We start from the raw sequence: 56,307 nt of genomic DNA, 5'->3' as shown, positions 1-56,307 counted from the left end.
CGCCTATAATAGCCAGAGACTTTTTAGAGAACTCCTTAGTATGTTCAAAATTATAAACCAATAAGAACAAAAACAGACAAGCCATGGCGATCTTTTGAGTCAATGAATCACTTGCTGAAAACTCATGCACAAGTAAGGAGATAATTAACCCAGTCATTCCGATTATTTTGTTCAATATATCACCTGCTTTGTATAAGTATTTCCTTAGATGTCAGCTTACCAATTAAAGATGATATTCTCAACATAATGCAGTTTAAAGTTAACTTAAAATGTGATTCATTAAGAAAGGGGTTGAAATATGCTCGCTTCTCAAAAAGGGGAGCAAGTAAGCAGGCTTATTAAAAGAAGGGTTAGACAATGATTAAAATATAAGGCTATTCCAAGATGATTAATGCAATGGTGAGTGGGTTGAAATTGATAGACTAATAAATGGTTTCATAAGAGCCGAGTCAAATAATATTGAAATTATTGATATTAAATACAATGCAATAAATACAGGACGAACTCATAATGCAGCTGGAGCACTAGGAAACTGATTACTTTACCAATATGAATAAATTAAAGAGGTGCTTTATGCTGGTGACAATAAAGAAGTAGCCTTTAGCAAAATTGATGGCACTTCAGGCAACAGACTAATAATAGATGTCGGAATCATTTATTGTTTGTAATTGAATAGCTTATCGAAGATTTACCTTGAATACAATGCATTGCCAGTTGCTTGTCCAGCAAATGTTAATTTGTTTTTCGTAAGATTTATACCACTATTTGAATTAGGAGGGTTAAGACAAAAAGCTTTAGATTTTACCTTCAGCAGAGCTAGTAAGCTTAGTTGAAAACCTATAATTGTCGGTTTCAGCAGATGCGGTAGTGATAATGCTCAGAGAAAGAATGGTCACCGTGGTACAAACGATAAACTTAAACAACTTTCTCAAATTAAACACTCCTTTCTTGGGCTGCTGCAATGATTTCACCATCTAAAACAGTACCATTGAGCATATCAAGATTCGAGAGTCCTGGGAACTTTCTTGTTACTTTATTGTTGTGACCAGTATAAAGCTGGAAGGTTCAGTGTGAGCTTGAGGAGTTGAATTGCTTAGAGAAAGCATTTTATGAAGAGGGGTTTTAATTCAATGAAGCAGACATTAAGCCTGCTTTATTGAACATTTTACCTTTTATATATGCATTAAGTTCTCAGCGATTGTCCGCCCTTAAGATTTTAAATTCTGGGTACGATCAGACTTATTAGGAAAAATACATTCTAACAAAAGAAAAAATAAAGTTAATCCTAATGATAGTTTAAAATTGTCGATATTCCCAATTGAACATAAGATACCCACTATATAAATAAATAAAAACCTAAACAACGAGGCGAATATAAACTTGAAAAAGTTATCTCCAATGAGGTGCCTTCCGACAGCTACAAAAATATTATCAAAAGTAAAAGAATAAACAACCATACACACACTCATAATAACTATATGATTAAATCCTATTTCTAATTCAAAGAAGCTTACAAGCACATTTGCTGATCCTGTTGTAAATAAGATTATCACCATTATGACTAAAGTAGGAATTAGTGATAAAACCAAAGCTCCTATTACTGTAGATAATAAAAATTTTTCATTTGTGTTTTTTTCTGCAGCTTCTTTCTTTTCTCCTCTGTACATAAAAATAAAAAAGACGATGAGAGATAAAAGATAAATTGATAACGTCATAAAAAGCAGATTCATGGTGATCTCTCCTTACCTAATTAAAACAAAAGAGTGAAGGTTGTAAGCCTCACTCTCTTGTTTTTAATGTATAGTTATACCAAAAAGAACACAACAACCTTCGCAATTAACTGAGCATCAGCTAATGGAATTCCGGCTTTCACTAATGCCACAGTAACAGCTGTTTCTCCGAAATTTGTAAGTTCATCTATAACGTCCGCCGCTTTGTGCCCCCACTTAGAACAAGCATCACCAGCTTTTTGAGCCCACTTATAAGGGATCTTTTTAATAAGGTTTCCTAAAGCGGGGCCACCAACCCTAAGTGCTTTTACTAATATTTGTTTAGCGAAAGGAATGCCCTGTGTATGTACTTCAGAATTTGAAGCTAAAGGAGCCTGTCCGCTATTTTGAACTACAGGTGCTTTTTTACTTTCTGCTGCACTTGCATAGCCAGGAGAAACAACTGATAAAGCCAGCACAGCTAATGTGAACACCATGATAAATGAAATAAGTTTTTTCTTCACTTCTTCATCATCCTTAAATAACCATTAGTTTAATATATTTACAATATATTAAATATTTGTAATAAGGTCAATATATTCCTTGAGAATTTTCAGTTATAAAAGAAGGAACAAAAATTTTAAAAACATACTTTTGTTATTATACGAGACACAACTTTTTTTAAAAAGAACCGAAAGTCTCATTGGGAATGCCCATTTTATGCCCTGGAGAAGATTCATTAAAACTGTAGTTTTAACAAAAAAGAAGTTAAATAGTAAGTGGTTTGCTTTGTGATTTTGGGGCAGGAGTAAATGCCAAAGAGCTCAATCAAAGTAGGACTGATACTGAAAGCAACTACCACCAACCAATCAATGTACTTAAGACCGCCTCAAATATTAAGAATCCAAGTTTTTCAACAACTGCAGATGATTGGCAAGATGCCGGAACTACATACGGCGATACCAAGTTTGACAAGTATTCGACTGCTGCAGTCGTTCAAACATTAGGATTTGCATTAAATTTGCCAACAGGGGGATGGTCTTCTTATTTAGCTGGACTAGCTAACATGATTATTCTAGGTGAATATAAAATTGTTTACTTTAAGGATAAGCAGGAATTTAAGATGGCAGGAGCAACTCTAATGACAAAGCACCATGTAACGATTTATGAAGATAAGGATCGAAAGAAAAAAATCGGAAGTGACAGCTTTATCATCACAGACAAAGGCGGCCCAAAAGTTGCTGAAATGTAAAGGATAAAAAATAGTCCTCCCTTAGGTGGGAGGATTATTATATGCTGTTTATTATGCTGTAAACTAATGCTACAACAAACAATGGATATGAAATAATGGCAATTAATTTTGAGGATTTACTCTTATTTTTTTCAAATGTGTATATGAGTGCAAATCCTAAAAAGAATATTGTGACAAGCCAAGAGGAATAGGCCGGGAACAATACAATAAGTAAGATAATAAGAGTGGATAACGCGAAAGAAGAGTTTAGCGTTATTTTTTGATTGTTTCCCAAATGAACCACCTCCTTACACATATTTCTCCATATAAAAACACTTAAACATTATACTTACGGGTGCTTGATTAAATAATTTACATTTTAAGTAAAGAGCAAGATGAAGCAATCTGGTATTTCAAGAACAAGCTGAACATATCCTTAATAAATTTTGAACTGCTTAGAGATAAACACGAAGAAATATCATATTGAACAGAAATAATGTCTTCAAATCTGACCTCATTCTTCATTTGCTTATCTTTTGTTGACGATTGTGTTAAAGCTGGTGAGAGTTCAATGGATACTAGTGAAGAAGTAGCATTTATTGGCGTTGGTTCTATATATGAAGCATTCCTGCCACAACGTTTATTTGTGGATTGTTGACTCAGATGATGAGAAGGCACATTTATATATTCCAAGGCTGAATGATAATTGGAGAGTAATTGAAAAAGACCATAGGAAAGCGGATGCCAATAACACATTTTTGAATTACTGAGTACCGTGAACAAAGCTGCTTTCCCATACGGTACTGAACGCTGGATAAAGAAAAAAGTAAACCATACATATTATTTGAACAAGCTTTGCGAGGCTTTGATAAAGAAAGAACAGTCAAGAGACGAACCATTACATACATATAATACTCCTGTGAAAGCGGGGGTGTAGCTTTGGAACCTTACCAACGTTATGAGGAATTAAAGAAGAAAACAATAAAGGTTGTCCATAAAGATAATTACGGTATCCGCTATATAAATCAGGATGAAGCAAGTAATGATTTAGATGAATTTTATAAACAATTTGCTCAGCATTTATTGGAGGCTGCTTTGGAAAGGAGTGCAGAGTAAGCTTCTTTTTTTGATTTGTTTGTAGTCAGTATCCTAATAAACGGCTTTATCGGTACTGATATTAATCACATGCGCCACCTCTTGCAGCAAAGCGGCTTCTGCGACATTTTGTCCGCCGATAAGGTTGGTTTGAATGGCTTCAAACGGATGATCCTCACAAGTCGGAACCTGCTTCAGCGCAGCGGCGTGAAAGACAATATCAACACCTTTCATCACTTGGTTTACTCTTCTGTAGTCACGTACATCGCCGAGCACAAATGACAGTCTTTGTTCATCCGCGTATTTTTGTTTCATCACATATTGTTTGCTGTCATCTTTGCTGAATACAATGACTTCTTTAGGCGTTAAGAGCAAAAGGCGTTTAACAATTTGGCTTCCGATTGACCCTGTCCCGCCGGTGACGAGAACAGTTTTATCGTGAAAAAATGGTTTTAGCTCTACTGCTTGCTGTTTAGGCATGGCTTATCCTCCAACTCTCGTTTCTCTACCATGCATCATATGTTGAACAATTTCAGCGAGTTAATGAAAGCAACCAATAATTCAAAAATTAGAGAAAATCATTAATCTGATGCGCTTTCATTTCGCTTGAGCCAATTAATAGAAAAAGAATTACTAACAAATCATTGTACTAAATATTCACTTGTAATTCTGCTCCCGTCTTTTTTTCTTCTCTCAACACGAATTTTCACTTTCTTACAATTTTCACAAAAACTTAACACTGATGATTCTGTATGTATTTTACAATTGAAGTGCAGGTTTAAAAAAGGAGGAAGTAAAATGAATCATTCAAAAACACTTTTGTTAACCGCGGCAGCCGGACTGATGCTCACATGCGGTGCCGTTTCTTCTGAGGCCAAGCATAAGCTGTCTGATCCTTATCATTTTACCGTCAATGCGGCGGCGGAAACGGAACCTGTTGATACAGCCGGTGATGCGGCGGACGATCCTGCGATTTGGCTGGACCCCAAAACTCCTCAGAACAGCAAATTGATTACGACCAATAAAAAATCAGGCTTAGTCGTTTACAGTCTCGATGGTAAGATGCTTCATTCCTATAATACCGGGAAACTGAACAATGTCGATATCCGCTATGATTTTCCGTTTAACGGAAAAAAAGTCGATATTGCGGCAGCATCCAACCGGTCTGAAGGGAAAAATACAGTTGAGATCTACGCCATTGACGGAAAGAACGGCACATTGCAAAGCATTACAGATCCAAAAAATCCAATTGCATCAGCAATTGATGAAGTATACGGTTTCAGCTTGTACCATAGTCAAAAAACGGGAAAATATTACGCGATGGTGACAGGGAAAGAGGGCGAATTTGAGCAATATGAATTAAAGGCGGGCAAAAATGGATACATATCCGGCAAGAAGGTACGGGCATTTAAAATGAATTCTCAGACGGAAGGGATGGCAGCAGACGATGAATACGGCAGTCTTTATATCGCGGAAGAAGATGAAGCCATTTGGAAGTTCAGCGCCGAACCGGACGGCGGCAGTAACGGAACGGTTATCGACCGAGCCGACGGCAGGCATTTAACGCCTGACATTGAAGGATTGACGATTTACTACGCTGCTGACGGTAAAGGCTATCTGCTGGCATCAAGTCAGGGAAACAGCAGCTATGCCATTTATGACAGACAAGGACAGAACAAATATGAGGCGGATTTTCGCATTACAGACGGGCCTGAAACAGACGGCACAAGCGATACGGACGGAATTGACGTTCTGGGCTTCGGGCTGGGGGCAAAATATCCGTTCGGTCTTTTTGTCGCACAGGATGGGGAAAATATAGATCACGGCCAAAAGGAAAATCAAAATTTTAAAATAGTGCCATGGGAAAGAATTGCTGATAAAATCGGCTTCCGCCCGCAGGTCAATAAGCAGGTTGACCCGCGAAAACTGACCGACAGAAGCGGAAAATAAACATACAAAAAGCAGCTTGGATAAGCTGCTTTTTCATGTGAAGAGCGTTTCATGAGAAAGTATCGGAGCGAATAGCCGTAAGCACGGCCGGAAGCTGGTCATACGTGTAAGCCGGCACTGTCTCTTGATAATTAAGTGCCGCAATTCGTTCACGTTCAGTTGGGTTTGTCATATAAAATAGGATCTTATCCGCAAAATCCGCAAGCCCGCTGTAAGAAACAAAGGATGAAAAAGGGGGCGCGGGAGATAGATCTGTCAGCTGAAATGTCTGACAGGCCGCAATGTCAAAGCTTCTCGTATTTAAACTGATATTTTGGATGCCGCGTCCATTCTGATTGAGCGCAAACCGGTAAGAACGGTGCGGGTTTAAGACCACGTCTGCGCTGTTGTAATACAATGCGGCATGTTCAGGTTCAATCCATTCATCCATTATGAGCACATTTTTCTGTCTGGCGATTGTTTTAGGCAGATGTCTGCGCCATCCCTTCCCGATGATACGAAGCGTATACGGAAGCTTCGCCGCTGCTTTCACGAGTTCAACGCGATTCGGATACGGATATCCGATCAGAAGCAGATTGGTGTGAAGAGAAGCGTCAGGCGCTTGTTTCGTAAAAATCCGCTGATTAACGGGAATCGGGACATAATATACGTGCTGTAAGCCCATTTGCCGATAAGCATCAAGAGCGTTTTGTTCTATGGTCAAAACGGCATCGGCGAGCGGGGCGATTTTCGCGCTCACATCAAAATAAAAAGGGTCCTCCGTCAGCCATAGATAGACGGGAATCTGCTCTGTTCTCAGCCATTGAAGCCATTCTGACGGAATACGGTCGCCCGCCATCATCAGACTGATGTCAGGTTTGAATGCCCGTATGCTGCTGATTGTATCTTCCTGAAGCTCAGAAACAGAAAAAAAGCGGACGGAAGACTGTAAAAAAACTTCCTCGATCCAGCGGTCAAAATACGTGTAAATGCCTTTATATCCTGAACGGATATATAGAACGTTCATCTGCTGTTACGAAGTGAAGGTGACACTTTCGACTTTGTCAACGTCAAGCAATGTTGTAGCAGAGCCTGCCGGTGTAACGGAATTTTCCTGCGTAACATAAACAATTCCGTGAACTTCGTCAAAGAAAACAAATTGAACCGGACCGATCATGTCTCCTGAATCCATCACAATGCTGATAACAGTGCCGGGCTGAACTCTCGCAAAAATCCATCTCGCTGCTAATGAAATGCCGCTTCCTAAAACAGATTGAGCGCTGAGACTGTCTTGCGCAGCTGCTTCATCCACTTTTGCATCAATTGCCGATTCTAATAAATCTTTTATATTGTTTTCCACGTTATCTCCTCCATCTGTGCCGCTAGATAAAGCGCTGTTGTCAAATATAGGGTTCAAAAGAGTTTTCAATAGCTTCTTTTTGAGCTCTAAACGATCCTCACTCATGGGATCATACACCTCCTTTAACTATTTCAACCTCACGTTTATTCATATTCCTGATTGGTGTGATTGGTATAAGTCGAATGCCGTTTTGCCGTATTTTTTTCATATTTAATAAAACCGTTGAATTTAGAATCAGGCTTTATCTGCCTATGCGGATTGCAAGAGTGCGACATACGTTGTATAGATGAAAAAAAGAAGGAGAGGAATTAATTTGGATTCGCAAGAAACTGTAAAACACGGGGGTTTTGATGAGGAATTTCATCTTTTACTGCTGCTTCTTCTTTTGGTATCGCGTCAGCCGTCAGGAGATCAATCAGATTTGCGGCGTCAGCTTGTGATGGCAAAAGAGCTTGGAGTTCCTGTTTCACGTGTCAATCTGGTTAACGGCAGCACATTGCAGAACGTGATTGTCAAAGAAGTGCTGTCAGATTTGGCCGTTTTTCAAAATCCTCTCAATAATACGAGATCAAATGTCGCGATTTCAAGCATCGTCAGCTGGGGTGCTTTTTAATACCAGATATCAGGCTCTGTCATTTTCGGAGCCGTTTTTTATGTGTTCAGAAGGGGTGATGGGATGGAAAAGAAGATCTCGATTATCTTAACGAGTTACAACAAACCGGATCTCGTGAAACAGGCGATTGAAAGTGTGTTGCAACAGACCTACAGCAATTGGGAGCTGTTTGTAATGGATGATCATTCAAATGAAGAAACCTCGGCGGCCATCAGTACGTATATAAAAGATCACCGCATATACTATTACAACAGTTTTATCAATCCGGCTGAACGGCTGAAATCGACCCGGTATGCCGTTTTGATTAATGATGCGCTTTCACGGGTTAAAGGTGAATACGTCACTTATCTGACGGATGACACCGTATATCATCCGGATAGACTCAGCCGCATGGCGGAAACGCTTAATCAATGCACCGAATTTGATGCCGTCTATTCCAGTCAGAAGGTGGTGCATGTAAACGAGCGCGGAACAGAGCAATTCCACTTTTATCGTTTTGCTGATGACGTGCTTGACCAGGCTGCTTTTCTCGTTGATCACTGTTCAGTGATGCACAGGAAGTCATTGCTTCGGCGTGTGAAGGAGAAGTACGGCAGTTTTTGGGACGAAGATGTCATGCATTGGAATCACGGAGACTCTGTTTTTTGGAGCAGGCTCAACACATTTACATCATTTCTGCCGATAAAAGAAGTGTTGGATACGACCTATAAAACACCCCACTCATTCCAGAACACGTATCAATCGCTTCCGTCAGAGCTGGTTGACGGGTCTTTTGTAAAGGGGACGGATCAGAAAGTATATCAGCTTGACCGGAATAAAAGAAAGCTTGTCAATGAGCGCTGGCGACCGTTATATGAAGGAAGAGCCGTCGTCATTCCGGATCCTTTTTTATTTCAATACGAGGAAGAGAACGCTGCCGGTATTCCGAATTTTCAGCTCGTCACGGATCAGTGTCATATCTATTTTGTAGAAGACGGGACGAAAAGGCTGATTGATCTTAATGCCTTTCGCTTTTACCAATTTAAACGACCCGGCATCCTGGCTTTAGAACGGGATGAAATCCAAGCGCTGCCGGACGGTCCGCCGATCAGATGGGAGAGATCGGGCTGTGTTCAGCATCTTCCCGGAAGAATGCTGTTTCGCATTGAACGTGAATTTTATGTTTATTTGAGAGGGATTCTCCATCCGATCAGTCGGGATGTAGTGAAACGCTTTTTTGCGAATCAGAAGGCGGTACCCATTTCCTTTCAGCAAATTAAACAATTACCAATTGGAAAGCCGTTCTATCCGATGTACGATGAAATTATAAGAAATCTCAATATCACAAAAGGATGAGAGATGCAGTTGGATGTGTAAGGAAAAGGAGAGCTTTTATGACCGATCAATTTGCTAAAACCGAGAAACAATATATTGAGCTTACTTCCGGCATGCAGAGGTTCGAGCATTACACTGTGTATAGAGACCCTTTGCTGCCGCAGATTTTTTCACATAACTTTGTTCAGCTGCACCGTACATTTCCGTTAGACGGACTGCTTCCGTTTTTTGCGTCTGTTCCGAACATGCTTCAAACCAATTATATTCATGTGAAAGCGTCACCGGAGCACACATTTCCGCTTCTTCTGAAACAAACATTGGTAAAGCAGGGATACGTAGTGGAGGATGAACTGTTTTTTGCAAGGAAGCTGGAAAATGGGGACCGGCAGGCCGGACATCCTCTCACCGCTTGGGGAACGGAAAAAAGTCTTGCTGACGGGTCATCTATTATGAACATTTATGATGCCCTTTACATTGGCGAGGCGGCGGCCGAACAAAAGCTTGAGCGGAAATATCCTTTGTATAAGGACGGGACGGTTTTGCTTGTCGTGTGCTACAGCGATGCCTCCAGAACGATTCCGATCGGCTGCGGAGAGCTTTTCATCAACAAAGTGGATAAAACCGCCAAAATTGAAGAAGTTGCCATTCTGGATCAATTCCAGCGGAAAGGCTACGGGACGATATTGATGAACGAACTGATGGCTGCGGCGAAGCTGAACGGCATGGAAACCGTATACCTTGTGGCGTCCGGGATGGACGGTGTAAACCGCTTTTATGAGAAACTCGGCTTCAAAAGATTTCGGCGTGTGCATACAATTTTTCATTATTTTCTTACATAGATGGGCATTCGCATAAAACAATTGGGAGTTGGCCCGCATACAATGCCGTATATCGTAAGAAGAAAGGGTGATTCGTATGTACGGATACGGATATGGGGGATGCGGCAGTTATGGCTTTGGATACGGCGGCTGCGGAGGCGGAACCAGTACATTCGTGCTGATCGTGGTATTGTTTATTTTATTAATCATCGTCGGTGCGGCTTTTATTTGTTAGACTGAAAAAATCCTATAATGCAAATCAGCCTGCAGAGAACATCACTTCCTGCAGGCTTTTTGTTACGTTCATGTTGAAAGTCAGCTTGAAAAACATTTTAATACATATTACTTTTCTGAAGAAGGGGGCGAAAATGTGAAAATAACGATTGAAGAATGACCTGAATCAAGAATTGCTTATTTCCGAAACGTCCGGGAGTATGGCAGAAAGCAAAATAAAGAACTTATGGAGTCTTTTAAAAATTGGGCGCAATGAATGGACTGCTTGATCATTCTGTCATTTTAGGAATTCCGCAAGATCATCCGAATCGTACGCCTAAAGAGAAATGCCGCTATGATGTTTGTGCTGTTATTCATCAAGATCATGTGCCTGAATCGGCTCGGATCGGTACATCTTCCGGAGGCAGATACGCTGTTTTCTTGCTTGATCATACGAAAGAGGCAGTCAGTGGATTTTGGAAAACTGTTTTTTCAGAGATCGAAAAAAATAATCTAATCGTAAGAGAACAGCCCATTATCGAAAGGTACACCTTACAAAAAGTGAATGATCATTTGTGTGAAATATTGGTTCCATACAATAAAGAAGACGGGAATTTTCCGTCTTCTGCTTATGCCGATTCCGATCAAAATTGCGGTGGTGATGAGCTGAGCAGATAAATAGCAGAACTGAGAACGCTCTTCAGGCTGTCGAGACATTCCCGGCAGCCTGTTTTACAGAAAGGTAATTACTGCAAAAAAACTTTCTGAAGGATAAGAATGCCGTTATTCATCTGTTCATACAATGAAGCAAATGGGTTTTCGAGGTGGAAAGATATGGGGAGTTATTTAATCAAACCGGAGCTTGACGGGATCTATCCGACAGTCAGCCATGGAAAAGGATCATATGTGTATGATCTGGAGGGGAACAAGTATCTTGACGGGGCATCGGGAGCGGTCACTTGCAATATCGGCCACGGGACGGAGGATATTATACAAGCTTTAAAAGAGCAGCTTGACTCCGTTTCGTTTGTGTATCGCTCGCAATTCACCAGTGCGCCGGCAGAGGAGCTGGCTTTATTTCTGGCTGATCATCTGCCGGGCGGGCTGAATTGGTCATTTTTTGTAAACAGCGGCTCAGAGGCAGTTGAAACAGCGATGAAAATGGCCGTTCAATATTGGCAGGAAAAAGGCCAATACCAAAAATCCGTCTTTTTATCAAGATGGGGCAGTTACCACGGAATTACTTTGGGAGCGCTTTCATTATCGGGGTTTTATGAACGGAGATACCGTTTCACCCAGCTGCTTGAACGGTTTCCTGCCGTTTCAGCGCCGAATATGTACCGTTCAGAGCTGCAGGGAGAGGAATTTGTAAAAGCTGCGGCAGAGGAGCTGGAAACGGCTGTTAAACGGATAGGCGCCTCATTTATCGCCGGTTTTGTCGCAGAACCGATTGTCGGAGCAGCCGGGGCTGCCATCACTCCGCCGGCAGGATACTATGAAGCGCTTGAGGATGTCTGCCGCAGGCACCGTATTTTGTTTATCGCGGATGAAGTCATGACGGGGCTCGGAAGAACAGGACGGATGCTTGCTTCTGAGCATTGGGGGATCGTGCCTGATATCGCGGTGCTCGGAAAAGGGTTAGGCGCCGGTTACGCTCCGATTGCGGCAGCCGTTGCCTCTGATGACATCATTGAAACAATCAAGCGGGGCTCCGGGGCCATTATGAGCGGGCATACGTACAGCGCCAATCCATACTGTGCAAGAGCGGCGCTTGAGGTGCTTCGCTATGTCAAGAAACATGGGCTGCTTCAGCAGGCAGAGGAAAAAGGCACAATACTGAGGCAGAAATTAGAACAAATCAAAGAGCGCAGCGGGGTGATCGGGGATGTCCGCGGTAAAGGCCTTCTGATCGGGGTGGAGTTCGTCAAAGATAAAACGACAAAGGAAGTTTTTCCGAAAAAACAGGCGTTTACAGAAAAAATGATAACAGAAGCAAAAAAACGGGGGCTGCTGATTTACCCTGCAAAGCCCGGCATTGACAGCGGCGAAGGAGACGCCGTCATCATCGCGCCGCCGTTGACGGCTTCCCATGCTGAGCTGGATGAACTGTCAGATCTATTTTCACTAGCTGCAGAAGAAGCAGAAAAAATGATGAAGAGGGATTGAACTGACATGTCTATTTTTCATAAAAAAATCGATATTCATGAAGCAATTGCCGATGTCAAGGACGAATCTGTCATCATGTTCGGCGGTTTCGGGGGAGTGGGTTCTCCTCCGTCATTAATCGAAGCGATTTTAGAAAGCGGCGTTAAAGAGCTGACCGTCATCTGCAACGATGCCGGCTTTCCGGAAATCGGTATCGGCCCGCTTATCGTTCATAAACGGGTGAAACGGCTGATCGCTTCCCATATCGGTTCAAACCCTGTAGCGGGCAGACAAATGACTGACGGAACGCTGGAGGTGGAATTTTCGCCTCAAGGGACGCTTGCCGAACGGATTCGCGCAGGCGGAGCGGGGCTTGGCGGTATTTTAACGGATATCGGGATTGATAACGCAACCGTTTGCGAGAACAAAGAAACCGTAACGATTGACGGAAAGCCCTATTTAGTTGAAAAAGCGCTGACGGCTGATTTTGCTTTTGTGTCGGCACATACTGCTGATGAATTCGGGAATCTGACATATGACAAAACGGCGCGCAACATGAATCCTCTGATGGCGGCTGCGGCTGAAAGAACCTTTGCTGAGGCGGCAGAGATTGTGCAGGCCGGCGAACTTGACAGCGAGCATATTGTAACACCGGGCGTTTTTGTGGAGGGTGTCGTGCAAAGTGAAGGAGTGAAATGGAAATGGGCTTGGGAATAGCGGAAAGAGAGAGTATCGCAAGGCGGGCCGCCAGTGAAATTACCTCAGGCATGATTGTCAACCTGGGGATCGGCATTCCTTCTTTAGTGCCGAACTTTCTGCCGGCCGGCATGGAGGTGATGCTGCAGGCGGAAAACGGCGTTCTTGGGATAGGAGGAAGTCCCGAGCCCGGAGCGGAGGATGAACTCTTATGCAATGCCGCCGGATTTCCCGTCAGCACGGTAAAGGGAGCCTCATATTTTGATTCAGCTCTGTCTTTTGCCATGATCAGAAAAGGGCTGATTGATATTACCATTTTAGGCGCATTACAGGTCAGCCGGACAGGTGATCTCGCCAACTGGCTCGTCCCGGGGAAAAAAGTGCCGGGAATGGGCGGGGCAATGGAGCTTGCCCAAGGTGCGAAAAAAGTGGTTGTCGTCATGAGCCACACCGATCAGAAGGGCAGGCCGAAATTAGTCGAAAGCTGTTCATTGCCGCTTACGGCTTCGCGCTGTGCAGACCTCATTATTACAGAGAAAGCCGTCATCAGCATAGAGGATGGGACTTTTGTTCTTGAGGAACTGCTGAATGGCTCGACGATAGACGATGTCATCCAAACAACGGATGCCGAAATCAGATTGGGAGAATGTTTTCTTAAAAGGGGGCCTGTCCATGGATCCATTAGAAAAGAAAATTACTGAGTGGGCGGAAGAAAATGCGGCAAAAGCGGTAAGTCTGCTGAAACGGCTGATCGGGGAAAAAAGCACGTTCGGACATGAATTTAACGCACAGGCAGTCGTTTTAGAAAAACTGAGACAGTTTGACATGGATATTGATGTGTGGGAACCGAATGTCAAACAATTGAAAGAGCATCCTTATTTTGTATCGGAACGCAAAGACTTTCTTGAAAGCCCGAATATCACAGCTGTAAAGAAAGGAGCCGGCGGCGGAAGATCACTGATACTGAACGGACATATTGATGTTGTCCCGGAAGGAAATCCCGCCGCATGGACGTATGAACCGTTTACCGCTGTTGAAAAGAACGGCAAAATTTACGGCCGCGGTTCAACGGATATGAAAGGCGGCAATACAGCTCTCTTGTTTGCATTAGAAGCGCTTGAAGCCTGCGGGGTTACATTAAAAGGAGATGTTCTGTTTCAAAGTGTCGTAGATGAAGAGTGCGGCGGCGCAGGAACGCTTTCGACGGTTATGAGAGGCTATAAGGCTGACGGGGCGCTTATTCCGGAACCGACTAATTTAAAGCTGTTTGTGAAGCAGCAAGGGTCTATGTGGTTCCGCATTACGGTAAGAGGATTGTCCGCACACGGCGGCACCCGCTATGAAGGGGTGAGCGCGATTGAAAAAAGCCTGCATGTCATCACAGCGCTTAAAGAGCTGGAACACGTCCGCAACGCCCGCATCACTGACCCGCTTTACCGGGATGTTCCGATTCCGGTTCCCATTAATATCGGCACCGTCCAAGGCGGAACGTGGCCATCTTCGGTAGCTGACCGTGTCGTGATAGAAGGCAGGTGCGGGATAGCTCCGGATGAAACGCCTGAAGCCGTAAAAGAAGAGCTCGCAAGCTGGCTCAAAGATTTGGAGTACCGGGATGAGTGGTTTAAACACCATCCGGCGGAAGTTGAATGGTTTGGAGCTCAGTGGCTTCCGAACGATCTCCCGGATGACCATCCGCTGATTTCCGCTTTGGAATCATCTTTTGAGAAAATGAAAGGGGAAAAACCGATACGTGAAGCGTCTCCGTGGGGAACGGACGGGGGGCTTTTGCATCATGCGGGGCAGACGCCGGTCATTGTTTTCGGGCCGGGAGAAGTCAAAGCGGCGCACCAGGCAAATGAATATATTGAAGTCCGGGCGTTAATTGATGCCGTCAAAATCATTTCTCTTTTTATGATGGAATGGTGCGGGGTGGCAGATGGGGGTGGCAAAGCTGATAAAGGAACTGAGGGCTGAAAGCGGATCGGCCGAGATTGATGCAGACCGTTTCAACGGGCGGATCAGGGTCATTCGTTATGACGGACAGCCAGAGGTGCTTATCCCGGCTGTTTTGGCAGAAGCGAAGCAAGAAGGAGCCCAAAAGGTGATTTTCTTTGCCAAGCGCGGCGATGAGCCGGAACTTGTCAAGCATCTCTTTATTCAGGAGGGGGTCATAGACGGATATTACAATGGGAATGAGGCTGCTGTGATGGTGCGTTATTTATCAGAGAAACGGAGACAGTCAGATTCATATGTATCGGAAGATTCGACTGTTGACCGTTTATATGAAACACAACGGCGGAAACTGACCGAGACAGAAAGCAAGCTCATATTCAGAAAAGCGGATGAAGATGATGCAGACCGCTTATCGCACTTATATAAACATGTTTTTCTCACCTATCCGACTCCTGTCTTTAACCCCCTTTATATAAAAAAAACAATGAGAGAAAACACCATCTATTATGCCGCCTTCGATCAGGAACGTCTTATCGGCGCTGCAAGCGCGGCTCTCAATCCCGTATTGGGGCACGCTGAAATGACCGATTGCGCAGTTCTGTCAGATTACAGAGGAAATTCCGTAACGGCACACCTGTTTAAAGCCTTGGAGCAGGAACTTTCGGGCCGGGGAATCATTCATCTTTTTTCCTTGGCCCGTGCAGCTTCTTACGGGATGAATGCCGTTTTGTATCATGCGGGATACGGCTACAGAGGCAGGCTTGTGAACAACTGCCGGATTTCAGAAGGGCTCGAAAATATGAATATATGGTGCAAGACATTACGTTTCAGCCATTCATAAGGAGGAATTCGTTTGACAAATAAGTGGTTTCAGCCGAAGCGTCATTGGAAGGAGATTGAATTATGGAAGGATGTGCCGGAAGAAAAGTGGAATGATTGGCTGTGGCAGCTCACTCATACTGTAAGAACCGTCGATGACCTGAAAAAAGTCATTCATTTGACCGAAGAGGAAGAAGAAGGCGTCAGAATGTCTGTAAAAACGATTCCTCTGAACATTACGCCTTATTATGCTTCCTTAATGGATCCCGATAACCCGAGATGTCCGATCCGCATGCAGTCCGTGCCGCTGTCAGAAGAAATGCACAAAACGAAATATGACCTCGAAGATCCGCTGTTTGAAGATGAAGATTCGCCGGTGCCCGGCCTTACGCACCGCTATCCCGACCGCGTTCTTTTTCTCGTGACAAACCAATGCTCGATGTACTGCCGGTACTGCACCAGAAGGCGCTTTTCCGGGCAGATCGGGATGGGCGTGCCGAAAAAACAGCTTGATGCGGCGATCGCTTATATTCGGGAAACGCCTGAAATACGTGACTGTCTCATTTCCGGCGGTGACGGACTTTTAATTAACGATCAGATTCTCGAATATATTTTGAAAAACCTTCGCGACATTCCTCACCTCGAAATTATCCGGATCGGAACGAGAGCGCCTGTCGTTTTTCCGCAGCGGATAACGGATAACCTTTGTCAGATTCTGAAAAAATATCATCCGGTCTGGCTGAACACTCATTTTAATACGAGCATCGAACTGACGGAAGAATCGGTTGCGGCGTGTGAAAAGCTTGTCAACGCAGGTGTTCCGGTCGGAAACCAGGCCGTTATTTTGGCGGGCATTAACGATTCGGTGCCGATTATGAAAAAGCTCATGCATGATTTAGTGAAAATCCGCGTCCGCCCGTACTATATTTATCAATGTGATTTGTCAGAGGGAATCGGTCATTTCAGAGCGCCCGTGTCAAAAGGTCTGGAAATCATTGAAGGGCTGAGGGGGCATACGACGGGTTTTGCCGTGCCGACTTTTGTCGTCGATGCCCCGGGCGGAGGCGGAAAAATTGCCCTGCAGCCGAACTATTTGCTCTCCCAAAGTCCGGAGAAAGTTGTGATCAGAAACTTTGAAGGGGTGATTACATCTTATCCCGAACCGGAAAACTATATCCCGAATCAAGCCGACGACTATTTTGAATCTGTTTTTCCGGGGACGATGGTCAAACGCGAGCCGGTCGGACTAAGCGCTATTTTCGCGGATAAAGAGGTCTCTTTCACACCGGAAAATGTATCGAGAATCAGCAGGAGGAAAGCGTTTACGTCTAACCCTGATCATGAAACGCTGAAAGACCGGAGGGAAAAGAGAGATGAATTAAAAGAAAAGAAATTTATAGCACAGCAGAAAAAAGAACAAAAAGAAGGCTCGGAAGTCGGAGGTGAATCGCCGTGAAGCCATGCGAGTGGTGCGGCAATCAGAAGGCGTCAGCTTGTCAGTCGGCTGTATACTGGGAGCTTCCTGACGGTACGAGGGCCATAGAAATTACAGACACACCCGCGTTCGCTTGTTCTTCCTGCGGGATGACGTATCAGGAGGAAGCGGTCATAGGCGAAATCGAAAATCAGCTTTTTTTAGTCGACGCCAAAAAATTACCGGAAACACTCACATATCAAGAGCTGATGCAGACAGAACGGATATTGAAACGGAATTATTTTGACTTCTCCTAGTCTTCTTTTGTTGTAATTTCACTTTTGAAATGTATAATAGTACAACAAAAGACAGTCATCAGGAGGGGAAACCCATGAAATCCTTTTACCACTATTTAATGAAATACAGGCATCCTAAGCCGCAGGACGCGATCAGCCGATTTGCGAATCAGGCATATGAAGACCATGGCTTTCCGAAAACGTCAAGCGATTATCATGAGCTCAGTTCGTATTTAGAACTGAGCGCAGATTATTTAGAAACGATGTCGACATTTGATGAGGCTTGGGAAAAATATGAGACCGAAGTGCATCACGCCTGACGAAAAACCGCACATGACATTGTGCGGTTTTTTTGACATGTTGAACAGGTGCAGAAATGGATATTTCCTGTGGTTTTCATGCCCATGCGAAATAATGACGGCCGGCATACGATAGCGTATGACAGTCCGCGGCAAGGGGGAGACAGCATGAAGCCAAATAAACCGAAATTTCAAGTGGGAGATATCGTGGTCGTCGTGATGTACGGAACCGTCGGCACCATTACGAAGGTTCATCAAATTGATAAACATTATCTTTACGAAGTCAACCATAATGAAGTGCTTTATTTTGAATCGTCTATCCAGCTTTATAAAGATTATGAGGGCGTAATTGTTGATATGGAAAAATTGGATATTGAATATGAGTTTCTGATCGGCGACGTCGTATATGTAAAGGACTACGGAAAAGAATTATTCCGTATCATCGGTCACAGAACTGAAATATGGAGATATTTAGAGGATGGCTGGGAGGATATTATTTATGAGCTGACTCGGCTGAAAGACGGAGAGTGGCTTGAAACGGAGGAAGAGGATCTCACGCTGGTTCTGAGAAAATATGAAATGGATCAGTTTGTGCATCAGCTGCTGTTTGTCCACTATGTTGGGGAAGCATCTCATGAGATCGGCGAGGATACCGCCGCGTCTGCTCTTCTTCAGTTTGAAGGCGATGCTGATGATCTTGATACCCTGCATGTGCTGGCGGTATCGATTGTAGATGAGCTCCTTGATATTTATAACGATTATAAGATTCTTTATGATATGTTCGGTGACGAAGAATATAAAGATATGATGAATTTTGTGCTGGAAAGCCTGCGGGAGCATTTCAGCTAGCCGGAAAAAAAACGGACGGTGACATATAAAAACCAGGGCAGACAGCCGGCAAAGATTACAAATGACATTCCTTTCAGCACTTTTTCCAATACGATATCAAATCCATCTCCGTCCAAAAAAGCCATCATTTTCGTCATCATCTTTTCTCCCTCCGGGGGCTTGTTTTTTAAAAAGTATATGAGCGGACAAAGCGTTTAGAACTTTCGGGTATAATTTGAAGGTTTTTTTCATAAAACATAAAAAAGGAGGCGGTGTTTGCATGAAAGAAATAGATCTTGTGATTGACACAGAAGAGATAGCCGATTTTTTTTACAGTCAGCTTGCTATGCGCGGGTACATACCGAGTGAAGAGGAGATCTTTGAAATAGCCGACATCACCTTTGATTATTTATTAGAAAAATGTATGATAGACGAAGAGCTTGATGAAGACTGAAACTGCGGAACCGAAGTGAAAAAAGCTTCGGTTTTTTCAATCGGCTCGGGAGAATGAAAAATGGGGGGAAAACGTTGTACAAGCCAGCAGGTCTTTTCGCATTGTTTATTCTGCTCGCAGCAGCCATCCGGATCGATGCTGTCCGGGTTTTTGACGAGAGGGTGATAGAAGCGGCGGTCAGGATCAGGGCTGCCTGGCTGAATGAATTGATGTTATGGATAACAGAGCTCGGCACGACTGCGGTGCTTTTACCGCTTCTTCTTTTGACGGGAGCGGCCCTGTATATGTACAAAAAAACGCCTGATGTTGTGTTTTTGCCGCTTCTCTTCCTCATTGAACGAATAATAAACATAAAAATAAAAGAATTGATCGAAAGAGCCAGACCTGCATTTGAGCCGCTCGTCCATGAAACCTCATACAGCTTTCCGAGCGGCCACTCCATGAATTCGGCAGTGATGTATCCCGTCATCGCTTACTTTTTAATCAAGCACGTTCCTTTCTTCACGAAAAGAAAGCGGGCCGTCTCCGTCTTTACCGGAGTTCTCGTCATCCTGATCGGGCTCAGCAGAATTTATTTAGGCGCGCATTTTCCGACGGATGTTCTTGCCGGATTCAGTCTCGGACTTTGCCTCGTCTCTCTATTTGCGCTCTTTGACGAAAAGTATCACCCGTTTCGACAAAAATAGAGACAGGAAAAATAAGAAAAAACGCTAATACTATTAAGAAATAAGAGGGAGGGATCTTGATGCTGTTATCGCTGCCCGTGTTTAAAAAAAAGACTTGTGCCTATGATGTGACGATTTTTCAAACACCCCGCTACGGCGAGAAAAAGGGATACAGGGTCGTCTATCGGACAGAGCTGGCCGCTGACAATCATCAAGACGCACTGGAAAGGGCATTTTCTGTTTTTAATGTGCCTGATACGGTTCCAAATGACTATCAAGCCAGATTCATAGCGACCGGAGATGTCATACTCATAGACGAAGGAAGAAAAGGAAAGACCTACTACAGGCTTAACCCTGCGGGATGGAGCAAAATCAACCGTTTGCTCGTCCAGCCGAGGTAAGGCGGGGCCGGCTGAATTTTCAGCCGGCTTCCGTTTTGTTTTAAGGCTTCCGTTTAGCGGCGGAATGCTCTTTTCCATGCGCTTCATCAGCCGCAATCACGTCTGAAACGGGTACGTGATTGTTCTTTTTCTGGCCGGTCACCCGGTTGCGCTGTTTTTTGCCCATTTATGCTCACTCCTTTTCCTTAGGCTGTCATCCCGCATATTCTGCCCAAGATCGCTCTGATCAATGCTGATGATTGTCTCTTACCGTTATTCAGTGTACAATGGGTGGGAGTTTGAATAGGCAGGAGGAAATGGAAATGAGTGTACATATAAACGCAGAAAAAGGTCAGATTGCGGATACAGTGCTTTTGCCGGGAGATCCGCTGAGAGCGAAATTTATTGCGGAAACTTACCTTGAAAATGTGGAATGCTATAATGAAGTCAGAGGAATGTACGGATTTACGGGTACATATAACGGTAAAAAAATATCAGTGCAAGGCACCGGCATGGGTGTTCCGTCTATCTCTATATATGTGAATGAACTGATTCAAAGCTATGATGTTCAAAACCTGATCAGAGTCGGTTCATGCGGAGCCATCCGTAATGACGTGAAGGTGCGCGACGTGATTTTGGCTATGACGTCTTCAACCGATTCACAGATGAACCGAGTCGCTTTCGGAAGTGTGGATTATGCGCCTTGCGCAGATTTCGACCTTCTTCATAAAGCGTACCAGGAAGCGCAAAAAAATAACCTTTCTGTAGCCGTCGGAAGCGTATTCACCGCCGATCAGTTTTACAATGAAGACTCGCAAATTGAAAAGCTTGCGAGATACGGCGTCCTCGGCGTAGAAATGGAAACGACTGCTTTATATACGCTTGCCGCAAAATACGGCAAAAAAGCGCTGTCTATCCTGACTGTAAGCGATCACGTGTTAACGGGAGAAGAGACAACCGCAGAAGAGCGTCAAACGACTTTTCATGATATGATAAAACTGGCGCTGCATACTGTATCGTAAACTTGAGATGAGGGTCATGCTGATAAAAGCAGCCCTCTTCTTTATGCACCGCTCTGATTCGAAAAAAGAAAGGTAAGGGTAAAATGAAGAAATCCACTAAATGGTTCTCGCTTGCTGCTGCTCTCAGCGTAACCGCAATCGTGGGCACCGGCTGCAGCATTTCAGGCGGCGACAGCCATAAGGACACAAAAACAACGGCTCAAACAAAACAATCAGATGACACATCAAGCAAAAAAACAACGAAGACAGAAGACAGCGATTTTGTATTGGAGAGCAAATATTTTAATGACATTAAAGAAGTGAACGGGCTTGAAACCATTCAAAACCCGACAAATACACTTGCGCTCGTGAATAAGACTTACACGCTGCCGGGAGATTATAAACCGAAGGATCTCGTCATCCCGAAAGTTGAATTTTCTTTCACTGAGAAAATTGAGAAACGATATATCCGCAAACCTGCCGCCAATGCTTTGGCGGAATTGTTCAACGCGGGGAAAAAAGAAGGCTATGACCTGGTTGCGGTTTCAGGATACCGCTCTTATGACAGACAAAAAGTGATTTTCGATAATGAAGTCAGTCTGAAAGGTGAAAAGAAAGCGAAAGAAGCCGTCGCATACCCCGGGCAAAGCGAACACCAGACGGGGCTTGCCATGGATATTTCCAGCAAAAGCAACGGATATGAGCTGAATGAAGCGTTCGGAAACACGGCTGACGGCAAATGGGTGAAAGACCATGCGTATGAATACGGCTTTATCATCCGCTATCCTAAAGGCAAAGAAAATGTAACAAAGTATGAGTATGAACCATGGCATTTGCGTTATGTAGGCAAAAAAGCGGCAAAAGCCATCCATGACCATCAGTTAACTCTTGAAGAATATTTTAATGAAGTAAAGAAAGTATAATAAGAAAAAGCCCGCTTTTAAAAAATAAATGTAGCGGGCTTTCTTTATTACCAGAAGAGCAAACCTCCAAGCGCAAATCCGGTAATTAAACCAAGGCCGATACCGTAGGCTGCTCCCCAGCCTCCCCAGCCTCCTCCCCAATAACCGAATCCGTACCCTCTGTGACGGCCGCCGACAGGGGCGATATACACTTTACTTTTTGTCACCCGTACGATTCTTCCGACGTGGACTCTGCCGTTTCGTTCTGTAATTCTTGCTACTTTTCCATGGTGCTGCCGGCAAAGATGATAATAGTTTTGCATCTTTTCTCCTCCTATCCAACCTATCTTTCTATGTCAGCTTATGATAGAGTGCGTAAAAAAGGTTGGACGAAAACAGGAGGACAATCGCCGTTTTACTTGTAAGCGACAAAAGCGCAGTGTCCCATATATTCACCGTACTTCTGCATAAGATCGTAATGAGCCGTCAGCGTATCGTAGTGAACCGGCTGGATAACGGGCGATAAATCCATTTCTGTAGTCGGTTCCTGCGCATTGTTTTCATAGAAAGCGGGAATGAAATCCGCTTTTTGAAAGCCTTGCTGAAGCAGTATCTGCTTCCATGCCGCTTCATCCTGCAATACGGTAAAACCGTAGAAGTCTTTTAACTGCGTGACAGCGTTTTCCGGCAGGGGTTTTTTCAAAGCTGCCTCAATGCCGATCAGCATGCCCCCTGGTTTAAGGACCCGCAGTATTTCAGACAGCGATGAATCAAGCTTTGAAAAGGTGAGAACTGATTCAGAGAGAACGGCAGAAAACTGATTTTCAGTAAACGGAAGCCGCTCAAGCTCCGCCAAATAGCTTTGAATGGTTAAGCCTTCAGCGGCAAATCGCTTTGCTGCCTTTTCAAGCATAAGGGGATCCTTATCAACACAGGTGACGGGATACAGCAGGTGGCTGAGATAAGCGGCCGTCTGTCCCGTTCCGCAGCCGGCGTCAAGGATCGGCTCGCCAGGAGGAGGAGCCGCTTTTGCGAGAACAGCTTTAGAAAAAGCGAGTCCGCCGGGGTGAGCCCCTCCGACTCCGAATAAGGACAGCATTTCTAAATATTTGCTCAAAGTCCGAATCCTCCTTTCTTCCTCAGCATATGTTGGGAGAAAAGCATAGGTTTGGGTAAACGGGAAAGAAGGGCGCCTCACGTTTGAAGTTGACGAATGAGCGTTCGTCTATGATAATAATGTAAGAATAAAAAGGTGGTGTTTTCTTGAAGCGGCAATTTAAACTGTTTTTTATCATATTGATCACTGCGGTCGCAGCCTCGGCGCTTACGCTGTTTATTACGGGCAATACGACCATTTTCGGACAAGGCTCGGCTGCTTTGACGAACAGCAAATTTGAGAAATTCAATAAAGCCTATGAGCAGATTAAAAGTGATTACTATCAAAAAACAGATGACAGCAAATTAGTAGACGGAGCGATAAAAGGCATGATCAGTTCCCTGGATGATCCGTATTCTTCTTATATGGACCCTCAGGAAGGAAAGTCGTTTGAAGAAACAATTTCCGCTTCGTTTGAAGGTATCGGCGCACAAGTGGAAGAAAAGGACGGCAGCATTCTGATCGTATCGCCGATCAAAGGATCTCCTGCGGAAAAAGCGGGGATTAAACCGAATGATCAGATCTTGAAGGTTGACGGCAAAAGCGTCAAAGGCCTGAATGTAAACGAAGCCGTCGCGTTAATCCGCGGAAAAAAAGGGACAAGCGTCAAGCTTGTGCTGCACAGAGCGGGTGTCGGCGATCTGAACCTGTCGATCAAACGTGACACCATTCCGGTTGAAACGGTGTACTCTGAAATGAAAAAAGGAGACATCGGCGAAATCCAAATCACATCTTTCTCCGAATCGACGGCAAAAGAGCTGAATTCAGCCATTGACAAACTCGAAAAACAAGGAGCGAAAGGATACATTCTGGATTTAAGAGGCAACCCGGGCGGCCTGATGGATGAAGCCATCAAAATGAGCAACATGTTTATCGATAAAGGGAAAAATATTATGCAGGTCGAATACAAAGACGGCACGAAAGAGGTCATGAAAGCAACGAAAGAGCGCAAAGTGACAAAACCGACAGTCGTCCTCGTCAATGACGGCACCGCGAGCGCCGCGGAAATCATGTCAGCTGCGCTGCATGAATCATCGGGGATTCCGCTGATCGGAGAGAAAACGTTCGGAAAAGGGACCGTTCAGACGGCAAAAGATTACAGCGACGGTTCAACCGTTAAACTGACAATCGCAAAATGGCTGACAGCGGACGGAGAGTGGATTCATAAAAAAGGCATCAAACCGCAATATCAGGTTAAGCTGCCTGATTATGCGAACCTGCCGTTTTTAGATGCGAAAAAAACGTACAAATACGGGGATTCCGGAACGGACGTCACCAATGCGCAAAAAATGCTGAAAGCGCTGGGATACAGCGTGAATGTAAACGGCACATATGACAAAGCATTTGAACAAGCCGTCAAACAATTTCAGGCAAAAGAGAAACTGAAAGAAACAGGCATTTTAACAGGAGACACAACGGCAAAATTGATGACAGATCTGCAAAAACAGCTTGCAGACAACGATACACAAATGAAAAAAGCCGTTGAAACATTAAATCAGAACATGAAGAAGTAAAAAAACACCCAGTGCGTCTGTCACGCATTGGGTGTTTTCTGTTTGCAATCCTGCTTACGTCGTTTCCTGTTCAAAAAGGTAGCTGTTCGCCTGAATGAAAAACTGCGATTGTTCATAGTGATAGGTGACTTTTGAAAAGTCGAACGGCTGGCCGTTGGTTAAATGAAAAATCGTTTCAACGCAAAGCTTGGGCGCTCCTGTAAACAGTCCTAAGTACTCCGCTTCTTCTTCATTTAACATCCCCGCATACAAATATAGATCCGAAAAACCGCGCTTCAATCCGAGACCTTCCCTAATATAATCAAATATTGATTCTGATACGATCTCTTTATTCAAATACGGAATAATCGATTTGTTATAAAATGACTCCTCGATACATAATGTCTTCCCGTCAATATACCGGATACGTTTGACATAATACACCTCGCCGTCAGACGGCATATTCAGATTTTGCGCAGCCTCAGGTGTGGGCTTTCTCACTTCCAGCGCCAATAATTTGGAGGTGACATTAAAATCTTCAAGCGATTCTTTAAATCCCTGATTAGAAAGCAGGCTGATATACCCTTTTCTTTTATTCCGCCTGACAAAAATGCCGCTTCCTCTGACTTGAAACACAATTCCCTTTTTTTCTAATAGATCCAAGGACTTTGTGATCGTGCTTTTGCTCACGTTAAACTGGGTCATTAAGGTTTGCAGCACAGGAAGTTTATCCCCTTGCTGAAGCTGATGCTCTTCTATGTATTTTTCAATATCCATCGCGATTTGCTGGTATTTTAACATATACATTCCTCATTCATTTATTGTCCCGCTTCTTTCAGAATTATAGCATAATCGTTTTGAAAAGCCATTTTGTGAAATAAATATGATTGTTTATGCATTGATAAATTGTACCGGTACAATTATAATGTTAATGTATAATGAGAAAACTGACTTTTCATGTAAATGCAAAGCATTCTTCCAATCTTGCAAAGCGGATCTATTCGGCGTAACAAGCGGCGGTCAAAAAAGGAGGACATGAACGATGGGAACATTGCCAAAAGACTTTTTATGGGGAGGCGCTCTAGCCGCCCATCAATTTGAAGGGGGCTGGAACAAAGGCGGTAAAGGGCCGAGTGTAGTGGACGTTATGACGGCGGGCGCGCATGGTGTGCCCCGGAAAATAACAGATACAATTGAAGAGCGGGAATTTTACCCGAATCATGAAGCCATCGATTTTTATCATCGTTATAAAGAGGACATCGCATTATTCAGCGAGCTGGGACTGAAATGTTTAAGAACCTCTATCGGCTGGAGCAGAATTTTTCCTAAAGGTGATGAAACGGAGCCTAACGAGGAAGGATTGGCTTTTTACGACCGGGTGTTTGATGAATTGCTGAAGTATGGGATTGAACCGGTGATTACGTTGTCGCATTTTGAGATGCCGCTGCATTTGGCGAGGGAATACGGGGGTTTCAGAAGCAGAAAAACAATCGGCTTTTTTGTAAAGTTCGCTGAAGTGTGTTTTGAACGCTATAAACATAAAGTGAAGTATTGGATGACGTTTAACGAAATCAACAACAAGATGGATGTGAATAATCCGATCTTTTTATGGACGAACTCAGGTGTCGCCGTCAAAGAAAACGAAAACGCAAAAGAAGTCATGTACCAGGCCGGCCACCACGAATTGCTGGCAAGTGCATTGGCTGTTTCAAAGGGAAAGGAGATCAACCCTGATTTCAGGATCGGAGCGATGGTATCACATGTCCCGATTTATCCTTACTCATCCAATCCGGAAGATGTGATGCTGGCTGAGGAAACGATGAGGCAGCGCTTTTTCTTCCCGGATGTGCAGGTTCGCGGATATTATCCGAGTTATGCGTTAAAAGAGTTTGAAAGAGAGGGCTACCGGATCCGCTTTGAAGACGGTGATGAAGAGATTTTGAAAAACGGCAGGGTGGACTATCTCGGATTCAGTTATTACATGTCCACTACCGTAAAAAGTGACGTGATAAACGATAATACCGGAGATGTCGTAAACGGAGGATTGCCAAACGGTGTGGAAAATCCCTATATTAAAGCGAGTGATTGGGGATGGGCGATTGATCCGACCGGTTTACGGTACACATTAAACCGCTTATACGACCGCTACCAGATACCGTTATTTATCGTGGAAAACGGATTCGGCGCTATTGACACGTTAGAAGAGGACGGTTCAATCCATGACGCAGCGAGAATTGAATATTTAGCGTCACATATAAAAGCTTTGGAAAAAGCGGTCACATATGATGGTGTGGATGTAATGGGGTATACGCCATGGGGAATTATCGATATCGTATCATTTACAACCGGTGAAATGAAAAAACGCTACGGTATGATTTATGTTGATCGGGATAATGAAGGCAATGGGTCAATGAAGCGATTCAAGAAAGACTCATTTGAATGGTATAAAAAAGTGATTGAAACAAACGGCTCATTTGTATCCTAAAGGTGTATGTTAAAAGAGAAGGCTTTACAAACTGTGTGAAGCCTTCTGTTTATCAGTATATTTGAAAGCGCATTCATAAACCAGGAAGGGAATGATGATAATGTTTCTTAAAAAAAGTCTGTCCATTACGGTTGCTTTTCTTTTGCTTTCCTTTCTATTTTCAAGCAGCTTGGAAACCGAAGCACATGCGGCTGATCGGAATGCTCCGGACAAAAATAAAGTCAGGGTGTGGTACAGCTCGGAAAAAGATCCGGCTTCCCGTACGTGGTATGACGGGCCGCTAGAAGTGAATTATGCCTTAGACGAACAAACACCCCTGACATTGACAAAAAAGAAGCCTTCTGACTCCGCTGCCGTGTATATTGATCCATCGCACCGTTATCAAAGTGTGTTAGGCATAGGATCATCTTTGGAAGAATCGACCATCCATAATTTATCGAAAATGTCTCCCGGAAAAAGAAAAGAAGTGTTAAAAAAACTGGTTGATCCCAATGAAGGCATCGGCATGGACGTCATGCGCATAACGATAGGGACATCAGATTTTACGGCACAGGAATTTTACACATATGACGATATGCCTGAGGGCCAAAAAGATCCACAACTCAAAAATTTCTCGATTCAAAAGGATATTGATTTACACATTACATCAACAATCAAAGAAGCGCTGGCGATCAATCCGAAGCTGAAAATCATTGCCTCACCGTGGAGCCCGCCGGCATGGATGAAAACGAATGAAAACCTCAAAAGGGGAAAGCTGAAAAATCAATATATCGGTGAGCTGGCCGTTTATTTCCGCAAATTTATTGAAGCATACGAAAAGCAGGGAATCCCGATTTATGCGATGACCCTTCAAAATGAACCTTTGCTGGAAATCGACTATCCGAGCATGTACATGCCGCCGTCTCAGCAGCGAAAACTGGCGATAGCCGTGAAAAAAGAATTGAAAAAACACGTAATTGACACGAAAATTTGGATTTATGATCACAATGCAAGCGGGGCGTGGAACTATATTCCGCCGATTTTAGATGATAAAAAAGGAAATCAGGCGGCAGACGGCATTGCTTTCCATGATTATGACGGAGACCTTTCCGTTATGTCGGAAATCGGAAGAAGGTACCCCGATAAATCCATTCACTTAACGGAGCGGTCCGTCTGGGGGACGGCAGGGGCGGACCGGATCGCGCAGTATTTCCGCAATGGCGCGTCCAGCTACAATGCGTGGGTGACGATGCTCGACAGTCAAATCAAGACGCACCATTGGATAGGCACCCCGGACCCGACGCTGTTTATTCAGGATGCTAAAAACCCTGACCGCTATTGGAATATCCCGATCTATCATATGACAGGCAATTTTTCAAAATTTGTCGAGCGCGGAGCCAAACGGATAGAAAGTAATTACGGCTCCAAAAATAGCGTCACGAATGTCTCGTTCCTTAATCCTGATCAATCTATTGTAACAGTCGTAATCAACCAGACATCCGCCGACCAAAAATTCCACGTTGTTTCAGGGAATCGGCAGTTTGAAGCCGTCATCCCGGCAAAAACCGTCGCCACCTACAAATGGCAGCACAAAAAGTAAAAAAGCCGGCACATTGATGTGCCGGCTTTTTTTGTTAAGCGCCTTTTTGATTCAGTTTATCAGAGGGCGCTTTTTTGAATAAGCCGTCTTTGACGGCGTTTAAAGCCGCTTTTTTTACAAAAAACGGGTTAAGGATAATAACGGCTGCCATGTTAGCGGTCAAACCCCAAAAGCCTTCATATATACCGTGGGCGGATTGGGTAATATTTACCGTGAATGTCACGATAAGACCGACGAGAAGGCCGATAATTGTCGCTTCTTTCGTTTGATTCTTCCAAAACAGACTGACGGCGATCGCCGGAAAGATCTGCACCATGCCGGAAACGCCGAGAAGCTGAAGCGTAACGAGCGCAGTCGGGAACAGCATGCCGAATAAAAGCGCGAGCCCGATGACGACAAATACCATTGAACGGGTGATCATCGTCAGCTTGTTTGGTGACACATTCGGGTGAATCAAATCCCGATATAAGTTATTCGCAAATAAGTTTGATGCTCCGATCGCCATAATAGAGCAGGGAATCAAAGACGCAAGAGCGATCGTGGAATAAGCAAAGCCTTGGGCGACCCCGCCGTATGACGTTTGAATCAGCTTCAATAAAGCGAGCCGCGGATTAGTATCTTCCGGCAGGACAAGAAATGCGATAAAGCCGAGAAAAATAACAAGAATTAAAACAATATTATAAAGCGGAAGAAACATGCTGTTTTTGCGGACGGCATCCGCGCTTTTTGCCGTGAATACACCAGTTGCCGCATGCGCCCACATAAAGAGCGCCAAGGCAGATACGATGGAAGCGGTGATAAACCAAGGAATTCCTTTCGGCCCCGAGTCTGGGATCGTCAGCATTTGCGGCGCTTTTTCCGCCAAGGTGTGAATCATCGGTGTCCACCCGTGAAAATGGATCAGCGGGAGCGACACGACCATAAACAGCATAATCACCCATACCAGAATGTCTTTAATAATTGCCGTAAACGTCGGTCCTTTAATTCCGCTGAAAAAGGTATACAGCGCTACAAGAATAAAGGAGATGATAACGACCATATTAACATTAATGACACCTGTTCCGGCCACTTGAAGCGTATCCTGAATGCCGCTCAGCTGGAGACAGATATAAGGAATGAGCATAAGAACGCCGACAATGGCGACAAGACTGGCCAAAAGCTTACTGTCAAAGCGCTCACGGGCGTAATCGGCAAGCGTCGTTAATTTATGGATTTTTGCCACTTTCCACAGCTTCGGCAGAAAGAAATAAGCAATAAAATACGCCAAAACAGAATACGGAATTGCAAAAAAAGCTACGCTTCCCCCTGTGTAGGCGGTGCTTGTCAAGCCTAAAAACGTATAAGCCGTATAGAGGTCCGCGCCGACTAAAAACCAGACGAGCAGCCCGCCGAACCGTCTGCCCCCGACAGACCATTCTTCAACAGAAGTGCGTGATGATTTGTCTCTCCCGGCTATAAAGCCGATGCAGACAACGGTTAAAACGATGACGGCTGTAATGATCAATGCTGTTATATTTGCGGGCATCAGTCCAGTCCTCCTTGTTTCTTCTGCAGTCTATAAATAAGAAACGAACATAATGGAGTGACTGCGATCCATAAAAGCAGCCAGAAATGAAAAAACGGCAGCCCGATGATGATCGGATGAACCCGATTAGCGACTGACAAAAGAGCCAGCTGGCTGAAAGGGATTAAAATAAGAATGAAAATTAGTGCTTTTCTGACCATTTACTTTCCTCCTGAAACCTGATAATGCTCCTTATCATAGCAGTTGTCAGATAAGATCACAAGATATTTTTCAGAAAAAAAAGAATTCTATTACTTTTTTAACCGAAACACTTTAGTTGCAACTTCATTCATAGTAAATTAGAATAATTAATATCTCGAAGTCAAGATATTTAGGAGTGAATACAATGAATACTCAAGGATTGCACCATGTTACCGCATTTGCGAAAGATCCTGCTGAAAATCTGCGGTTTTATACTGAAATATTGGGCTTGCGGCTCGTTAAAAAAACCGTTAATTTTGATGACCCGGCCACATATCATTTTTATTTCGGCAACCAAAATGGAGAACCCGGCACGATTATTACATTTTTCCCTTTCCAGGGCAGCCGCCCGGGCACCGTGGGAAAAGGGCAGGCCGGAAGAATTTATTTCTCTGTGCCGAAAGGAGCACTCGCGTTTTGGCAGCGCCGGCTTGAAGAAAACGGCATACCTGTAAAAGAGCAGACTATGCTTTCTGAACAAGTGCTTCTCTTTGATGATACAGAAGACCTGCCGCTTGCCATAATGGAAGATGAAAGAAGCGGACAGAGTGAATGGGCTGCTTCGGGCATTACTGAAAAAGAAGCGATTACAGGCATGAGGGGTGTTCTTCTGTACTCGTACCGTCCTGAAGCGACCATTCAATTTCTAATGGAACGCTTCGGCTATTCAAAGACAGGGGAAGAAAATCAGATTGTCAGACTGCAATCGGAGGCACGGATCGGACATATCATTGATGTTGACCTTGCACCGAAAGAAGCAGGTGTCGGCGGTTACGGGACAGTTCATCATGTCGCTTTCCGCACCACTAAAAAAGAGCAGGCGGAATGGAAGAATATTCTTGCTGATTCTCATCTTGCTTCATCTGACATTCTTGACAGATCTTACTTTACATCAATCTATTTCAGAGAAAGCGGCGGCATTTTATTTGAAATGGCAACCGACGAACCGGGATTTATGACGGATGAATCCTTTGAAAATCTCGGTACAGAGCTGAAACTTCCGGAATGGCTGGAAGAGCACCGCGGTCAAATTACCGCTATTCTTCCCAAAATGGAGAAAGGAGAATGATGATGAAACATGTATTTGAACAGGGAACGTCAGAAAATGTTCTGCTGCTTTTGCACGGAACGGGGGGAAATGAACACGATCTTCTGTCGCTCGGACGTTTTATAGATCCGAAAGCAAGCTTGCTCGGCGTCAGAGGATCGGTGCTTGAAAACGGCATGCCCCGTTTTTTTAAGCGGCTGAAAGAAGGCGTATTTGACGAAAAAGATTTAATTGAACGCACGGAAGAATTAAAGAATTTTATTGATGAAGCGGCGCAAATGTACGGATTCAGCAGAGAAAACGTGATTGCTGCCGGCTATTCAAACGGCGCCAACATTGCGGCAAGTCTTTTGTTTCATTATAAAGATGTACTGAAAGGGGCGGTTCTTCATCATCCGATGGTGCCGATTCGCGGAGTGAAGCTCCCTGATATGGCAGGGCTGCCTGTTTTTATCGGTGCAGGGAAGCGGGATCCGCTTTGTACAAAAGAAGAATCGGAGGAGCTTTATCAATATCTGACTGCTGCTGGTGCATCCGTTTCTCTTGTTTGGCAGGAGGGCGGCCATCAGCTCACACAGCAGGAAGCCGAGCAGGCACGAACCTGGTACAGTGAGCGATTCCTATAAAAAACCCTTAGTCCGTTTATGCGGACTAAGGGTTTTTTTCATCTTACAGCCAAGTTGACACTTGTGATACAGGGATCCGGTTGCTTTTGTGCGCAGGCTTAACGGCTTTACCGATTGAAATCAGCATGACGGGAACGAAACGTTCGCTCACGTCGAATTCCTTCACGAATTGCTCTTTATTGAATCCGCCGATCGCGCAAGTGTCATAGCCTTTAGCTTTAGCAGCAATCATCAGCTGCATCGCCGCTAAAGAAGCGTTTAAAAATGCTGAATCACGGGCAAACTGTTCATTTTGGTATGCACCGTTAATCTGGCTTAACAGCGTCTGTTTGATTTCTTCTGTAATATTGCCTTGCTCAGCCAGTTCAGCATAAACGTCTTCACCATTTTCGTTTGCTTTTAAGTCGCCTAATACGGCAATGACAGCTGAAGAGTCAATAATCTGTTTTTGATTAAAGGCAACCGGAAGCAGGGCAGCTTTTGCCTCATCACTGTGGAATACTTGGAAATGCCAATGCTGAAGATTCCAGGCGGAAGGGGCTTGCGTTGTAATGTCCAGAAGTTCTGTTAATTCCTCTTTTGTAATCACCGCATCTTTATCGTATTCTTTAACGGATGCGCGTTCTTTCAAAACGTCTAATACGGATGTCATCTTGTTTCCTCCTTCGGATAAACGTGTTATTATAATAGAAAAGTTAGAAGCTTACTAAATGTAACTTGAGAACTAATTTTAATGGATTACAGAAAACTTGTCAATTCATAGATGAAGGGATGAACTCACATGGGATATACAATGTGTCCTAAAATGGAATCCGCTTTTTCTCTTTTGGGAAAGCGCTGGAACGGCCTCATTATCCATGTACTGATAGACGGGCCGAAACGTTTTAAAGATATGACCGAAACCATACCGACGATCAGCCAAAAAATGCTCGCGGAGCGGCTCAAAGAGCTGGAACAAAATGAAATCGTCGAGCGCCAGGTGCTGCCTGAAACGCCTGTCAAAGTCATTTATAAGCTGACTGATAAAGGCATGGCCCTGCAAGCCGTTTTTCAGGAAATGCAAAAATGGGCAGACAGTTTTTGCGAGCCCGGGGGACCTGTCAAAGACGAATCATGTCATGAATAACAAAGGCTGCCTAAGGCAGCCTTTTCTTAATGAAATAGTCAATATTTGTCAAAATCATTGATGTCAAAATTGCTCAGATCGAGATTTAAGCCTTTTAATTGCCTCAATAAAGCATCGAATGTAAGGGAATGACTATTTTTACATTCCGCCGGAACATCATCTGGAGAAAATCGTTTCATCCCTCTTTCAATCCACTGTTTCCGGTACAATTGAAATGCCGCTTCAAGTAAATGATCAGGCGTTACAATAAACCCTAATCTTACATCATGGTCTTCACTGTAGCCGAACTCAAACCCGCAGCAGGAGCAAATATCAAATGTTTTATGATATACGCCATTGCAAACAGGATTTTTCTCTAATCCTTTAAATCCGCATTACAACTCACTAACCAACATCCATCACTTTTACTATCGCCCAATCAATTTCCGCACTTTATGAATACCTTTAAGAATAAGCAGACATAAAGGAGGAAAAACATGTACCCTCGTCATGCATTGTATCGCGGGAATTTCGGACCTGCCGGATTTCCGGTGAGAAGTCCTTTTTTGTTCGGCGCTCCTTTATTCGGCGGATTTTTAGGCGGTCTTCTAGGAGGCGTGATTGCCACAGGTTTTACGAGACCCCGGTATCCGTACGGTTTCACCGGTTACGGATACGGAGGCCCATATGGCGGTTTCGGGCCGGGAGTCGGCGGTTACCCGCCATTTTATTAAAGAAAAAACGGCCTGCATCACGCGGGCCGTTTTTTTATCTTAAAATCTCCACTTCCGATAAATTGTAGTCTTCCAGTTTTGAAAACATGACTTCAATCATCCCGTCTTTATAGACTGCCTTTGTTCCTTTCCGTTTGACGAGGCTCGGAAGAACAATTTCTTTTTTTCCTTCCGCCAGACTGCTGTTCTCTACCACGAGGCTGTGTGACGTATGCTTAATCCTGATCCGGTCGAGTTCATCCTGCTCAGCGGGAATTTTCGCAAAAACATGATCGGATGTTTCAAACAGGTCAATTTCCGGCTTGGGCGGTTCTGCTTCGACCGGCTCGGCCTTTTGGGACATCGGGTCGCGAAAAGGGAACTGCCCGGCATAACCGGCGCCGAATACACTTTCCATTACTCGGTTGACATATGTCTCCACATCTTTCGGATCTGCATTTTTAAACGTTTCTTTAGAGAACTGATTTTGGAAGGGAAAATATCTGTTCCAATCAAACACGGCATCTCACCCTTTCTTAACGGACAACATAGTATATGCCCGCCGTAACCTTCCCGTGATATAATATAATCTGTTTACAGAAAGGAAGGGGAAGGCCGTGCAAGGGAATACCGCAAGAAAAGGGATCATTTATACCGCTTGTTCATTTGCCATGTGGGGGCTGTTTCCGGTCTATTGGAAGCTGCTTGAACATATACCCGCATTGGACATTTTAGCTCACAGAATTATATGGTCGTTTGTTTTCATGTGTGTGCTTTTAACTGTGCTTAAAAAGTGGAAAACCGGATGGCGTGAACTGTGTCTTTTAAAATCTGAAGGGGGCCTGCTGGCGCTTTTTTTCGCTTCTGTTTTAATATCCATTAATTGGTTTGTGTACATATGGGCAGTTAACCACGGCTTTTTGCTTGAAGCAAGTCTCGGTTACTATATTAATCCGCTCGTTTCCGTTCTTTTGGGCATCCTATTTTTTAAAGAAAAGCTGAACAGACTGCAAACAGCAGCTGTTTCGATTGCCGGAGCGGCCGTGATCATATCGGCGTTTCAGTATGGCGCAGTTCCTTATATCGCGTTGCTGCTCGCGTTCAGTTTCGGCCTGTACGGCCTCTGCAAAAAAAGAACCCGCATGTCCAGCACAATCGGACTGACTTTGGAAACGCTTCTGATTACTCCGGCTGCTCTTATTTATTTAGGTTATGCGGCTGACGGGAGCACTTCCGGGTCCTTGGGTGCAGAAACATGGGCGCTCCTTTTTTTCGCAGGCGTATTTACAGCCCTGCCGCTGTTACTGTTTGCAGAAGGGGCAAAGCGACTGCCGCTGTATCAAGTCGGCATTTTGCAATATATATCGCCCACCATTACCCTTATGCTCGGCGTATTTGTATATCATGAGCCGTTTTCCGGGCAAAAAGCGTTTACCTTCATTTGTATATGGGCAGCATTGCTCTTGTTTACCTTTTCACAGATAAAATGGAAACGGCCTTTAAAAAGCCGCTAAGCCTTTCGCTTTCCAGTGATAGCTTAAATTATGTATAATCATTACGAGTATGTAAAGGAGCTGTACAATGGGCACTGATAAACACATCGTAAAAGCCTATCAGGCGCTGTGGAACAATCGCACACTCCCGGCTTCAACCCTTAAAGAAGCGGAGAAGGCAATTGATCTGGAACTGCTTGATCAAAGAACACATCCGAGGCTCCGAAAGACGCCCGAGGAAAAATTTGCTCTGGCGGTGCAGCGAATTGTAGATTCCCGGCTGCAGCCGATTGAGAAATATGAATTGGTTGAACTACATACGAAGCGATTGCAATTTTTAAAAGAAGAAAGAGGGGAGCAGCTATGAAAGCGATCATAAAAGAAGATGTGCAAACTTCTTTAGAACGATTTGCCGATCGTCCTGTATATATCCATTTGGAAACAACGACCGGTTCTTATTCAGCGCATCTGAATGAGAAAAACATGACGGTTGTAGCCTATATACGCAATGCAAAAGTGACGTACCATCAGGCGAAAATCAAAGGGAACGGCCCGTACCGCGTCGGTTTGAAAACTGAAGAGGGCTGGATTTATGCAGAAGGCCTGACTGAATATACAGTAGATGACGAAGACCGTCTGTTAATGGCAGGGCATCTGCCGGGCGGAAAATTGGCGATTTCGCTTCAAATCAGCGAAAAGCCGTTTACAGTTTAAAGAAAAGGGTGAAAATCATGAAAGAACACGTACTCGTCATCCTGCCTCACCCTGATGATGAATCATACGGAGTGGCAGGGCTGATTGCTTTACACAGACAAAAAGATATTCCCGTTACGTATGCATGCGCAACGCTTGGAGAAATGGGCAGAAACATGGGGGATCCCTTTTTCGCAAACCGTGAAACATTGCCGCTGTTAAGAAAGCAAGAGCTGATAGACGCATGTAAAGCAATGGACATCACTGACCTGAGAATGCTCGGGCTTCGTGATAAAACACTTGAATTTGAAGATGACGAGTGGCTTGCGGATATGATGGAAGAGATTATCGACGATGTAAAACCGAGTCTGATTGTCACATTCTATCCGGGACACGGTGTCCATCCGGATCATGATGCATGCGGCGAAGCGGTCATCAGAGCGCTTTACAGAAAGAAAAAAGAGGACCGCCCGCGCACGCTTTGCATGGCCATCACCCGCAACAGGGAGGAAGCCGTCGGCAAGCCTGATGTCATTCTTGATATTAAAGAGGTCGCCGATATTAAAATGAATGCCTTAAAAGCGCATCGCACTCAAACAGAAGGTATGCTGAGAGAGCTGGAAGAAAAAATAAAAAATAACGAGCCGGTTCTCCAAACCTGGTTTGAAGAAGAAGTGTATTGGACATATCCGTGGAAAGACTGATAAAAAAAGGGATAAGGCGTTTCAGCCTTATCCTTTTTTTATGTCAGATCGGAAGCGATCGCTTCTGCAAGCGAAGACCGTATTGATAAATTTGAAAAACTCAGGCCGAGCTGCACCGCGGTTTGGGCGATTTCAGGCCGGATTCCGGATAATGTCGCTTTCACGCCGAGCATTCCGAGTGATTCAATTAAAGTGAAAAGCTGTTGGGCAACCATCGTATCAATCATGGCCACGCCTGATAAATCAATGTACAGCTGCGTGATCCGTTTCTCTGAACATTGGTGCAGCGTATTTTCTAAGATCATTTTGGCTCTTGCCGTGTCAATATCCCCGATCAGCGGCAGCAGTCCGACATTGTCAAAAAGCACTATGACAGGCGAACTCAGCTCGGTGATCAACTCCTTTTGCGCTTCAAGCTGAATGTGTGTGTTTTTATACATCTCTTCTATGAAAATATGAATGACCACATCAAATGATTTAATCAGCGTATGGAATATATCTTCAGCATCTTCTTCTGTGACGGTGTCTGAATGCAGTTTGGTAAACTGCTTTACATGGCCGACATACAAATCACGAACTCTGATAAACTCGCGAATGATGTAATGGATAGGAGTTTTTAAATGTTCTTTATCCTGTGCGGCTTCGAACGCCCACTTCTCCAATGCCGCTGTATAAACTTCCTTCTTCTCAGAAAAAATCCGATTGATTTGATAATTAAACGTCAGATTTTGTTTTTTCAGATTCGTGATTACCGCCGGGTCAGAAGAAGCATAAACAGAATCAGGATCCGTATCATGAAGGGTATCAAACCATGTCTGACTGATTTCCTCCGCCCGTTCGGTTAAATAATCGTACAGCAGTTTATGTGTTGGCAATTCTGTTCCTCCTCTATGAAATCATCATTTTTTTCACATCACGCTTTTGCAGCTTGAGCAGTCTGAAGAATAATCCGACAGCACCTGCGGCGAGTCCCGCAATTAAACCGATCCAGTAGCCGTATGCCCCGAGGCTCGTATAAGTGCCGACTGCGTAACCGAGAGGAAGCCCGATGATCCAATACGAAACAAAAGCCGCACCGAGTGTATAATTGACATCCTTATATCCTCTCAGAGCGCCTTGTATCGGAGCTGCCACGGCATCAGAAAGCTGGAAAAACAAAGCATAGATTAAAAAGTGCTGCGTCAACATAAGCACGTCCGGTTCTGATGTATACATTCCGGCGATTTGCGGTCTGAACAGCAAAATGAAAGCAGCCGTGCATAAAGCAAAACAAAGGGCCATCACAATGCCGATATAGCTGTATGACCGGGCATCCCTGTAGCGCTTTGCCCCTGCTTCAAAGCCGACTAATATGGTCAGCGCCATGGATACGCTGAGCGGCAGCATATACAAGAGGGAAGCAAAATTCATTGCCGCTTGGTGGGCTGCAATCGTCACCGTCTGGAAATGGCTCATAAGCAGTGTGACAGCCGCAAAAATGCTCGTTTCAAAAAATACGGCAAAACCGATAGGCAAACCGATTTTCAAAAGCTTTCTGCATTCAGACGGAGAAAACCGGTACAGTTTCCGAAATACAGAGTACCCGGCAAACGGCTCAAATCTTGAGACGATAAAAAAGCTGATAACGCAAATACACCAGTAAGTCAGGGCGGAAGCAAGCCCCGCACCGACTCCTCCCAATGCCGGCATGTTGAATTTCCCGAAAATAAACACATAATTCAAGACAAAATTGATGGGCAGTGAGCAGAGCGTAATAAGCATAGTGACTCTCGTTTTGCCCAGTGCATCGATAAACGAGCGCAAAACGGCGTACACAAACAAAGGGAAAATGCCAAGGGATAAAAACCCTAAAAAGTGTTTGGCGATCGTCCGGACACGAGGTTCCAGGCCCAAATGTCCCAAAATCACATCAACAGTGAAAAAGCCGATAAGGATGACCGCCGCACTGAGAATGGCCGCTACGTAAACGGCCTGAATGACGGAAAACGGCGCTTCCTTTTGTCTGCCTGCTCCTAACAGCTGCGACACAACGGGCGTAACGGCCATCAAAATTCCTGCCAGTCCCGTATAAACCGGTGTCCACAGGCTTGAACCGATTGCAACGCCGGCTAAATCCGCGGCGCTCACTTTCCCTGACATCACCGTGTCCAAAAAGGTAATCAAAGAAAGACCGACCTGTGTTATCAAAATCGGAATGAAGATATGTAACAGCTGTCTGACCTTTTGGCCGATCGTGTTCGTTTCTCTCAAGTTAGGTTCCCCGTTTCTTTATTTTAACGAGAGAAATTATAACATTTTATGTATAAAAAGCAATGAAACCCGGCCTACTCTTTTTTATCCGGTTTCGGCTTTTTAAACATTTTGGCATAAATGAATGAAAGTGAAATGACACCTAAAAAGGTGCAGATATACTGCAGCAGCCTTGTGAGTTCCATACAAATCCCGCCTCCTTTCTTGATTATCGTGCGCATTGAGGCGCATATCCATGCGCGCGATGCAGAAAATAAGGAAAAGGAGCTGATGTGACATGCGCCACACTCAAATGACGGAAAGTGCGTTTACCGCTGCCGTCCAAACGTATCTGAAACAAATTACGGAGGATGCCGCAATGATACTGCGGACATTGGATGAAAAAGATCAATGCCTGCTTTGCGAACTAGATGAACTTGGACATACGTTTCAGGAAATGCAGGCTGTCGCTTCGTCATTTTACCTGCAGACATATATTGAACATTTCACGCCTTCTTATACAGAGCTGGCGAGAGCCGTGCAGCACCTGGCAGAAGAGAAGCACGGAGCGCTGATTGTGATTGAACGGGCAGATCCGCTGGACGGAATGATACAAAAAGGGACAAGTCTGCATGCTGAAATCAGTTCAGCTTTAATTGAGAGTATTTTTTACCCCGGTAATCCGCTTCACGACGGGGCCGTATTGGTCAGAGAAAACCGGGTTATATCGGCGGCCAATGTGCTTCCGCTCACAACAAAAAATGTCGGCGTCAAATACGGGACACGCCACAGGGCCGCGATGGGTCTTTCGGCCGTGACTGATGCGCTCGTGCTCGTTGTTTCAGAAGAAACGGGGAAAATGTCCTTTGCTAAAGACGGCGGGCTGTATCCGCTTGTTTCGCCGCGGGCGCTTCATACGAAATAATAAGAAAATGGGAATATTGTACCCATTTAATATTAATAAGGTGAACATCTTTACCTTTTTCTGTATTGATGTTATCGTTTAAATATACATAAAATTTAAAAGAATAGGGAGTGGGAAGATGGCACATGTATTGATGATCGGCTTTCCGGGAGAAGGCCATATCAATCCGTCTTTAGGCGTCGTAAAAGAATTGAAGGCAAAAGGGGAACATGTCGTATATTACGGCGTGAAGGAATATGAGAATAAAATCGTGTCAAGCGGAGCGGAATTCCGTGAATATGAGGATTTCCGAAAAGATGAATTCGGAAAAAACGCAACGGGTGATGAACAGCGGGACGCTACAGAGTTTTTACTATTAATGATTGAGACTTCCAAAAAAGCCGCACTCCGCATTCTTGAGGATGTAAAAGATGAATCCTATGACTACATCATATACGATCATCATTTTCTGGCAGGCAGGCTTGTGAGAAACATGCTGAAACTGCCGGCATATTCACTTTGTACGACATTTGCGATGAATGAAGCATTTATTAAAGAAGTCTTCTCAAATATAAACCTCGTATCAGAGGAATCATCCCATTATCCGGCTTATACCGAAGCGGTCAGCCAGCTCAACGAAGAATTCAGCACAGACATTAATACGCCGTATGATATTTTCTCAAATGACGGCAGAAAAACCATTGTGTTTACTTCAAGAGCATTTCAGCCGAAAGAAGAAGAGTTCGGAGATTCTTATCTCTTTGTCGGTCCGTCCATAACCGACAGGGAGGCGTCCCATGATTTCCCGTTTGAACAGCTTGAAGGGGAAAACGTCCTGTTTATTTCAATGGGAACGATTTTTAACAACCAGAAGGAATTGTTTAATAAATGCTTAAAAGCAGCCAGAAGCTTTAACGGGAAAGCCGTCATGTCAATCGGCAAACATCTTGACCCGGCTGAACTGGATGAAATTCCGGAGAATGTCATTGTAAAGCCTTATGTTCCGCAGCTTGAGATTTTAAAGAGAGCGGACTTATTTATCACGCACGGCGGAATGAACAGTACGAGCGAAGGGCTTTATTACAAAACCCCGATGATCGTCATTCCGATGGGCGCAGATCAGTTCGCCGTCGGAAGCCAAGTGGAAAACACGGGAGCGGGCAAGATGTTTAAAAAAGAAAATGTGACAGTGGAATTGCTTACTGAAGCAATAAAAGAATTGAGTGAAAATCCTGAATACCAGAAAAAAGCTGATGAAATCGGAGAATCCCTGAAAGCGGCCGGCGGAGCACAGCGTGCAGCGGAATTGATATTAGAAGACGTGAAAACTGCCGTGACCCGGGTGCTGTAATCGCTCATTACCTGCTTCCTTTAAAGGAAGCGGGCTTTTTTTGCTTGCTTTTCGGGAGGATTTTTCCTGCCGTAAAGAGAATTGTATGAAAAACAGACAAGAAAGGTGGAATGTCGCGGAAATAAGCCATGTTATGAAAATGATTCCAAAGTCTTTTGTGAAATGGTCTCTATTTATGTAAAATGTGTGGCATTAGTGATGATTTAAGGTGTAAATGAAACGGAAATGATGTCGACTTCTGCATGAATCCTGTATAACAGGCGGCGTTTGAAGAAAAGGAACGCCCCTTTCAGCAATGATAAATAGGAGGTTTTTCGTTATATGAAGAAAAAAATCGCAGCCGGTCTGGCTGTATCTGCAGTAATGACTTCAACCTTCGCCGTGCATCCCGCTGAAGCAAAAACCATTCAAGTAAAAAGCGGCGATTCTCTTTGGAAGCTTTCCCGGCAATATCATACAAGCATTTCAGCCCTCCAGGCGGAAAATAAATTGAAATCAACGATACTTTACCCCGGACAGCGGCTGAACATTCCAGACGGCAGCAGCACACATAAAACAAATCAAAAGGAAAAACGAGGCACGGGCGCTTACACGGTTACATACGGAGATTCCTTATGGGTGATCGCAAAAAAATACCGCATGAGTGTTTCGGAGCTGAGAAGCCTGAACCGTTTGAGCTCAGATGTCATCTATCCGGGCCAAAAACTGAAAATTAAAGGGTCTGCCCCCGGCACGGACAGAGGCGGCAAACAGACAAAACCTGATAAAGCCGCATCAGGGACTTACACTGTAAAACCGGGTGACTCGCTGTGGAAAATCGCCAATCAAATCGGCATCACCATCGCTGAACTGAAAAAGCTGAATCAATTAACGTCAGACTTGCTGTATCCGAACCAAGTGTTAAAAACCAAAGGCTCTCCACATAACGGAAACAGCGGCACGACACCGCCATCTCATCCAAACCCTTCTGAGAAGCCGTCCACATACAAAGTAAAAGCAGGCGATTCCCTCTGGAAAATTGCCAATCGGTTCGGCATCACCGCCCAGCTCATCAGAGAAAAAAATAAACTGACAACTGATGTGCTGCAAATCGGACAAGTTCTCGTGATAAACGGGACGGAAAAAACAGAAGACCCTGTGCGCCAGCCGGAAAACAAGCCGGCAAAGCCAAACAAACCTCATACTCCCGAACCTCCGGTGACAGGGTCGAAGATTGACAGAATGATAGGCGAAGCAAAAAAATATGTCGGCGTGCCTTACCGATGGGGAGGCAATACGCCTGCGGGATTCGATTGCAGCGGCTATATCTATTACCTTTTAAATAAGGTAAGCTCTGTTTCCCGTCTGAGCACCGCCGGATACTGGAATACAATGAAACAAATCAGCCAGCCGTCAGCAGGAGACTTCGTCTTCTTTACGACATATAAATCAGGTCCTTCTCATATGGGAATATATTTGGGCGGAGGAGATTTCATTCACGCAAGTTCCTCCGGGGTTGAAATTTCAAACTTAAGCAATCCATATTGGAAAAAAGCTTATTTAGGAGCGCGCAGTTATTTTTAAAAAAAGCCTTTCGGGGCTTTTTTTGTTTACCAAATTTATGTTTTGACAAGACTGATGGGTAAAAATAAGGGGGAGAAGGCATGAACCGTCTCTTGCTTTTTCTCATGCTCGCATCAATCACGCTTGGCGGCTGCGGAGGCAGGCCCGCTCCAGTTCCGCCCAAAAAACATGAAGAAAGCCGCGCATTGGAGGCGTCAGCATACCGCGAGCATGCCGGACTCATCAATCAAAAAGGTAAAAACATCGGATATATTGAAGTGAAAGATTCTGATGAGGAAGGGTCAGACATCCATATATCAGCAGGACATCTGCCGCCGGGCGCTTCTCTCGGGTTTCATATTTATGATAAAGGGGTGTGCCAGACACCTGATTTCGAATCAGCCGGCGGCCCGTTCAACCCTTTGAACAAAGAGCACGGCTTCAACAATCCGATGGGGCATCACGCCGGGGATCTCCCCAATCTTGAAGTGGGGGCTGACGGTAAAGTGGATGTCATTATGAACGCGCCGCAGACTTCTTTAAAAGAAGGAAGCAGACTCAGCCTGCTTGACCGGGACGGGAGCGCGTTTGTCATTCATGAACATACGGATGATTATTTAACAAACCCGAGCGGAAATTCCGGAGCCAGAATCGCCTGCGCTCCTCTGACAAAAAGCGCCCGCAGGGAATGAGCCCTTTTGTATTGAGTATACAAGGGCTTTTTTAGTATACTCGGTTATGGAATATGAATGGAAAGGAAACATCACCTATGACTTCAGAATTACAGCACTTATCACTGCCCCAAGATATACAAAACAAACTGCAAGCTTATCAGAATCATCCCGTTTCCCAAGAATTTCAGGATTTAATCGGATCATCGGGCTATGAGGCCGAAGATAAAGCGATTATATTCGATGCGATCATCGCTTTGACAATGGGAAAAAATATCTTATTAAAAGGACCTACGGGTTCAGGGAAAACAAAATTGGCGGAAACGCTTTCGAACTATTTTCATAAACCGATGCACAGCGTCAACTGCTCCGTAGACCTTGATGCAGAAGCGCTTGTCGGTTATAAAACGATTGAAAATGAACACGGAAAGGCGACAATTGAATTCGTTCCCGGACCGGTAACAACGGCAATGAACGAGGGGCATTTTTTATACATTGACGAAATCAATATGGCAAAGCCTGAAACCCTTCCGATTTTAAACGGCGTGCTTGATTACAGAAAAATGATGACGAATCCGTTTACAGGAGAAGTGATTAAGGCGAGCGAAGGATTCGGTGTCATCGCCGCAATTAATGAAGGCTACGTCGGCACCGTGCCGCTGAACGAAGCCCTTAAAAACCGCTTTGTCATTATTGATGTTCCGTATATTAAAGGAAGCCTTCTGAAGCAGGTTCTGACTTCTCAGTCTGTTTTAAAAGATGAGAAATTAATTGAACGTTTCATGACATTGTCTTCTGATTTAATCGCACAAGCGCATAACGGACAAGTGTCAGAGGAAGCGGCGTCAATCAGGGCTCTCATTGATACGTGCGACTTGGCTGCGTATATTCCGCCGAAACGGGCGATTGAAAGAGGCATCGTGGAAAAGCTTGATGACGACAGAGAGAAAGCCGCTGTCAGAAATATTGCAGAAACGCTGTTCGAATGAGGGATATACAATGAAGTTTATCAAATTTAACGACAGCACGATCGATTCATTTTTGTTCATGATGCTGACTGATCTGGCCAAAACACTGACCAGAAGCAGTGAAGTGGAAGTAGAATACGGTGTGCAGTCTTACTACAATCCCTTTGAAAAGAAAATTTACATGAGCCACTTTTGGAAAGACAGATCAGCCGGGGATATGGAAGCCGGCTTGAAAAGCGATGTGTATTTGCGCGCTGTCGGAACACGCAGCAGCTCATTCCGTGAATTTGCAGGGTTTTTAAATGATGTCCGCCGGCACTTTACCCGCCAAAGCTTTGCCAAGCAGCTGTTCATGCTGCTTGAAGATATCAGAATTGAAGAGCTGATCAAAAAAGAGCGGCCGGGAACGAAACGTGTATTTCAGAAGCGGAGAGAAATGTACAGGAAATACTTCACAACACAGCTGACATTGAACTTGGAACGGAGTATTTTCACCGACGCTTTGTATTGCGCGATGTTTGTCAAACTGACGGCTGAGTCTCCGCTTGAAGGCATTCCCTCCATGCAGGAAGATATTGATATGATGATACCGTATATTGAACGACAGCTTATCCGGGTTTATGAGGCCGAATCTACGCAACAGATCGCAAAAATAACAGAAGACCTCATGGAAGGCCTTGATGAAGTGCTGGAGAAAGATATGCTGAACACCTATTTCTTTCTGCCGGAACTTGATTACGAGAAAGCGGCTGAAGAGCCTTTATTCGAAAGCATCAAAAGAGCGCCGTCATTAAGCGACGATATCACGCTTCCTGAGTCTTCCGACGGAGATGAAGATATCCATGAAGAGAAAATGAATACGTGGCACCGGGAAACTGAAGCGCCGTCAAAAAGTTTCCTTCAATTTGATATTGAACACGGCGCGAAATCAGACCTTGGGAATGACGCCGCCAGAGAAGGCGATGACGGTGATCAGGCGCTCGGCTCCGTTCAAGGCTCAGCACGCCAGACGAAAAGAGAGGATTATTCGCAACTGGAAGCGCTTGAATCCAGACAGGATGAACACGGGGGAGCGGGACTGGCTGACGGAAAAGAAAACAAATTTGCCTTCCCGGTTTACCAAACACCGCACAAAGCGTCTCTGGAAGATGAACAGTCTTATAAAGAGCAGGCGAAAACGATAGAATCATATCAAAAGCGCCTGAAGCAGATGATACAAAAAACACTTGAGCACAAAAAAACGCTCCCGCGGACCGATCTTCATGCAGGCAGGCTGAATCGCAAGCTGCTCCGCTACTTTACGGAACGGAATCCGCGCCTTTTCTATAAAAAGCAGGATCCGTCTTCAGAAATTGACGCTGTGTTTACATTGCTTGTCGATTGTTCGGCCAGCATGTTCGACAAAATGGATGAAACAAAGAGAGGGATCGTCCTTTTTCATGAAGCATTGAAATCAGTGTCCGTTCCGCACCAGATCGTCGGTTTTTGGGAGGATACAAACGAAGCGACCGAAACGAGCCAGCCGAACTTCTTCAATACGGTGATTCCGTTTGAAGAGTCGCTGCTGCAGGCGGCGGGTCCTTTGATCATGCAGCTTGCGCCGGAGGAAGATAACAGAGACGGATATGCCATCAGACAAATGACAAAACAGCTGATGAGGCGGAGTGAGGCACAAAAATTTTTAATCGTGTTTTCAGACGGGGAGCCCGCAGCGTTCGGCTACGAGCAAAACGGCATCGTCGATACGAGCGAGGCTGTCATCGAAGCGAGAAAAAGAGGGATCGAAGTCATAAATGTTTTTCTGTCCAATACCGCGATAGAAGAATCCCAGATGAAAACCATTCAGGATATGTACGGAAAGTACAGTATTTTTGTTCCGGATGTCGATCAGCTCCCCGATGTGCTGTATCCGCTCTTGAAAAAACTGCTTCATAAAAGCATAGGATAAGCTTTTTCCTATGCTTTTTCGCTTTTTATTTTAAAATGATTTAATTTTTTCGTTATGGATCTGTTTTTTTTACTATTTTGTGAACAATCAAGGTAGAATCCAAACACAATCAGTGGTAAAATATCCTTGGAAGCGTTTTTATTACATAATTTTGGGCACAGTGTTCAAAAGTTATTTCAAGATAGTGAAATGATCACTTGATTATCTAGGTTGGGGGTAATATTCAAATGTTTCAAAATAATATGAAACAAAGAATGAATTGGGAAGATTTTTACGGACCGAACCTCGGCTACGCACTGGAGCTGTACGACCAATATGCTGAAGATCCAGACAGCATTGATCCGGATCTGAAAGACATGTTTGACGAACTCGGCGCTCCGCCAAGCCAGATAAAAGAGGCATCGGGAACAAAGGAACAGGGACGCGTCACCGCAGATCTGATTCAAAAGATCGCAGCAGCAGTTAAACTTGCAGAAGATATTCGAACCTATGGCCATCTGAACGCTTCCGTCAATCCGCTCAGAAAGGATCAAATAAAGAGCGAGCTCTTTCCGTTATCCGAGTACGGGCTTACAGAAGAAGAACTGAAAGCAATACCCGCGTCTGTCATCTGTAAAGACGCACCTGCCAATATAACGAACGGCTTAGAAGCCATCCAGCATTTACGCAATACGTATAAAAGAACCATCTCCTTTGAATTTGACCATGTGCATGATTTTGAAGAGCGCGCATGGATTACAAAAATGGTCGAATCCGGAGAACTCTTCCGGAAAAATTCACCGGAAAAACTGTCAGCCGTTTTAGAAAGACTGACGGAAGTAGAAGGATTTGAACAATTTTTACACCGGACATTCGTCGGTCAGAAACGTTTCTCAATTGAGGGATTAGACGCGCTTGTGCCGGTTCTTGACGACATTATCTCCCAGTCTGTGAAAGCAGGCACAACCAATGTCAATATCGGAATGGCGCACAGAGGCCGTTTAAATGTCCTCGCGCATGTGCTCGGAAAACCATATGAGATTATTTTCTCAGAATTCCAGCACGCGCCGAATAAAGATCTTGTACCGTCTGAAGGCTCGATCGGAATCAGCTACGGCTGGACGGGAGATGTAAAATACCACCTCGGTGCAGACAGACAGCTTCAGGATGCTGAAACCAAAAGCGCGCGGATTACGCTCGCGAATAACCCGAGCCACCTGGAATTCATCAATCCGATTATTGAAGGAAGCACGCGGGCGGCACAGGAAACAAGAACGCAAAAGGGGTACCCGGTTCAAGATGAAACAAAATCGCTCGCCATTTTAATACACGGTGACGCAGCGTTCCCGGGAGAAGGAATTGTCGCTGAGACGCTGAACTTAAGCTCTCTGAAAGGCTATCAGGTCGGAGGGGCCATTCATATCATTGCCAATAATATGATCGGCTTTACAACTGAAAGCGATGAATCCCGTTCTACAAAATATGCCAGTGATTTGGCGAAGGGCTATGAAATCCCGATCGTTCACGTCAACGCGGATGATCCTGAAGCATGCCTGTCAGCCGTTAAGTTTGCGGTCGAATACAGGAAGCGTTTCAATAAAGATTTCTTAATCGATTTAATCGGGTACAGACGGTACGGCCACAATGAAATGGATGAGCCGTCCACGACACAGCCGATGCTGTATGACGCCGTCAGAAAACACCCGACTGTCAAGCGGATCTTTGCGGAAAAACTCGTAAGTGAAGGCCTGATCAGCGAGGAAAAAGCGCAAAACATTGAAACGGCAGTGACAAAACGCATTGAAGACGCCTATAAAAAGGTGCCCGCCAAAAAAGAAGACGCCGTACGGGAAATCGAATTGCCGGAGCCGGTGTCCAACGGTTTTCCTGACGTTGACACAGCCATTGATTTTGATGTTCTCCGCAAGCTGAACGGCGAACTCATCAACTGGCCGGAATCCTTTAACGTGTTCGGCAAGCTGAAAAGAATTTTGGAAAGACGCGCCAAAGCGTTTGATGATGATCGTAAAGTGGAATGGTCATTGGCTGAATCGCTTGCGTTTGCTTCCATTTTGAAAGACGGCACGCCGATCCGGCTGACCGGACAGGATTCAGAGCGCGGAACGTTCGCTCAGCGAAACCTTGTGCTGCATGACAGCGAAACAGGAGAAGAATTTGTTGCACTCCATCATTTAGACGACTGTGCTTCTTCATTTACGGTGCATAACAGCCCGCTTTCTGAAGGGTCGGTTCTCGGCTTTGAATATGGGTACAACGTGTATTCACCTGAAACGCTCGTGATGTGGGAGGCGCAGTACGGGGACTTTGCCAATGCGGCTCAAGTCTATTTTGATCAATTCATCTCTGCAGGACGGGCAAAATGGGGACAAAAATCAGGATTAGTCATGCTGCTCCCTCACGGTTACGAAGGACAGGGGCCTGAACACTCCAGCGGCCGCGTCGAGCGGTTCCTGCAGCTGGCGGCAGAAAACAACTGGACGGTGGCCAACCTGACAAGTGCGGCTCAATATTTCCATATTTTAAGAAGACAAGCGAAAATGCTGCTTCGTGAGGAAATCCGCCCGCTTGTGATCATGACACCGAAGAGCCTGCTGCGCAATCCGAATACGGTATCTGAAGTGCAGGAACTGAGCGAAAGCAGATTCAAGCCGGTCTATGAGCAGTCCGGTCTTTCCCACGCTTACGAAAAAGTGACTCGCGTCGTGTTATCAAGCGGAAAAGTGTCAATTGACATCAGCGATCACTTTAACAAAATGGAAGGCGATAAAGATTGGCTTCATATTGCCAGAATCGAACAGCTGTATCCGTTCCCGGCAAAAGACACGAAAGAACTTTTCGCCAAACTGCCGAACCTGCAAGAGATCGTTTGGGTTCAGGAAGAGCCGCAGAACATGGGGGCATGGAGTTATATCAGCCCGTATCTGACGGAAATTGCGCCAAAAGGAGTAAATGTCCAATACATCGGCCGAAGAAGACGATCCAGTCCAGCAGAAGGAGATCCGACAGTCCACAAAAAAGAACAGGAACGCATTGTATCTGATAGCTTGACTCGCAAAAACTAAGGGGGAAATGTAAAAATGGCGGAAATTAAGGTACCTGAATTAGCAGAATCAATCTCAGAAGGAACGATAGCCCAATGGTTAAAGCAGCCCGGTGACTATGTAGAACAGGGTGAGTATTTGCTTGAACTGGAGACGGACAAAGTAAATGTTGAATTGACAGCAGAAGAATCGGGTGTTCTAAAAGAGGTATTGAAAGATTCGGGTGATACCGTCCAAGTAGGAGAAATTATCGGCACCATTACAGAAGGCGCTGGCGAAAGTTCTGCACCTGCCCCTTCAGAAAGTGCTTCAGCCAATGAACAAACGAAAGAGGAAGCAAAAGCTGAACCGGCTGCTCAAGAAGTCAGCCAGGAAGCACAATCAGAAACAAAATCAAAAACGGTTGCGTCTCCGGCTGCACGCAAGCTGGCAAGGGAAAAAGGAATTGACCTTTCACAAATTCCGACGGGGGACCCGCTCGGCCGCGTACGCAAACATGATGTGGAAGCTTATGAAAAGCCGGCTCCAAAACCTGCGGCACAGCCGAAACAGCAGGCTCAAAAAACACAGCAAAGCTTTGACAAACCTGTAGAAGTTCAAAAAATGTCCCGCCGCCGACAAACGATCGCGAAACGATTGGTTGAAGTGCAGCAGACTTCTGCAATGCTGACGACGTTTAATGAAGTGGATATGACGGCCGTTATGAATTTAAGAAAACGCCGTAAAGACCAATTCCTTGAGCAAAATGAAGTAAAACTTGGTTTCATGTCTTTCTTCACAAAAGCTGTCGTGGCAGCATTGAAAAAATATCCGCTCCTTAACGCTGAAATTCAAGGCGATGAGCTGATCGTGAAAAAGTTTTATGATATCGGTATCGCTGTCGCGGCTGAAGAAGGGCTTGTCGTCCCAGTCGTGCGTGACGCTGATCGTCTGACATTCGCCGGCATTGAAAGAGAAATCGGCGAGCTTGCGAAGAAAGCGCGAAACAATAAATTAACATTAGGTGAGCTGCAAGGAGGCTCCTTCACGATCACAAACGGAGGTACATTCGGCTCGCTTATGTCAACACCAATCCTAAACAGCCCTCAAGTCGGAATCTTAGGTATGCATAAAATTCAGCTGCGCCCAGTAGCGATTGATGCCGAGCGCTCTGAAAACCGTCCGATGATGTACATCGCTTTATCATATGATCACAGAATTGTAGATGGCAAAGAAGCGGTCGGATTCCTTGTCACCATTAAAAACCTGCTTGAAGATCCGGAACAGCTGTTGCTGGAAGGATAATTAGTGTCAGATAAAAAGTACACTGCTTTTACAAGCGGTGTACTTTTTTTATTGAGGAAGAGGAGAAATGCAGATGAAAAACTGTTATCCGCTTGAGATTGAATTTGAACATAATGGAGAAGGGCATTCTATCACGCCGGTTCTTCTGCAAGACGAACATGACACGATTTTAATAGACTGCGGATATCCCGGTTTTACAAACCATCTTCAACATGCTGCTGCCCGGCACGGTATGCCGCTTCATTCATTGACAAAAATCATTGTAACGCATCACGACATAGATCATATCGGCTCACTCGCTGCATTGCTCCGATTGTATCCGGATATCAGCGTGACAGCACACGAACATGAAGCGCCGTATATTGACGGCTCCAAAAAATCGTTACGGCTTGAACAGGCTGAATCAACGTTTTGTTCATTGCCAGAGGAAGCAAAACCTCATGCAAAACAGTTCATCCGCTCGCTTCAATCAGCCGAATCGGCTCCGGTTCACCGGACAGTTACTGACGGCGAGCTGCTTCCTTGGTGCGGAGGCATTCGCATTGTGGCCACGCCGGGTCATACACCCGGCCATATCAGCCTTTATCTGCCTGCCGAAAAAATAATGATCACAGGCGATGCGGTCGTTATTGAAGACGGAAAGCTGAACCTTGCTCATCCCGGCTATACGTTACATATGGGAGGTGCGGTCCGTTCCGTGGAGCGGCTGCTCGATTACGATATCAGCCAATTGATTTGTTATCATGGAGGTTTATTTCAGGGGAATGTAAAAAAAGCGCTTTTGCGCCTGTTTCGTGATCTGCAGAAAAAACAAGGATAGAGCGGCAGCCGCCCTATCCTTGTTCAGTTATGAAAGCGGAATCTTTGCCGTTTCATCCTCTTCTGCGCTGTTTTTCCCTTTTTTCTTAGACCAGTAGGTGGCAAGAGCAGATCCTGACAGATTGTGCCATATGCTGAAAATCGCACTCGGTACGGCTGACAGAGGGGAGAAGTGTGCTGTCGCAAGCGCCGCGCCCAGTCCGGAGTTTTGCATCCCGACTTCGATCGCAATCGCTTTTTGCGAAGCATAATCCATTTTGAACAGCTTTGCGGTCAGGAATCCTAACAAATATCCGATTCCGTTATGTAAGATGATGACTGTCACAATCAGCAGCCCTGATTGGAGCAGATGTTCACGATTTACGCTTACAACAGAGGATACAATCGCTACGATGCCGATTACCGACACGAGAGGAAGCGCGTGAACGGCTTGGCCGACTTGTTTTTTGAAGAGCAGCTTCACAATTACACCGAGGATGATCGGTAAAAGCACGGCTTGCATAATGGAAACAAAAAGTGAGCCGAAAGAAACAGGGAGCCATTCTTTTGCAAACAGCATTATAAGTGCCGGCGTTACAATAGGAGCAAGCAATGTTGAGATTGTAGTGACCGCAACTGAAAGCGCCGTATTGCCTTTTGCCAAAAAGGTCATAACATTTGAGGCGGTGCCGCCCGGACAGCATCCGACCAAAATGACGCCCGCTGCAATTTCTGCGGGGAGGCGGAGCCCGGCTGATAAACAGAAAGCCGTAAGCGGCATAATCGTAAACTGAGCAACGACCCCGATGATGACATGCCAAGGTTTCCTGATTAATTCCTTAAAATCGTCTGTTTGAAGAGTAAGCCCCATTCCAAACATAATAATACCTAGAAAAACCGTCATATAAGAACTGATCCAAGAAAACAAATCAGGATAGGCAAATCCTAAACCAGCAAAGACGATCACCCATAAGCCGAAAGTTTGTCCCGCAAACCCGCTTATTTTTTTCATCCATTCCATAAACACAGCTCCTTTTTCATCCAATCAATCAAGTCAGAAAATCTGACTGACTTTTCTGTATTCCATTATAAATAATATTCTGAATAATTCAATATTAAATATAAGTTTTTTATAATTATATTATGTCAACTAATATCTTCTTGACTATTCAGACATATATTCTTACAATTGATTTTTATACTGAAATGAATTGGGAGTGCTGAAGTGAAAGAAGCTAATCAATGGTCATCTAAGCTGGGATTTATTTTAGCTACGGCCGGCTCTGCAATCGGGCTCGGCGCAATATGGAAGTTCCCTTACGTAGCGGGAACCAGCGGAGGCGGCGCTTTTCTGCTCGTTTTTATTTTATTTACGATTTTAATCGGACTGCCGCTTCTGCTTGCTGAATTTATTATCGGCAGAAAAACGCAAAAAAACGCCGTTGAATCTTATAAGGCGCTTGCGCCGGGGAAAAAGTGGCATTGGATCGGATATCTCGGAATCATTACGTGTTTTATTCTATTATCCTTCTACAGCGTAGTGGGGGGATGGATATTAATCTACATTATAAAGGGCTTTACAGGCGGTTTATCGCTCACATCCGGATTTGATACGTTATTTATCGATACCATTTCAAACCCTTATGCAGCGGTTTTCGGCCAGCTGCTGTTTATCGTGCTGACGATTTTAGTTGTTGCAAAGGGGGTAAGCAGCGGCATCGAAAAAGTAAGTCAGGTGCTGATGCCTGCTCTGTTTATTCTCTTTATTCTTTTAATGATCCGCTCCGTTACGCTTCATGATGCAGCGAAGGGGTTAAAATTCTTCTTCATGCCCGATTTCGGCGCGATGGACGCCAATACCATTTTATATGCGATGGGACAGTCATTTTTCTCGTTAAGCGTCGGAGTATCCGTAATGGTTACATACAGTGCGTATTTAGAAAAAGAAGAAAATATTGTTCAATCCGCTGTATCAGTGACGGTATTAAATGTTCTTGTTGCCGTGATGGCGGGCGTGGCGATTTTTCCGGCGGTGTTTTCATTCGGCCTAAAGCCGGATCAGGGCCCGCAGCTTTTGTTTAACGTGCTTCCGACCGTCTTTAACCATATGCCGTTCGGTATCGTGTTTTTACTCGCCTTTTTGCTGCTGTTTTTATTTGCGACGCTGACATCGGCTTTTTCAATGCTTGAGATTTTGGTTGCCGTTTTGTCAAAAGGCGATTCGGCAAAACGAAAGCGGTATGCATGGATTGGGGGACTGGCCATCTTTATTGTCGGCGTGCCTTCTGCGCTGTCATATGGAATTTTGAGTGATGTTTCAATTTTTCACCGCAGTATTTTTGACGCCGCGGACTTTCTGGTCAGCAATGTCTTAATGCCGCTTGGCGCGCTTTTAATTGCTGTTTTCGTCCCGCTGAAAATTCCGAAACAGGCGCTGTTTGATGAACTGAAAAGCGGTTCAGGCATTAAACGGAAATGGTTTGCAGTCTGGCTCCTGTTAATCCGTTATGTGTCTCCTGTAGCCATTATTATTGTTTTTCTGCATGTGCTCGGTATTTTTTAAATCAAAAGAAGCAAGCCCCCGTTCAAAACGGGGGCTTTTTTAATAAAGCGGCCACATTACGCGGTGCGCTTGCTCGAACCGTTTCTCCGCCTCCCGCCAGTCAACAACATTCCACCATTGATCCACGTAAGCCGCACGGTCGTTTTTATATTGTAAATAATAGGCGTGTTCCCACACATCTAAAGGGAGCAAAGGAATGACGTCCCATTGGCTGTAAAGCTGATGCTTCTCAGCTGCCAAAATCTCCAGCCGCCCCGAGCGCGGCGCCCAGACAAGGATAGCCCAGCCGGCTCCTTCGACTTTTTTAGCTGCCTGAGAAAATTGTTCTTTAAAAGCAGAATAGCTCCCGAATGATGAGTCAATCATTTGAAAGAGAGCGCCCGTCGGCCGTCTTTTTCCGTTTGGGTTCATGGAAAACCAGAAAATACTGTGCAAATAATGGCCGGCGCCGTGAAACGCCAATTGCCGCTCCCAATGCGCCACTAAGTCGTACTGTTTCATCTGCCGCGCTTTTTTCAGCTCCAGTTCAGCATGATTCAGACCGTCAACATAGCTCTGATGGTGTTTTGTATGGTGAAGTTTCATGATTTCCCTTGAAATATACGGTTCCAGTGCGGAATAACTGTAAGGCAGCTTAGGCAGTACATGCTTGCCGATCGGCACAAAAGCTCTGGGCTCATCCGGCTCTTCCGATTGGGTAATGTCCCGGTAAAGTCCTGATGCCTGTTCGTACCATTCCGCCTCCGTTAATCCGTCATCCTGAAGAGTGTGAAAAATCCGGTCGATTTGTGCCGCGAAGCGATCGAACCGGCCTTGCTGAATGACTTGTTCCTTCAAGGTTTCACACCAATTCAGCATCTCGGTTTGATAAGCGTGCCGTTTCATTTTTCTTCCTCCTTTTCACTCACTTTCATAAAAGTGCTGAGCGCAAGCAAAGAAAATACATACGGGTAGCTGTGATACTTGATGTAAAATTGTTTCGGAAGGCCGATTCCAGTCGGATAGCTGAAAGGAGCTCCCTCGTAATGCCGGTTTTCAATAAGAAAAGATATGCCTTTTGTGATGGCCTGGTGATGTGGTTTTTCGTATTGCAGCAAGGCTTCCGCAGCCCATGCCGTCTGTATAACCGTTCCGTAAGAAAGGGGGACATAAGTTTTGATTTCTGCGCTTTTACAGGATTCTCCCCAGCTTCCGTCCTCATTTTGAATAGACTTCAGCCAGCGGATCGCTTTTTTTACGGCCGGGTGGTTTTGGCTGACACCGCAAGCTTTCATGCCCGTCAGCGCAGCCCATGTTCCGTAAATATAACAGACACCCCATCTGCCGTACCATGAACCATTCTCTTCTTGATGGCGGAACAGCCATTGGACGGCTTTTTCAATCTGGGGGTGATCAGAAGAAAGCCCCGCTTCCCCTAAACAGTGAAGCACCCGTCCGGTTAAGTCGCTTGTTGAAGGGTCAATGGCCGCTTCCTCAGCCGATTCAAGCGGGAGCAGGCGGATCAGCGGATGATTGACATTTTTCTCAAAAGCAGAGAAGCCCCCGTCACTGTTTTGCATGGACAAAAGCCAGCTCAGTCCGCGTTCCCATGAGCCGGGATAAAGTTTTCGCGGGATGGCTTTGAGCACTGCCGCTGTGTCATCACAATCAGGATTATTCGTATTGATGTTTGAAAAACCCCATCCTCCCGGCTCTGCAAGCGGGTTGTGGACGGCCCAATCCGCCACTTTCGTCTGCTGCCGTTCACGCAGAAAGCGGGCGGCGCTTGTTATCATCTGATCGTTATCTGAAATGCCGCTTTTCATGACCGCATAGTTGAGAAGCGCCGTATCCCAAACGGTCGATGTTGAATTTTCCAGATACGGTATATTGCCGCAAGACGTGAGTAAAGCTTTCGTGCCGGCAAGCGCTTTTCTGATAACGGGGGAGTGGCGTGATACACCGAGAGCGAGCAGGCTGTACACCATAAAAATAGTGGCGCTCGCATAGCTGTACAATGTGCCGTCTTCTTCAA

General features: G+C 44.9%; 63 protein-coding genes and 5 pseudogenes (2 of these 68 only partly in view). 45 read left to right on the top strand and 23 right to left on the bottom strand.

Annotation, left to right across the window (positions count from 1 at the left end; genetic code table 11):
- The 4 genes and pseudogenes from Y79_RS0104745 to Y79_RS0104735 all read right to left on the bottom strand — a co-directional run.
- Positions 1-175: the 5' portion of a YoqO family protein gene (locus tag Y79_RS0104745; RefSeq protein ID WP_016936662.1), read on the bottom strand. The gene continues 200 nt to the left of window position 1, outside the view; the window shows 175 of its 375 coding nt (coding positions 1-175); the start codon lies at positions 173-175; the stop codon falls past the left edge of the window.
- 776 nt (positions 176-951) lie between these two features.
- Positions 952-1,059 (bottom strand): annotated as a pseudogene (locus Y79_RS1000000121880) (ATP-dependent DNA ligase); the annotation flags it as partial.
- A 149-nt stretch (positions 1,060-1,208) separates the two neighbouring features.
- On the bottom strand, positions 1,209-1,730 hold the full coding sequence (locus Y79_RS0104740) for a hypothetical protein (protein WP_016936661.1): 522 nt from the start codon (positions 1,728-1,730) through the stop codon (positions 1,209-1,211).
- Between the two features lie 74 nt (positions 1,731-1,804).
- On the bottom strand, positions 1,805-2,233 hold the full coding sequence (locus Y79_RS0104735) for a hypothetical protein (RefSeq protein ID WP_016936660.1): 429 nt from the start codon (positions 2,231-2,233) through the stop codon (positions 1,805-1,807).
- A 260-nt stretch (positions 2,234-2,493) separates the two neighbouring features.
- Here Y79_RS0104735 and Y79_RS1000000120340 point away from each other — a divergent pair, with 260 nt between their 5' ends.
- Entirely contained in the window at positions 2,494-2,961 is a 468-nt protein-coding gene (locus Y79_RS1000000120340; RefSeq protein ID WP_016936659.1) for a hypothetical protein, read from the top strand.
- Positions 2,962-2,998: 37 nt separating this feature from the next.
- Here the strand turns inward: Y79_RS1000000120340 and Y79_RS1000000121875 are convergent, their stop codons facing one another.
- On the bottom strand, positions 2,999-3,235 hold the full coding sequence (locus Y79_RS1000000121875; RefSeq protein ID WP_016936658.1) for a hypothetical protein: 237 nt from the start codon (positions 3,233-3,235) through the stop codon (positions 2,999-3,001).
- A 72-nt stretch (positions 3,236-3,307) separates the two neighbouring features.
- Between Y79_RS1000000121875 and Y79_RS1000000121640 the strand changes: the two are divergent.
- The 3 genes and pseudogenes from Y79_RS1000000121640 to sprB form a co-directional block, all read left to right on the top strand.
- Positions 3,308-3,415, top strand: a pseudogene (locus tag Y79_RS1000000121640) (hypothetical protein); the annotation flags it as partial.
- A 300-nt stretch (positions 3,416-3,715) separates the two neighbouring features.
- Positions 3,716-3,877 (top strand): annotated as a pseudogene (locus Y79_RS1000000120640) (hypothetical protein); the annotation flags it as partial.
- Positions 3,878-3,879: 2 nt separating this feature from the next.
- Positions 3,880-4,056, top strand: coding sequence for a recombination directionality factor SprB (gene sprB, locus Y79_RS1000000121175; protein WP_016936657.1), 177 nt, complete (start codon positions 3,880-3,882; stop codon positions 4,054-4,056).
- Positions 4,057-4,089: 33 nt separating this feature from the next.
- Here the strand turns inward: sprB and Y79_RS0104715 are convergent, their stop codons facing one another.
- Positions 4,090-4,515 carry an SDR family NAD(P)-dependent oxidoreductase gene (locus Y79_RS0104715; protein ID WP_016936656.1) on the bottom strand — a complete coding sequence of 142 codons (426 nt, stop codon included), beginning with the start codon at positions 4,513-4,515 and terminating at the stop codon, positions 4,090-4,092.
- Between the two features lie 318 nt (positions 4,516-4,833).
- Here Y79_RS0104715 and phyC point away from each other — a divergent pair, with 318 nt between their 5' ends.
- Positions 4,834-5,985 (top strand): 3-phytase, encoded by a 1,152-nt coding sequence (gene phyC, locus Y79_RS0104710; protein ID WP_016936655.1) that lies wholly within the window; start codon positions 4,834-4,836, stop codon positions 5,983-5,985.
- Positions 5,986-6,034: 49 nt separating this feature from the next.
- Here phyC and Y79_RS0104705 read toward each other — a convergent pair whose 3' ends face one another.
- Together Y79_RS0104705 and Y79_RS0104700 are read right to left on the bottom strand one after the other, a co-directional pair.
- Entirely contained in the window at positions 6,035-6,991 is a 957-nt protein-coding gene (locus tag Y79_RS0104705) for a CgeB family protein (protein ID WP_016936654.1), read from the bottom strand.
- Between the two features lie 6 nt (positions 6,992-6,997).
- Positions 6,998-7,429, bottom strand: coding sequence for a hypothetical protein (locus tag Y79_RS0104700; RefSeq protein ID WP_016936653.1), 432 nt, complete (start codon positions 7,427-7,429; stop codon positions 6,998-7,000).
- 208 nt (positions 7,430-7,637) lie between these two features.
- On the opposite strand from Y79_RS0104700, the gene cgeC reads away from it, so the two are divergent.
- The 14 genes and pseudogenes from cgeC (at position 7,638) to Y79_RS0104630 (ending at position 18,753) form a co-directional block, all read left to right on the top strand.
- Positions 7,638-7,937 carry a spore maturation protein CgeC gene (gene cgeC, locus Y79_RS0104695; protein ID WP_016936652.1) on the top strand — a complete coding sequence of 100 codons (300 nt, stop codon included), beginning with the start codon at positions 7,638-7,640 and terminating at the stop codon, positions 7,935-7,937.
- Between the two features lie 63 nt (positions 7,938-8,000).
- Entirely contained in the window at positions 8,001-9,272 is a 1,272-nt protein-coding gene (locus tag Y79_RS0104690; protein WP_016936651.1) for a glycosyltransferase family 2 protein, read from the top strand.
- 38 nt (positions 9,273-9,310) lie between these two features.
- Entirely contained in the window at positions 9,311-10,090 is a 780-nt protein-coding gene (locus Y79_RS0104685) for a GNAT family N-acetyltransferase (RefSeq protein WP_016936650.1), read from the top strand.
- Between the two features lie 76 nt (positions 10,091-10,166).
- Positions 10,167-10,304, top strand: coding sequence for a YjcZ family sporulation protein (locus Y79_RS01000000119960; RefSeq protein ID WP_016936649.1), 138 nt, complete (start codon positions 10,167-10,169; stop codon positions 10,302-10,304).
- 171 nt (positions 10,305-10,475) lie between these two features.
- Positions 10,476-10,876, top strand: a pseudogene (locus Y79_RS1000000120335) (GyrI-like domain-containing protein); the annotation flags it as partial.
- 240 nt (positions 10,877-11,116) lie between these two features.
- Positions 11,117-12,448, top strand: a complete 1,332-nt coding sequence (locus Y79_RS0104670) for an aspartate aminotransferase family protein (protein WP_016936647.1) — start codon at positions 11,117-11,119, stop codon at positions 12,446-12,448.
- A 6-nt stretch (positions 12,449-12,454) separates the two neighbouring features.
- Positions 12,455-13,144, top strand: coding sequence for a CoA transferase subunit A (locus Y79_RS0104665; protein ID WP_016936646.1), 690 nt, complete (start codon positions 12,455-12,457; stop codon positions 13,142-13,144).
- Positions 13,129-13,824 carry a 3-oxoacid CoA-transferase subunit B gene (locus Y79_RS0104660; protein ID WP_016936645.1) on the top strand — a complete coding sequence of 232 codons (696 nt, stop codon included), beginning with the start codon at positions 13,129-13,131 and terminating at the stop codon, positions 13,822-13,824. Before Y79_RS0104665 ends, Y79_RS0104660 begins: the two co-directional genes overlap by 16 nt.
- The gene (locus Y79_RS0104655; RefSeq protein ID WP_016936644.1) at positions 13,796-15,097 is read left to right on the top strand and encodes a peptidase; all 1,302 of its coding nucleotides are present in this window, start codon (positions 13,796-13,798) and stop codon (positions 15,095-15,097) included. The genes Y79_RS0104660 and Y79_RS0104655 overlap by 29 nt, the downstream gene beginning before the upstream one ends.
- Complete coding sequence (gene ablB, locus Y79_RS0104650) at positions 15,075-15,917, top strand: putative beta-lysine N-acetyltransferase (protein ID WP_029575227.1); 843 nt, start codon at positions 15,075-15,077, stop codon at positions 15,915-15,917. The genes Y79_RS0104655 and ablB overlap by 23 nt, the downstream gene beginning before the upstream one ends.
- A 12-nt stretch (positions 15,918-15,929) precedes the next feature.
- Positions 15,930-17,351 (top strand): lysine 2,3-aminomutase, encoded by a 1,422-nt coding sequence (gene kamA, locus Y79_RS0104645; RefSeq protein ID WP_016936642.1) that lies wholly within the window; start codon positions 15,930-15,932, stop codon positions 17,349-17,351.
- A complete protein-coding gene (locus Y79_RS0104640) occupies positions 17,348-17,626 on the top strand; it encodes a YokU family protein (protein WP_016936641.1) in 279 nt (92 codons plus the stop codon). Before kamA ends, Y79_RS0104640 begins: the two co-directional genes overlap by 4 nt.
- A 74-nt stretch (positions 17,627-17,700) precedes the next feature.
- A complete protein-coding gene (locus tag Y79_RS0104635; RefSeq protein WP_016936640.1) occupies positions 17,701-17,925 on the top strand; it encodes a YozE family protein in 225 nt (74 codons plus the stop codon).
- A gap of 147 nt (positions 17,926-18,072) precedes the next feature.
- Positions 18,073-18,753 (top strand): hypothetical protein, encoded by a 681-nt coding sequence (locus tag Y79_RS0104630; RefSeq protein WP_016936639.1) that lies wholly within the window; start codon positions 18,073-18,075, stop codon positions 18,751-18,753.
- On the opposite strand, the gene Y79_RS1000000121375 is transcribed toward Y79_RS0104630, so the two are convergent.
- Positions 18,750-18,893: a hypothetical protein gene (locus Y79_RS1000000121375; protein ID WP_016936638.1), complete on the bottom strand. Its 144-nt coding sequence runs from the start codon at positions 18,891-18,893 to the stop codon at positions 18,750-18,752. The two genes, Y79_RS0104630 and Y79_RS1000000121375, sit on opposite strands and share 4 nt — an antisense overlap.
- Positions 18,894-19,012: 119 nt before the next feature.
- On the opposite strand from Y79_RS1000000121375, the gene Y79_RS1000000120635 reads away from it, so the two are divergent.
- The 3 genes from Y79_RS1000000120635 to Y79_RS0104610 all read left to right on the top strand — a co-directional run bounded on the left by Y79_RS1000000120635 (position 19,013) and on the right by Y79_RS0104610 (position 20,252).
- Positions 19,013-19,186: a YozD family protein gene (locus Y79_RS1000000120635; RefSeq protein ID WP_013352563.1), complete on the top strand. Its 174-nt coding sequence runs from the start codon at positions 19,013-19,015 to the stop codon at positions 19,184-19,186.
- Between the two features lie 74 nt (positions 19,187-19,260).
- On the top strand, positions 19,261-19,872 hold the full coding sequence (locus Y79_RS0104615; protein WP_016936637.1) for a phosphatase PAP2 family protein: 612 nt from the start codon (positions 19,261-19,263) through the stop codon (positions 19,870-19,872).
- 59 nt (positions 19,873-19,931) lie between these two features.
- The gene (locus tag Y79_RS0104610) at positions 19,932-20,252 is read left to right on the top strand and encodes a YodL domain-containing protein (protein WP_003153700.1); all 321 of its coding nucleotides are present in this window, start codon (positions 19,932-19,934) and stop codon (positions 20,250-20,252) included.
- A gap of 40 nt (positions 20,253-20,292) precedes the next feature.
- On the opposite strand, the gene Y79_RS1000000121170 is transcribed toward Y79_RS0104610, so the two are convergent.
- Positions 20,293-20,418: a hypothetical protein gene (locus tag Y79_RS1000000121170; protein ID WP_003153701.1), complete on the bottom strand. Its 126-nt coding sequence runs from the start codon at positions 20,416-20,418 to the stop codon at positions 20,293-20,295.
- 136 nt (positions 20,419-20,554) lie between these two features.
- On the opposite strand from Y79_RS1000000121170, the gene deoD reads away from it, so the two are divergent.
- Together deoD and Y79_RS0104595 are read left to right on the top strand one after the other, a co-directional pair.
- The gene (gene deoD, locus Y79_RS0104600) at positions 20,555-21,253 is read left to right on the top strand and encodes a purine-nucleoside phosphorylase (RefSeq protein WP_016936636.1); all 699 of its coding nucleotides are present in this window, start codon (positions 20,555-20,557) and stop codon (positions 21,251-21,253) included.
- A gap of 83 nt (positions 21,254-21,336) precedes the next feature.
- Complete coding sequence (locus Y79_RS0104595; RefSeq protein ID WP_016936635.1) at positions 21,337-22,155, top strand: M15 family metallopeptidase; 819 nt, start codon at positions 21,337-21,339, stop codon at positions 22,153-22,155.
- A gap of 47 nt (positions 22,156-22,202) precedes the next feature.
- Here the strand turns inward: Y79_RS0104595 and Y79_RS0104590 are convergent, their stop codons facing one another.
- Entirely contained in the window at positions 22,203-22,457 is a 255-nt protein-coding gene (locus tag Y79_RS0104590; protein WP_016936634.1) for a hypothetical protein, read from the bottom strand.
- 92 nt (positions 22,458-22,549) lie between these two features.
- Positions 22,550-23,251 carry a class I SAM-dependent methyltransferase gene (locus Y79_RS0104585; protein ID WP_016936633.1) on the bottom strand — a complete coding sequence of 234 codons (702 nt, stop codon included), beginning with the start codon at positions 23,249-23,251 and terminating at the stop codon, positions 22,550-22,552.
- A gap of 146 nt (positions 23,252-23,397) precedes the next feature.
- Here Y79_RS0104585 and ctpA point away from each other — a divergent pair, with 146 nt between their 5' ends.
- On the top strand, positions 23,398-24,804 hold the full coding sequence (gene ctpA, locus Y79_RS0104580) for a carboxy-terminal processing protease CtpA (RefSeq protein ID WP_016936632.1): 1,407 nt from the start codon (positions 23,398-23,400) through the stop codon (positions 24,802-24,804).
- Positions 24,805-24,858: 54 nt separating this feature from the next.
- On the opposite strand, the gene Y79_RS0104575 is transcribed toward ctpA, so the two are convergent.
- Complete coding sequence (locus Y79_RS0104575) at positions 24,859-25,584, bottom strand: GntR family transcriptional regulator (protein ID WP_016936631.1); 726 nt, start codon at positions 25,582-25,584, stop codon at positions 24,859-24,861.
- Positions 25,585-25,825: 241 nt separating this feature from the next.
- On the opposite strand from Y79_RS0104575, the gene bglA reads away from it, so the two are divergent.
- Both bglA and Y79_RS0104565 read left to right on the top strand, forming a co-directional pair.
- Positions 25,826-27,268, top strand: a complete 1,443-nt coding sequence (gene bglA, locus Y79_RS0104570) for a 6-phospho-beta-glucosidase BglA (protein ID WP_016936630.1) — start codon at positions 25,826-25,828, stop codon at positions 27,266-27,268.
- A 100-nt stretch (positions 27,269-27,368) separates the two neighbouring features.
- Positions 27,369-28,847, top strand: a complete 1,479-nt coding sequence (locus Y79_RS0104565) for a glycoside hydrolase family 30 protein (RefSeq protein WP_029575226.1) — start codon at positions 27,369-27,371, stop codon at positions 28,845-28,847.
- 34 nt (positions 28,848-28,881) lie between these two features.
- On the opposite strand, the gene Y79_RS0104560 is transcribed toward Y79_RS0104565, so the two are convergent.
- Both Y79_RS0104560 and Y79_RS0104555 read right to left on the bottom strand, forming a co-directional pair.
- Positions 28,882-30,372 (bottom strand): sodium:solute symporter family protein, encoded by a 1,491-nt coding sequence (locus Y79_RS0104560; protein ID WP_016936628.1) that lies wholly within the window; start codon positions 30,370-30,372, stop codon positions 28,882-28,884.
- The gene (locus Y79_RS0104555) at positions 30,372-30,572 is read right to left on the bottom strand and encodes a DUF3311 domain-containing protein (RefSeq protein WP_016936627.1); all 201 of its coding nucleotides are present in this window, start codon (positions 30,570-30,572) and stop codon (positions 30,372-30,374) included. The genes Y79_RS0104560 and Y79_RS0104555 overlap by 1 nt, the downstream gene beginning before the upstream one ends.
- A gap of 185 nt (positions 30,573-30,757) precedes the next feature.
- Between Y79_RS0104555 and Y79_RS0104550 the strand changes: the two genes are divergently transcribed.
- A complete protein-coding gene (locus tag Y79_RS0104550; RefSeq protein ID WP_016936626.1) occupies positions 30,758-31,681 on the top strand; it encodes a ring-cleaving dioxygenase in 924 nt (307 codons plus the stop codon).
- Between the two features lie 2 nt (positions 31,682-31,683).
- Positions 31,684-32,286, top strand: coding sequence for an alpha/beta hydrolase (locus tag Y79_RS0104545; protein WP_029575225.1), 603 nt, complete (start codon positions 31,684-31,686; stop codon positions 32,284-32,286).
- A 43-nt stretch (positions 32,287-32,329) separates the two neighbouring features.
- On the opposite strand, the gene Y79_RS0104540 is transcribed toward Y79_RS0104545, so the two are convergent.
- Positions 32,330-32,938 carry a nitroreductase family protein gene (locus Y79_RS0104540; protein WP_016936624.1) on the bottom strand — a complete coding sequence of 203 codons (609 nt, stop codon included), beginning with the start codon at positions 32,936-32,938 and terminating at the stop codon, positions 32,330-32,332.
- 129 nt (positions 32,939-33,067) lie between these two features.
- Here Y79_RS0104540 and yodB point away from each other — a divergent pair, with 129 nt between their 5' ends.
- The gene (gene yodB / locus Y79_RS0104535) at positions 33,068-33,412 is read left to right on the top strand and encodes a transcriptional regulator YodB (RefSeq protein WP_016936623.1); all 345 of its coding nucleotides are present in this window, start codon (positions 33,068-33,070) and stop codon (positions 33,410-33,412) included.
- Positions 33,413-33,450: 38 nt separating this feature from the next.
- Here yodB and Y79_RS1000000121635 read toward each other — a convergent pair.
- Positions 33,451-33,786 (bottom strand): annotated as a pseudogene (locus Y79_RS1000000121635) (hypothetical protein); the annotation flags it as partial.
- 102 nt (positions 33,787-33,888) lie between these two features.
- Between Y79_RS1000000121635 and Y79_RS0104525 the strand changes: the two are divergent.
- Positions 33,889-34,125 (top strand): hypothetical protein, encoded by a 237-nt coding sequence (locus Y79_RS0104525; RefSeq protein ID WP_016936622.1) that lies wholly within the window; start codon positions 33,889-33,891, stop codon positions 34,123-34,125.
- 34 nt (positions 34,126-34,159) lie between these two features.
- Here the strand turns inward: Y79_RS0104525 and Y79_RS0104520 are convergent, their stop codons facing one another.
- Positions 34,160-34,624 (bottom strand): hypothetical protein, encoded by a 465-nt coding sequence (locus Y79_RS0104520; protein ID WP_016936621.1) that lies wholly within the window; start codon positions 34,622-34,624, stop codon positions 34,160-34,162.
- Positions 34,625-34,721: 97 nt separating this feature from the next.
- Here Y79_RS0104520 and rarD point away from each other — a divergent pair, with 97 nt between their 5' ends.
- From rarD to bshB2, 4 genes are all read left to right on the top strand, one after another.
- The gene (rarD, locus tag Y79_RS0104515; protein WP_016936620.1) at positions 34,722-35,618 is read left to right on the top strand and encodes an EamA family transporter RarD; all 897 of its coding nucleotides are present in this window, start codon (positions 34,722-34,724) and stop codon (positions 35,616-35,618) included.
- A 67-nt stretch (positions 35,619-35,685) separates the two neighbouring features.
- Positions 35,686-35,964, top strand: coding sequence for a hypothetical protein (locus tag Y79_RS0104510; protein ID WP_016936619.1), 279 nt, complete (start codon positions 35,686-35,688; stop codon positions 35,962-35,964).
- Positions 35,961-36,311, top strand: coding sequence for a YojF family protein (locus Y79_RS0104505; RefSeq protein WP_016936618.1), 351 nt, complete (start codon positions 35,961-35,963; stop codon positions 36,309-36,311). The genes Y79_RS0104510 and Y79_RS0104505 overlap by 4 nt, the downstream gene beginning before the upstream one ends.
- A gap of 17 nt (positions 36,312-36,328) precedes the next feature.
- Positions 36,329-36,994: a bacillithiol biosynthesis deacetylase BshB2 gene (gene bshB2 / locus Y79_RS0104500; protein ID WP_015417637.1), complete on the top strand. Its 666-nt coding sequence runs from the start codon at positions 36,329-36,331 to the stop codon at positions 36,992-36,994.
- A 38-nt stretch (positions 36,995-37,032) separates the two neighbouring features.
- Here bshB2 and Y79_RS0104495 read toward each other — a convergent pair whose 3' ends face one another.
- Positions 37,033-37,869: an STAS domain-containing protein gene (locus Y79_RS0104495; RefSeq protein WP_016936617.1), complete on the bottom strand. Its 837-nt coding sequence runs from the start codon at positions 37,867-37,869 to the stop codon at positions 37,033-37,035.
- A 13-nt stretch (positions 37,870-37,882) separates the two neighbouring features.
- Positions 37,883-39,244: an MATE family efflux transporter gene (locus tag Y79_RS0104490; protein WP_016936616.1), complete on the bottom strand. Its 1,362-nt coding sequence runs from the start codon at positions 39,242-39,244 to the stop codon at positions 37,883-37,885.
- A 277-nt stretch (positions 39,245-39,521) separates the two neighbouring features.
- Between Y79_RS0104490 and cdaS the strand changes: the two genes are divergently transcribed.
- The 9 genes from cdaS to Y79_RS0104440 all read left to right on the top strand — a co-directional run bounded on the left by cdaS (position 39,522) and on the right by Y79_RS0104440 (position 51,752).
- Complete coding sequence (gene cdaS / locus Y79_RS0104480; RefSeq protein ID WP_016936614.1) at positions 39,522-40,148, top strand: sporulation-specific diadenylate cyclase CdaS; 627 nt, start codon at positions 39,522-39,524, stop codon at positions 40,146-40,148.
- Between the two features lie 118 nt (positions 40,149-40,266).
- Positions 40,267-41,478 carry a macrolide family glycosyltransferase gene (locus tag Y79_RS0104475; RefSeq protein ID WP_016936613.1) on the top strand — a complete coding sequence of 404 codons (1,212 nt, stop codon included), beginning with the start codon at positions 40,267-40,269 and terminating at the stop codon, positions 41,476-41,478.
- A 321-nt stretch (positions 41,479-41,799) separates the two neighbouring features.
- Entirely contained in the window at positions 41,800-43,041 is a 1,242-nt protein-coding gene (locus Y79_RS0104470) for a C40 family peptidase (RefSeq protein WP_016936612.1), read from the top strand.
- An 80-nt stretch (positions 43,042-43,121) separates the two neighbouring features.
- A complete protein-coding gene (locus Y79_RS0104465; RefSeq protein ID WP_016936611.1) occupies positions 43,122-43,712 on the top strand; it encodes a superoxide dismutase family protein in 591 nt (196 codons plus the stop codon).
- Between the two features lie 77 nt (positions 43,713-43,789).
- The gene (locus Y79_RS0104460) at positions 43,790-44,680 is read left to right on the top strand and encodes an AAA family ATPase (protein ID WP_016936610.1); all 891 of its coding nucleotides are present in this window, start codon (positions 43,790-43,792) and stop codon (positions 44,678-44,680) included.
- Between the two features lie 10 nt (positions 44,681-44,690).
- On the top strand, positions 44,691-46,607 hold the full coding sequence (locus Y79_RS0104455) for a vWA domain-containing protein (protein ID WP_016936609.1): 1,917 nt from the start codon (positions 44,691-44,693) through the stop codon (positions 46,605-46,607).
- A gap of 227 nt (positions 46,608-46,834) precedes the next feature.
- A complete protein-coding gene (gene sucA / locus Y79_RS0104450; RefSeq protein ID WP_016936608.1) occupies positions 46,835-49,669 on the top strand; it encodes a 2-oxoglutarate dehydrogenase E1 component in 2,835 nt (944 codons plus the stop codon).
- A gap of 15 nt (positions 49,670-49,684) precedes the next feature.
- A complete protein-coding gene (gene odhB, locus Y79_RS0104445) occupies positions 49,685-50,932 on the top strand; it encodes a 2-oxoglutarate dehydrogenase complex dihydrolipoyllysine-residue succinyltransferase (protein WP_016936607.1) in 1,248 nt (415 codons plus the stop codon).
- Positions 50,933-51,005: 73 nt separating this feature from the next.
- Complete coding sequence (locus tag Y79_RS0104440) at positions 51,006-51,752, top strand: MBL fold metallo-hydrolase (protein ID WP_016936606.1); 747 nt, start codon at positions 51,006-51,008, stop codon at positions 51,750-51,752.
- A 27-nt stretch (positions 51,753-51,779) separates the two neighbouring features.
- Here Y79_RS0104440 and Y79_RS0104435 read toward each other — a convergent pair whose 3' ends face one another.
- The gene (locus Y79_RS0104435; RefSeq protein WP_016936605.1) at positions 51,780-52,751 is read right to left on the bottom strand and encodes a bile acid:sodium symporter family transporter; all 972 of its coding nucleotides are present in this window, start codon (positions 52,749-52,751) and stop codon (positions 51,780-51,782) included.
- Positions 52,752-52,955: 204 nt separating this feature from the next.
- Between Y79_RS0104435 and Y79_RS0104430 the strand changes: the two genes are divergently transcribed.
- The gene (locus Y79_RS0104430; protein WP_016936604.1) at positions 52,956-54,293 is read left to right on the top strand and encodes a sodium-dependent transporter; all 1,338 of its coding nucleotides are present in this window, start codon (positions 52,956-52,958) and stop codon (positions 54,291-54,293) included.
- Between the two features lie 39 nt (positions 54,294-54,332).
- Here Y79_RS0104430 and Y79_RS0104425 read toward each other — a convergent pair whose 3' ends face one another.
- Both Y79_RS0104425 and Y79_RS0104420 read right to left on the bottom strand, forming a co-directional pair.
- On the bottom strand, positions 54,333-55,178 hold the full coding sequence (locus Y79_RS0104425; protein ID WP_016936603.1) for a superoxide dismutase: 846 nt from the start codon (positions 55,176-55,178) through the stop codon (positions 54,333-54,335).
- A protein-coding gene (locus Y79_RS0104420; protein ID WP_016936602.1) for a terpene cyclase/mutase family protein crosses the window boundary here: on the bottom strand, positions 55,175-56,307 show its 3' portion. The gene runs 751 nt beyond the window's last position; only the last 1,133 of its 1,884 coding nucleotides appear in the window; its start codon lies off the right edge, out of view; it ends in the stop codon at positions 55,175-55,177. Before Y79_RS0104420 ends, Y79_RS0104425 begins: the two co-directional genes overlap by 4 nt.

Origin of the sequence: Bacillus siamensis KCTC 13613 (assembly GCF_000262045.1) — a bacterium.
GTDB classification, from domain to species: domain Bacteria; phylum Bacillota; class Bacilli; order Bacillales; family Bacillaceae; genus Bacillus; species Bacillus siamensis.
The sequence above is the reverse complement of the archived record's forward strand: the minus strand, read 5'-3'. Positions and strand labels throughout refer to the sequence as shown.

Bases quoted from the DNA above. Each gene is read 5' to 3' on its own strand.
- Y79_RS0104740 (WP_016936661.1), bottom strand. From the start codon at position 1,730: ATGAATCTGCTTTTTATGACGTTATCAATTTATCTTTTATCTCTCATC.
- Y79_RS0104715 (WP_016936656.1), bottom strand. From the start codon at position 4,515: ATGCCTAAACAGCAAGCAGTAGAGCTAAAACCATTTTTTCACGATAAA.
- phyC (WP_016936655.1), top strand. From the start codon at position 4,834: ATGAATCATTCAAAAACACTTTTGTTAACCGCGGCAGCCGGACTGATG.
- Y79_RS0104705 (WP_016936654.1), bottom strand. From the start codon at position 6,991: ATGAACGTTCTATATATCCGTTCAGGATATAAAGGCATTTACACGTAT.
- Y79_RS0104700 (WP_016936653.1), bottom strand. From the start codon at position 7,429: ATGAGTGAGGATCGTTTAGAGCTCAAAAAGAAGCTATTGAAAACTCTT.
- Y79_RS0104690 (WP_016936651.1), top strand. From the start codon at position 8,001: ATGGAAAAGAAGATCTCGATTATCTTAACGAGTTACAACAAACCGGAT.
- Y79_RS0104685 (WP_016936650.1), top strand. From the start codon at position 9,311: ATGACCGATCAATTTGCTAAAACCGAGAAACAATATATTGAGCTTACT.
- Y79_RS01000000119960 (WP_016936649.1), top strand. From the start codon at position 10,167: ATGTACGGATACGGATATGGGGGATGCGGCAGTTATGGCTTTGGATAC.
- Y79_RS0104670 (WP_016936647.1), top strand. From the start codon at position 11,117: ATGGGGAGTTATTTAATCAAACCGGAGCTTGACGGGATCTATCCGACA.
- Y79_RS0104665 (WP_016936646.1), top strand. From the start codon at position 12,455: ATGTCTATTTTTCATAAAAAAATCGATATTCATGAAGCAATTGCCGAT.
- Y79_RS0104660 (WP_016936645.1), top strand. From the start codon at position 13,129: ATGGGCTTGGGAATAGCGGAAAGAGAGAGTATCGCAAGGCGGGCCGCC.
- Y79_RS0104655 (WP_016936644.1), top strand. From the start codon at position 13,796: ATGGATCCATTAGAAAAGAAAATTACTGAGTGGGCGGAAGAAAATGCG.
- Y79_RS0104635 (WP_016936640.1), top strand. From the start codon at position 17,701: ATGAAATCCTTTTACCACTATTTAATGAAATACAGGCATCCTAAGCCG.
- Y79_RS0104630 (WP_016936639.1), top strand. From the start codon at position 18,073: ATGAAGCCAAATAAACCGAAATTTCAAGTGGGAGATATCGTGGTCGTC.
- Y79_RS1000000121375 (WP_016936638.1), bottom strand. From the start codon at position 18,893: ATGATGACGAAAATGATGGCTTTTTTGGACGGAGATGGATTTGATATC.
- Y79_RS1000000120635 (WP_013352563.1), top strand. From the start codon at position 19,013: ATGAAAGAAATAGATCTTGTGATTGACACAGAAGAGATAGCCGATTTT.
- Y79_RS0104610 (WP_003153700.1), top strand. From the start codon at position 19,932: ATGCTGTTATCGCTGCCCGTGTTTAAAAAAAAGACTTGTGCCTATGAT.
- Y79_RS1000000121170 (WP_003153701.1), bottom strand. From the start codon at position 20,418: ATGGGCAAAAAACAGCGCAACCGGGTGACCGGCCAGAAAAAGAACAAT.
- deoD (WP_016936636.1), top strand. From the start codon at position 20,555: ATGAGTGTACATATAAACGCAGAAAAAGGTCAGATTGCGGATACAGTG.
- Y79_RS0104595 (WP_016936635.1), top strand. From the start codon at position 21,337: ATGAAGAAATCCACTAAATGGTTCTCGCTTGCTGCTGCTCTCAGCGTA.
- Y79_RS0104590 (WP_016936634.1), bottom strand. From the start codon at position 22,457: ATGCAAAACTATTATCATCTTTGCCGGCAGCACCATGGAAAAGTAGCA.
- Y79_RS0104575 (WP_016936631.1), bottom strand. From the start codon at position 25,584: ATGTTAAAATACCAGCAAATCGCGATGGATATTGAAAAATACATAGAA.
- bglA (WP_016936630.1), top strand. From the start codon at position 25,826: ATGGGAACATTGCCAAAAGACTTTTTATGGGGAGGCGCTCTAGCCGCC.
- Y79_RS0104565 (WP_029575226.1), top strand. From the start codon at position 27,369: ATGTTTCTTAAAAAAAGTCTGTCCATTACGGTTGCTTTTCTTTTGCTT.
- Y79_RS0104560 (WP_016936628.1), bottom strand. From the start codon at position 30,372: ATGCCCGCAAATATAACAGCATTGATCATTACAGCCGTCATCGTTTTA.
- Y79_RS0104555 (WP_016936627.1), bottom strand. From the start codon at position 30,572: ATGGTCAGAAAAGCACTAATTTTCATTCTTATTTTAATCCCTTTCAGC.
- Y79_RS0104550 (WP_016936626.1), top strand. From the start codon at position 30,758: ATGAATACTCAAGGATTGCACCATGTTACCGCATTTGCGAAAGATCCT.
- Y79_RS0104545 (WP_029575225.1), top strand. From the start codon at position 31,684: ATGAAACATGTATTTGAACAGGGAACGTCAGAAAATGTTCTGCTGCTT.
- Y79_RS0104540 (WP_016936624.1), bottom strand. From the start codon at position 32,938: ATGACATCCGTATTAGACGTTTTGAAAGAACGCGCATCCGTTAAAGAA.
- yodB (WP_016936623.1), top strand. From the start codon at position 33,068: ATGGGATATACAATGTGTCCTAAAATGGAATCCGCTTTTTCTCTTTTG.
- Y79_RS0104525 (WP_016936622.1), top strand. From the start codon at position 33,889: ATGTACCCTCGTCATGCATTGTATCGCGGGAATTTCGGACCTGCCGGA.
- Y79_RS0104510 (WP_016936619.1), top strand. From the start codon at position 35,686: ATGGGCACTGATAAACACATCGTAAAAGCCTATCAGGCGCTGTGGAAC.
- Y79_RS0104505 (WP_016936618.1), top strand. From the start codon at position 35,961: ATGAAAGCGATCATAAAAGAAGATGTGCAAACTTCTTTAGAACGATTT.
- bshB2 (WP_015417637.1), top strand. From the start codon at position 36,329: ATGAAAGAACACGTACTCGTCATCCTGCCTCACCCTGATGATGAATCA.
- cdaS (WP_016936614.1), top strand. From the start codon at position 39,522: ATGCGCCACACTCAAATGACGGAAAGTGCGTTTACCGCTGCCGTCCAA.
- Y79_RS0104475 (WP_016936613.1), top strand. From the start codon at position 40,267: ATGGCACATGTATTGATGATCGGCTTTCCGGGAGAAGGCCATATCAAT.
- Y79_RS0104470 (WP_016936612.1), top strand. From the start codon at position 41,800: ATGAAGAAAAAAATCGCAGCCGGTCTGGCTGTATCTGCAGTAATGACT.
- Y79_RS0104465 (WP_016936611.1), top strand. From the start codon at position 43,122: ATGAACCGTCTCTTGCTTTTTCTCATGCTCGCATCAATCACGCTTGGC.
- Y79_RS0104460 (WP_016936610.1), top strand. From the start codon at position 43,790: ATGACTTCAGAATTACAGCACTTATCACTGCCCCAAGATATACAAAAC.
- Y79_RS0104455 (WP_016936609.1), top strand. From the start codon at position 44,691: ATGAAGTTTATCAAATTTAACGACAGCACGATCGATTCATTTTTGTTC.
- sucA (WP_016936608.1), top strand. From the start codon at position 46,835: ATGTTTCAAAATAATATGAAACAAAGAATGAATTGGGAAGATTTTTAC.
- odhB (WP_016936607.1), top strand. From the start codon at position 49,685: ATGGCGGAAATTAAGGTACCTGAATTAGCAGAATCAATCTCAGAAGGA.
- Y79_RS0104440 (WP_016936606.1), top strand. From the start codon at position 51,006: ATGAAAAACTGTTATCCGCTTGAGATTGAATTTGAACATAATGGAGAA.
- Y79_RS0104435 (WP_016936605.1), bottom strand. From the start codon at position 52,751: ATGGAATGGATGAAAAAAATAAGCGGGTTTGCGGGACAAACTTTCGGC.
- Y79_RS0104425 (WP_016936603.1), bottom strand. From the start codon at position 55,178: ATGAAACGGCACGCTTATCAAACCGAGATGCTGAATTGGTGTGAAACC.